Consider the following 56,987-nt stretch of genomic DNA (forward strand, 5'->3'; position numbering starts at 1 on the left):
GGATTTTTAAAACAGGGCGTTGAAAAGTTACGTGAAAAGGTTGCTGTGAGACTGGAGAGGTTTTGTCAACAGGAGCTAGAGGCGCAGGATAGTTTGAATATTGCGCAGGTTGACGTCAGAGTCGAGGAGGGCACGCCTTGGAAGGTGATCCTAAAGGTCGCTGACGAGATGGATGCCGATGTCATCGTTATGGGGACACGTAAACATTCAGCTCTGAATCAGATTTTACTGGGTTCGACAGCCGTTAAAACACTGACTCATTCTAAACGCCCAGTGTTCGTTGTGCCCTTGGAGGATGACTAGTCCGAGTTGTTTTGACTTAGCTGCTGGGAATGCCCAGCAGCTAAGCTGCTTAGCAGTGAATCTATTTTTAGGCTGCTTAGGGCTATTGTTCATTATGGTTTCGAGCCATCACTTGCCGGTTTTATTTGCGTAAGTTTGTTCAGAAGTTCGTAGAGTTGATCTAGGTTTTCCTGAGTAAATTGTTCTGTAATCTCTTGGTACCGCTCTTCCAGTAACGGCGTCACGCACTTAAACATGGCCTCTGCTTTTTCGGTCAGGCTAATTAATATTCGTCGTTGGTCTTCATTGGATCGACGTCGCTGTATGTAGCCTTGCTGTTCTAATCGACTAATAATACCAGTAAGACTTGGGCTTAGGATGCAACATAGATCAGCCAATTGTTTAGACTCAAGTTCTTTATGCTCAGCGAGCGCTCGAATAATTCGCCATTGCTGTTCAGTCAATGAAATGTCCAAGAGTACAGGACGGAAAAAGTTCATGGTAGCTTCACGAGCTTTAAGTAATTTGAGTGGTAAGGATTCTTCGTATTTGAGCATTAAAATTTACACTTATAAAAATACTGGTTATGTATGAGGTATACATTTTATATTATTTAGCGAGTGGTTTTATAGAGAATAGCACTTTTAATAAAAATTTACTTTTATGATTTTAATCGAAATTGAAAAAGTCTATGGATTTGTTTCTTTACAGCGTTTTCACTCAGTGTGTTTTTCTGTTGGCTTGGAATATATGTGTGCAATTTTTGATTTTTTGCACTTTTTTGGTTCATGCGCATCGTATTCGTTGCATGTAAGCGCTCTGCTGTACTTGCCGTTGGTAGTTGGCTGGTGTGGCTGAAACACACTTTTTGAATTCGCGTAGAAAATGTGGCTGATCACTGAAGCCAAGGTCAGATGCAAGATCAGAAAACGCTATGCTGTTTTGGCAATTGATCTCATGGACCGCAAACTGACAGCGCACAATACGACTGAAGGCTTTTGGCGACATGCCCATATCGCTTTGAAACTGTCGTTGCAGGGTGCGGCAGGTATAGCCAGTAAGCGCTTCCAGCTGTCCGATACGCAGAGTACCCTTTTTCTCGCAGATAATTTTAATTGTTTCTAAGGTTAGAGGTGAGGGGGTTCTGGGTGTTTTACCCTCATAGCAGCGCCTGAATATCTCCACTTGATTGCCAAAATCACCCTCACTCACGATTTGTGCGAAGGCAGATTCAAGCCTTGGCATGATATCCAAAAGATCCACCTCGCTGTTGACAAGCTCATCTGCTGAAACGCCGAGGAAACCGGGTATAACTCCAAGCTTATAACGCACTCCAAAGTATCTATGTCGATGTTTTAATTCAGCATTACGTGCTTCTAGCGTAGAGCCGCAAACCTTTGCCTCTGGGTTAGTTTGGTCACAATCGAAGAGGATATCAATGCAGCCATCAGGGATAGCGAAGGTCGGACCCTCAGAATGATCCGCTTCAAATGTATAACATTGGGAAATGATTTTATCCTTGCTAATAGCAAGGTCATAGTGTTTCGACGAGGTTAATACAAACCATGGCTGCTCAACATATGCTCCTGCTGTTTTGTTACTAAATGTAACGTGTAATTTGTTACTAATAGGAACACTTAACATATTAAGTACCAGCTTGGGTTTAGTTGAAAAATAACTAGCAATAATCATTCCATAACAATCCAGTCCTTTTTATCAAATGTCGTAAATATTCAATACGAGTGCTTTTGCTAAGGCTACTATCGAGAAAAGTGACGGAATGATTACCAAATCATGACGTGGCAGAACAGCGCTAAATACGATAGTCGCGATATAAAGTTACGGGTGATCCAATGTCTATAAATACAAAAATTGATTTTATTTATCTTTCTGAGCCGGAGATGATCAAAGCCGGTGTTACGGATATGTCCGCTTGCGTCGATACGATGGAGGAAATGTTTATTTTGCTTCATAAGGGGGATTATCGGATGGCGGGGCCAAACAGTGACTCCCATGGCGCGATGATTACTTTTCCAGAGAATTCACCCTTTCCGACGATGCCCAAGCCGACTGCTGACCGGCGCTTAATGGCGATGCCCGCGTATTTGGGCGGTGACTTCCAGACCTGTGGCGTTAAATGGTACGGCTCTAATATTGCTAACCGAGAAAAAGGCCTGCCGCGCTCGATTTTGATGTTTATTTTAAGCGATATCGATACAGGTGCTCCGCTGGCGTATATGTCAGCCAACTTGTTGTCAGCTTACCGTACTGGCGCAATTCCGGGTGTGGGGGCGCGGCACTTGGCACGCAAAGACGCTAAGGTAATTGGCCTGCTTGGCCCGGGTGTTATGGGTAAAACATCGGTTGCGTCGTTTATGGCCGTTCGCCCCAGTATTGACACGATTAAGATTAAGGGGCGCGGTCAGCAGAGCCTAGAAAACTTTATCGCCTGGGTCGAACAGGAATACCCTCAAATCACCAATGTTCAGGTTGTTGATAGCAACGAAGAGGTTGTTCGTGGTTCCGATATTGTCACTTATTGCAACTCGGGTGAAGTAGGTGACCCCTCCAAGTATCCGATCGTCAAGCGTGAATGGGTCAAGCCTGGTGCCTATCTAGCAATGCCCGCCAGCTGCAGTCTAGATGATGGCATGAGTGGTCCTGGTGTTCGTAAGGTGATGGACAGTATCGGACTCTATAAAGCTTGGTATGAAGAGGTGCCTAAGCCCGCTCATCATTATATCCCCTTAGTCGGCATGCGCTTTATGGACATGATTGAAGACGGCTTAATGTCCAGTGATGAGCTTGAGGACCTAGGTGCCATTCTCGCGGGAGATGCGCCAGCACGTCAGAACGACGATGAAATCATCATCATGTCTGTGGGTGGTATGCCAGTAGAAGATGTGGCTTGGGCAACCAAAATTTATCGTACTGCACGCGAGAAAAAAATCGGAGTCACCTTGAATCTTTGGGAGACCCCGGTCCTTCGCTGATGCTCAATAATGAAGCAATTTTGTCGGATCTAATTGATTAATTAAATATTTTTTAGGATTAAACCCATGACCAAGATCATCAAAGTTAAAACAGGCTCCAAGTTTGAAGAGATTGCGAGCTATTCTCGCGTCGTCGCTGTGGATAATTTAATCCACGTCTCCAACACGGCTGGCCGTAACCCAGATACCCAAGAAATTCCGGAGGACGTGATTGAGCAGACGGAGCAGGTATTTAGAAATATAGAAAGAGCACTGGCGGCCGTTGATGCCTCGCTGGCGGACGTTGTGATGTCACGCGTTTTCATCCAGTACCCAGAAGACACCCCAAAGGTTATGGAATTCATTGGCAGCAAGTTCCGTGGCATTAACCCGGCAACAACCGTTACGTGCCCGCCACTGGGTTCTAACGTTTATAAGGTTGAGCTTGAAGTCACCGCGTTTCGCGGTGCGTCTAAAGCCCAAGTCGAAGAAATCACCATCGCTTAATAATATCCTTCGAGGTCGCAGCCTAAGGGTGACCTCGTTGTACAGGCATCAGGGCAACTGCAATGACGAAAGCACTGGAACGCGTTAATACATCAGATGAACAGCCAGCCTCAACACAGGTGGTCATTATTGGTGGTGGTATTGTGGGTGTATCTGCCGCTTTGGCGTTGGCCGAGCGCAATATCTCTGTGGTTCTGCTCGAAAAAGGCCAGATTGCCGGCGAGCAATCATCCCGTAACCTAGGATGGATTCGCAAGACCAGTCGTCATGCTGGCGATGTTCCGATGGCGCAGGCCGCTGACCGTCTATGGGCGCAGATGCCTGAACGTATTGGGCGTTCTGTGGGGTATCGTCAGGCCGGCATCATGTTCCTGGCGCGCACGCAAGAACAGATGGCGATATATGAGGCTTGGCATCAATCCGTCCATCCTCTTGAGCTGGACTCCAAACTTCTCTCACCTGCGGGGATCGATCAGCTGGTTCCAGGAGGCAAGGGAGCTTGGGTCGGGGGGATCTATACCCCATCTGATGGTTACGCTGAACCTGCGATCACCACCAGTGCTATTGCCAATGCCGCGATGAAAAAGGGGGCAATTCTGATACAGAACTGCGCCGTTCGCACCTTAACGATGTCGGCTGGAAAAGTATCGGGTGTCGTAACCGAAAAAGGTGAAATTCGTTGCGAACAGGTGCTGTTAGCTGGAGGTGCTTGGTCACGTCGTTTTCTGGGTAATCTGGGAGTTTCATTGCCTACATTGCCACTGATCTGCTCCGTACTGAGAACCCAACCGATGGAAGGTCCTACTGATATTGCCGTGGGTGGCCCCAATTTTTCTTTCCGCAAGCATCAGGACGGGGGCTACATCATTACGCAGCGTGGCAAGCTTGATGCGCCTGTTACGCTGGATCATTTGCTGATCGGTCACCGTTACCTAGAGCAGCTGCGAACTCAACGGAGCTTTTTAAAAATCGGTTTGGGTCGGGAATTTGTGAAGGATTTGAAAATGAAGAGGCGCTGGACATCGGATTCTCAGACGCCTTTCGAGCAGGTTCGTACCAACGATCCGCATCCTAATACTGGATTGAATCAAGATGCACTGAATAACCTGAAAGCGGCCTGGCCCGCATTTGATGAAGCCAGAGTTGAGGAGGCCTGGGCGGGTTTGATTGATGTCACTCCAGACTCTAATCCGGTGATTGACCATATTGAAGCCATTCCTGGTCTTTTTGTTGCCACGGGGTTTTCAGGGCATGGTTTTGGGACAGGTCCTGCCGCAGGTCAGTTGGCTGCCGATTTAGTCAGCGGTGTTCACCCGATTATTGATCCAGCGCCTTATCGATTTAGTCGGCTTAGAACAGGCTACGATGCAAAAAGAGGGTGAAACAGCATGCTACCGAAAGTAAGAACCATCGTTTATGCATCTGACATCGCGGAAGGCAGCCGCCCTGCATTTCGAATGGCTGTAGAGCAAGCCGTGCGACATGAAGCGCATATCATTTTTTTGCATGCCATTGAACCACCGGTTACAGATGCCGATGCGATGATTCGGGATTATCTGATATCTCAGGCTCAGTTGAAGCATACCCGTCAGCTCATGGATCAATATCGAGCCAAAATCGAACAACGCATTTCAGATTTTCTGGAAAGTGAAATACCGAGTGATATCAAACTGAAGAAGGCACCTCAAATTGAGGTAAGGATCGGAAAACCTGACACAGTCATTGTCGATGTTGCTCGAAGTCAAAATGCCGACCTAATTGTGATGGGGGATCGTGGAGGTTCTACCGCATCGCGCATATTTCTGGGATCTACAACACAAAAAGTCATTCAACAAACATCCACACCTGTGCTGATCGTTCCTCTGAAGGGGAAGTAGACAGTTCGGGTTAATCTTATCAATTACGAGGTAACACAATGAAGAAAATAACTAAAACCCTGTTCATTGCTACACTGGCAATCTCACCGCTTTTGGCTTCTGTATCGGCAGTGGCCGATTATCCAAAACGCCCTGTAAACTTTGTTGTACCTTGGCCACCGGGTGACTTGGAAGACATAGTGACTCGCATGATTGCAGAAGAAATGCATAAACAAACAGGTGTTCCTGCTTCTGTCGTTAATAAGCCCGGTGGTGGTGGCATTGTGGGTGCGTTGGATGTGTCGAGAGCTCGAGCAGATGGTCAGATGATCGGCTCGTTCGTTGCCGACATATTAACAACTCACATTCATTCCGGTAATGCGCCTTACGACCAGAATACCTTTGAACCTGTAGGAATTTTCCTCGATTATCCCTTTGTCATTGCAGCGAATGCCGATGCACCTTATAACAATCTGGCAGAATTGGCCGAATACTCCAAAGAAAATAACGTCTCTCTTGGGCATTTCGGCTATCAAGCGTTACCTACCGCCATTACCTTCCAAGCTGCAGAACAGCAAGGGATTCGTATCGCCAGCGATGCTGCCTTTGATGAAAATAACTGCGCGACGCTTGCAACAGGTGATGCGACCATCATCAACACCACGACTCAGCTGATTCTGTCCTGTTTAAAGTCAGGAGAAGTGAAAATTCTGACGTCTATGACCTATGAGCGCTTAAGCATTGCACCTGAGATTGCCACCCTTGCCGAACAGACGGGTATCACTCAAACAACATGGAATGGCCTGTTTGTGAAGGCAGGTACACCGGATAGCGTGAAAGAGAAAATTGCCGATATTGCTCAGGCCGCTCTGAATTCTGATCGCGTCCGTGATCTGAGTAACTCCACGGGTGCCGGTATCTACTGGATTGGCGGAAGTGAAGCAGAAGAGCTGGTGGCCAAGGATTTCGAAAATACCAAAGAATTGCTCGAGTACATGAACAAGTAGTTTCGAGTAAGGGGGCGGCTTCTTATCTAGGTCGTCTCTATCCCCTGACTTTTTGATTAATCGATTATCTGAAAGAGCTATCACCGTGCCTAATAAACCTCTTGTCAAAGTCGATATTTATTGGATCTTGCTTATCATCTCTGTCGTGCTGCTCATGCTGATACCGGAGCAAGCCGCTTGGGTAGACACCAGACGAGGGTGGTATACACAGCCGATGATGGGGTCATTGCTGGGGCTGAGCATCATGGCCATTTTCTCGGCTTATAGAGTGATTCAGCTCTCACGTGGTGATGGCAATGCGTGGCGCAGTACTGTGTTCCGGCAGAATCCTCTTGATAGTCTGGTAGCAATGCTTGATAGCTATCGAACGGCGCTCATCTCTTCCGTGCTTTTTTACCTCTATATTAAATCGCTATCCATTATTGGTTTTGTACCTGCCACGTTTATTTTTGTAACGGTGCTGCTCTGGCTATCTCGGTTGTTTAATCGGACTTGGGTGCTCGCCACGATTGGTACTCTGATTGCGTTGGTTCTCATCTTCCGTGTGGCCGTTTCTGTATGGTTGCCTGATGTGTGGCTGTACTCACTCTTACCCGATCATTTGGCAGACTTTGCCAATCGTTATCTCTGAGAGGTTTGATCACTATGGATGCAATACTGTTAGGCTTGAACGAAATAGCGACGTTTGATGTCATTGTGGCAATCATTATTGGGGCATTAATTGGCGTCACTATTGGTTCTATTCCAGGACTTGAACCCGCAGGTGTCATGGCCATCCTACTTCCTATCAGTTTCTCGATGGAGCCCTTGGCGGGTGTGTCGCTGCTGTTGGGTGTTTATGGCGGCGCTTGGTACGGAGGTGCGATCCCCGCTATTTTATTGAATACTCCTGGTACACCCGTCGCTGTTTTAACCACGTATGACGGCTATCCTATGGCCAAACGCGGGGAAGCGCGCAGAGCCCTGTCTATTGCCTATACATCGTCCTTTGTTGGTGGCCTGATCAGTGTCTTTTCTCTGGTTATGTTGGCACCGACTTTATCACAGATTGCACGCAAGTTTGGTTCAGCTGAGTTTGCCATGTTGGCTGCTTTGGGGATGGTCTTTGTTGTACTGGCACACCGCAAACATGTGATCGAAGCTGCAATGATGCTGGGCTTGGGCATTTTTCTGGGCACCATTGGATTGAACCTATCCTATAGCACTCAAGTATACACGTTCGGACAAAGCTGGTTGCTGTCCGGTATACCTTTGGTGCCTGCTGTTATTGGCCTGTTTGCGATGTCTCAAGCGTTCATACTGCTGTCACAAAGAGGCAATGATGCACAGGTCACAAAGTTGACAGGAAGCGGTATTTTTTCAGGTGTATTTGATCTGTTAAAACACAAAGTAACGGTAATTCGCTCGGCTGCGCTGGGTGTCGTTATGGGATTGTTACCCGGTGTTGGTGAATTTGGTTCACAGTTTTTTTCGTACACCTTGGCACAGAAGTTTTCTAAAACACCAGAGCAATTTGGCAATGGAGCACCTGAGGGGCTTATTGCGACGGAAACGTCCAATAATGCCGTCACCGGATCGGTTATGGTGCCCTTGTTGGCTTTCGGGATTCCAGCGGATGCATTGATGGCGATGATGCTGGCTGTATTTATGGTACACAACTATATTCCTGGACCAACCCTGTTTGTCGAACGGCCTGAGTTTATTTCAGGACTGTACATTTCACTTCTGCTAATGAATCTAGTGGCGTTTACCTACCTAACCTTTGCGACTAAATGGATTGTTAATTTGACCCGAATTCGGGGTCGGTTTATTGGTGCCTTTATTTTGGTACTGGGTTTTATCGGTAGTTATAGCCAAAACTTCCAATTCAGTGACTGTTTAATTGCACTGGGGTTTGCAGTTTTCGGTTATGTACTTAAACGCAACAATATACCTGCAGTACCCATTGTTTTAGGTCTTGTTCTTGGTCCGCTGTTCTTGGCTAGAACCCAACAGGCTCTAGGCGTAGCGGGTGGCGATATTACCATCTTCTTGCAACGACCCATTAGCCTGACATTGTTCATTATGATTCTACTTTCGATCGGTGTGTACGCTTGGAGCCAGCATCGGGAATCTAAAAAGGAGAAGCATCAACAGTAATCGCCTAATTATCCTTTTGAAAATAAAAAATACTTGTCTCTAGTCATGCTGAGGAATAAACCGATGACAAAAAATATGAAACCTTCTTTAACGGCAGTTTTGCTTGGCTCGGCGATTGCCTTGGCGTCAGGTTCTGCCACTGCACATACTCTCTACAGTGAAAATGGCACAGAATTAAACTTAGATATCGAGGCTGTTTTTGGTGTGTTCTCTAGCAAAAAAAACTACCAGCCAAATAGCAAAGGAGGTGGCTCAGATTGGCAGGAAGGGTATATCAAATACGGTTTTTCGGGACAGCACGCCTATAGTGGAAGCAATGCCTCCGTATATGGTGGCTTGAATCTAGTCAGTACCGCTACTTGGGGGGATGGTGATGCAGCAGGCTTTACTTCCGGTAATGAGTCTAAGACCGATCTGGAAGATGCTTACCTAGGATGGCGTTCTGGAGATCTGTTCCCCGCACTCGGTCAAGATGGGCTCGACATTTCCTTCGGGCGTCAGAATTTTTCCATCGGCGATGGTTTTCTTATTAATGGAGATGCGCTGAATTTTGGCGACGGACTTGATCCGGAACTGGATCGTGGCGGTGCGTATTGGTTGGCAGGTCGTAAGGCGTTTGATCGGACTGCCATTGTTCGTATTGGTGGCGAAGAGGGGATTCGGGCTGACCTATTTTGGCTGGAGTCCGATAACCTTGCTCAGTCCAAGATGGAGCTTGCCGGTATCAATACTGAATACGTGATTCCTGAAGGTACCTTTGGTGTCAGCTATATCAAAGGGCTTGATGCCTTTGGTGCGAGTGCGCGAGATGGTCAGGAAACCATTAGTTTGCGTTATCAGGGCAATGCAGGTGTTGAGAATCTCTTCCTATCAGGCGAGTTTGTGACCCAAGATCAAGGAGATAGCTCTGCAAGCGCCGATGCGTGGTATGCCGAAGCAGGCTGGACCTTTGCTGATCTGCCTTGGTCACCGAGCGTAAACTACCGTTATTCCTCTTTTGACACAGGTTTTGACCCTCTGTTCTTCGGATTTAATCGTGGGTATGGAACCTGGTTCCAAGGTGAGGTTGCAGCCAACTATGCCGGTCCATTCAATTCAGGTGCCGATGTGCATCACATAGGCGTTAAAGCCTCGCCGACTGAAATGTTAAGCGTGGGTGCCCTATATTTTGACTTTAAGGATAGGGCGGGTAGCGGTGCCAATGATGCTCAGGAGATCAACCTATATGCAGAATGGGTCATAACTCCCAATCTGATTGTGAGCCCGTTGATAGGTGTCTACTCCCCTGACAACAGTAATACGAGTCAGATAGGTGGCAAAAAGAACAACGTGTATGGCCAATTTGTTGTCGTTGTTCCGTTCTGATATCACTCTCACATCAACTGGTGGCAAGGGGCGGTAGTCTCTTGTCTTAATCCATAGGATATACGTATGATAAATATAAAAACGATGCTAATCGATGGTATGCCCGTCGTCGGTGCTGGCGAGCCCTTCTCCGTTATCAATCCAGCGACCGAAGACATTATTTGCCAGTGCAATATGGCCAGTACCGAACAGCTTGACCAAGCCGTTGCGGCGGCAAAAAGGGCTTACCCAGCTTGGAGTCAGACATCGGATGCTGAGCGTAAACGTCTCCTGCACGAGATCGCGGATCGTCTGGAGCAAAATGCCGATGAACTGGCGAGAATTATCGTGCAGGAACAGGGTAAGCCTCTGTCACTTGCTCAGGTAGAAGTCGGAGCTGCAGCGGGTTGGACACGCTATAATGCGGAGCTGGAAATCCCAGAGCAGGTTTTCGAGAATAGTGATACCCGATATATTACCGCTCACCGAAAGCCGCTTGGGATTGTTGCCTCGATCACACCCTGGAACTGGCCCCTAATGATTGCTATCTGGCACATTATGCCAGCACTGCGCACCGGCAATACGGTTATTTCCAAACCCTCTGGCTTGACGCCCTTGAATACACTGCGCCTTGTGGAAATTATCAACGAAGTGCTGCCCAAGGGGGTTGTAAACGTTGTAATGGGTGAGGCCGACATTGGCAATGCCATCAGCAGCCACATCGACATCAATAAAGTGATCTTTACAGGGTCTACCCCAACGGGCCAGCGTATCTTGTCTAACTCCGCCAATACGCTCAAGCGTTTGACACTTGAACTCGGTGGTAATGATGCTGCAATTGTCCTTCCAGATACTGATATCAATCAAGTTGCAGAGAGCATTTTTAACACCGCATTTCTGAACATGGGACAAACCTGTGCGGCCATTAAGCGACTTTATGTCCACGAAAGTCAGTATGAAGAGATGTGTAAGGTATTGGCTAACCTTGCCTCCAACCAAGTCGTCGGAGACGGACTCAATCCTGCAACAACCTTTGGCCCTGTACAAAATGCCAGACAGTATCAGCTGGTTTCAGAGTTAGTTGAAGACGCTCGTCGCAATGGAGGGCACATTGTTTGTGGTGGTGAAGCCAGCTCAGAGCCGGGATATTTTTATCCGCCAACCATCGTGTCCAATGTTTCGAACGGAGTACGCCTAGTTGATGAAGAGCAGTTTGGCCCAGTGTTACCCCTTATCTCCTATTCGCAGATAGAAGACGCCGTGCGCATGGCGAATAGCTGTGATTTTGGTTTAGGAGGGTCGGTATGGGGTTCAGATCTTGAGTTGGCTGAGACGGTTGCGTGTCAGTTGGAGTGCGGCACCGTGTGGATAAACAAACATGCAGAAGTACTACCCCATATCCCTTTTGGCGGCTGTAAACTGTCTGGCGTGGGTGTTGAGTTTGGTGTAGAAGGGCTTCTTGAGTACACCCAGCTTCAGGTCATCAATCGACATAAGTAATTGTTTATTTCCCCCTGGTCACTGCTTAACGGATAGGTGACTTTTGGCTCCCGTAAGGGAGCCTTTTTAGCGTGAAATCTTATCAGGAGACAGAGCTTAAGGGTGTCTGCACGTTAGTGCTTCTGTTCTATAGGGGGCGAGTTTTAATACATGCAGCGTGAGTTAACGCTGTTGTTGACGAAATTGCTGACTTGTCAAACTCGTATGGCGTTTAAAGAAACGCGCGAAATACGCAGGATCGCTGAATCCTAATTGATAGCCGATATCACTGCAGGAAAGGTCACTAAATGTAAGTAATCGCTTGGCTTCTTGAATTAAATGATCGTGAATAATTTTCTTCGGGGAGCGATTGGCTATCCGGCGACAAATGAGATGTAGACGACTCTCTGAAAGACCCAGTGTGCGGGTATACTCGGTGAGTTGCCAGTGTTCACGATAATGATCTTGTATTAAGTTTGAAAACATCCGAAAGCTCTGTAGGTCATCAATATTAACGTTGACCGAGGTGCTTTGAGCGCGTGCCTGAGTGAGCCTGCTGACCGTAATCAGTAGCAGGATGACCAGCGTTTGCAAAGCCAAATCGCGAGAAGGATAACTTTGCTGCCATTCATCTCGAATATTCTCTAGGGTTTCTACCAGAGTGTGCCAATGGTTTTTCTCTTGCTCATTTAAATCGTTTAAAGAAATACAGATTTCATGCTCGTATTCATGTTTTACGCCCGATTTAAGCAATTGCCAGAGTAAGGATTGATGCAAGGTGAGTACATGTCCACAGGCGTCTTCACGCGTTAAAAATGAATGGGGAACCGAGGGTGGGGTCAATACTAATGCAGGACCTTGTGCTTGGTATATTTTATCATCGATGTGGAAACAGAGATCGCCACGGTCAATATAATGCAGTTGTAGATATTGAGCATGACGATGAACGGGCATATCTCGACCGAAAAAAACGGCCAAGTTTTCCAAGGCGTCATAATGTATAGGGTCGTCTATATAACGACGGTCATAATCCTGTCCTAGAATTATATTGGGTATCCATTCACGGTGCTCTGATGTACTCATGAATCTATTGTAGCATCAAAGTCGCAATCCAGTCGGTACACTAAGGTGCCAACTGGATTGCAGCTAGAGACGATGATTAATGTTTGCCCAGAGTAGGGACACGGTGAGTGCCGTGGGCAATGCAGACATTTTTTGTCTCCATATAAAAATCAAAGCTCCAGTCGCCGCCATCACGGCCAATACCGGACATTTTCACGCCGCCAAAGGGCGAAGGAAGATTACGATTGTTTTCTGAGTTTACCCACAACATTCCAGCTTCAACCTGTTTGGCCATGCGCATCGCACGCCCCGTGTTTTCAGTCCAAATATAGCCGGATAAGCCATATTGGGTGTCATTGGCAATCTGAACGGCTTCTTCTTCCGTGTCGAAGCTGATGGCCGTCAGCACAGGCCCGAAGATTTCTTCTTGGGCGATGCGCATTTGATTATTAGCTCCCGTGAAGAGCGTTGGCTCTAGGTAGTTTCCGGCTGGATTAATATTGCCTTTTGCTTCGCTGATGCGACGACCACCAACAGCAGTGGTAGCGCCATCTTGTTTAGCGATGTCGAAATAGCTCAGTACTTTGTTGTAATGTTCGGTGGCAACCAGTGGCCCGACTTCAGTTTCCGGGTCGAGTGAGTGGCCGACACGAAGATTACGCACGCGTTGCTCAAGTGCAGCAATAAAGCGATCGCGAATACCGCTCTGGATCAGTAGGCGGCTAGAAGAGGTGCAGCGCTGACCATTTAAGCTGTAAATCATGAACACAACGGCATCCAGTGCGCGTTCAAAATCGGCATCATCGAAGACGATGACTGGGTTTTTTCCACCGAGTTCAAAGTGCATGCGCTTTAGCGTATCAGCACCTTGGCGCATGATATGGGAGCCTGTTGCCGTTTCGCCGACTAAGGCTACGGCTTTGATAGCCGGGTGTTCAGTCATGCGTTTACCAACGCCTTCACCAAAGCCATTCACCATATTCCACACGCCTTTTGGCAGCACTTCATCGGCGATTTCGGCAAGAATATAGGCACTTAACGGAGTTAATTCCGCAGGCTTGTGAACCACTGTACAACCTGCAGCAAGTGCGGGGGCAATTTTCCAAGTCGATAGCATGAAAGGCGTGTTCCAAGGGGTGATAATCCCTACAGGCCCTATTGCTTTTCGAATTGTATAGTTGGTGTGTTCTTCTTGGTGCAGTGCTAGGCCGTTCTGTGCTTCAGGTGCTTTGTCAGCAAAGAAACGGAAGTTGGCAGCACCACGAAGCGCGGCCTGTTTCATAAAGCGAATGGCTTGTCCGCAGTCCATCGACTCTACTAATGCGATTTCATCAGCACGCTCGACCAATCGATCCGCGAACTTATTAAGCAAGCGTTTCCGTTCAGATCCAGGTGTGTTAGACCAGCTCTCAAATGCGGCTTCAGCGGCTTCACAAGCTGCATTCATGTCCTCGACAGATCCAGCCATCACTTTGCCAAGCGAGCTATTGTCGGTAGGCGTGTGGTTATCGTATTCCTTACCACCCTTGCCAAGGGTGAATTCGCCGTTAATATAATGGCCTGTGGTATTTTGTTTGAAGCGTTCGAGATAGTGTTCAGCACGCTCTAAATTGGTTTTCAGTGTATCACTCATGGATATTCTCCCGAACTTAGTATTTGTCGCCGTAATAGGTTTGCTCAGAGACAATGCGAGTCTCTAGGGAGCAGATGTTTTCAACACTGCATACGACAATGTCGCCAGGTTGCATATCCACGACACCATGAGGTGTGCCTGTGGCAATCATGTCGCCTGGGTTGAGTGTCATGATTTTGCTGAGATACTCGACCAAAAATGGCACGTCAAAAATCATATCTTTGGTGGAGCCATCCTGAGTGATTTTGCCGTTAACAGCGGTTGTCAGGCGAAGGTTCATCACGTCAGGCACATCGGCAGTATCGATGATCCAAGGCCCCATAGGTAATAGTGAGTCTCTGCTTTTTACCCGTAAGTTAGGACGGTAGTAATTCTCAAGGTAGTCGCGGATAGCAAAGTCATTACACACGGTATAGCCCGCGATATAGTCTAGCGCGTCTTCACGCTTGATATTTTTGCCACGTTTGCCGATCACAGCGACTAACTCGCACTCATAGTGCTGGAACTCTATGCTATCTGGGCGATAGCTAATCTGCTTATGGCCTGTCAGCGTGTTGGCATGCTTGATGAAGACCAATGGCTCTTTGGGCGGCTCGAACGCGAGCTCGGTGGCATGATCGGCATAGTTCAGACCTAAAGCAAAAATAGTGCCTGGCTCTTTAACCGGTGGTAGCCATGTGATTTGGTCGGAATCCAGCGTGACATTGAGCAATTCACCTGAAGTGGTTGTGATTCGATCTGCTGAGTCGATATCGACATCCAGTTCGCGACCATCAAAAATGATACGGGCGTGTCTCATGGTTAGGCACCTCCTAATGTATTGGTTAGGGTGCCAACACCCTCAATGCTTGCTTCTACTGTGTCACCTTTACCGACCGGAACGCGATCACCCGCAAAGCCGACAGCAATCACTTCACCTGGTTGTAGAGTCATAATGTGAGAGATGATGCTGATTAATTCAGCGACGCTACGCTCCATGTCGGCAAGTGCAAATAGGCTCTTACGCTCGCCATTCACCTTAATGACCACTTGCAGGTCGTCGAGGTTTTCTAACGTGCTTCTGGAAATAATATTAGGTCCTACGGGTGCGGAGCCATCTAAACATTTCCCTTTAATATCTGGACGATAGTAGTTTTTCTCAGGTAGCGAGTAGTCTGCCACCAGAGTATACCCACCGACAAAGTCCAGGGCGTTTTCAACGGATACACGGCAGGTTTCCTGACCGATTACGATGCCTAGGCTGGCACCAACGACCATGCTGGCGACATCCTGACCGTCAAAGTCTTTGGCCCATTCGATTTCTGCACCATCAACATTCCAAGTGTTGCGTGGCTTGTAATAGAGAACCGGTTGGGTAGGCGGTTTTTTATAGGGGTCTTTTTTAAATGTATCCTGTAAAGCCGTCAGTTGGTGTTTGTCGTTAAGCGCGACACAGACCAGCTTACTCTTCACTAGTGTGTTTGCAATCATGGTTAACCTTCTCGTATTGAGGGTGACAATCAATAGCCAGCCTGAGGTTTTTCATCTTTAATCGGTGTTTGTTGCTTAAAGCGTTGTGCCAGTTTTCGGGTTTCATTGGCCAGAATCATGGTATCGACACCGACACCGACAAAATTGGCGCCTTGTTTGATATAGTCTTGTGCTAATGAAGGGTCGAGACAGAGCAGACCTGCGTACTTGCCAGCGTCCCGGATCTTATTCAGCCCTTGGTTAATGACTGTGACGACAGCTGGGTTGCCGGCGTCTCCGACATAGCCCATAGAGGCTGATAGGTCAGAGGGGCCTATGAAAACAGCATCGACACCTTCAACTGCTAAAATGGCGTCAAGATTGTCCATCGCTGTGACGGTTTCAACCTGCACGATTAAACAGATTTCACGGTTAGCGTTTTGTAGATATCCAGGTATCTGGTTCCAGCGTGCCGCTCTGGCTAGAGAGGTACCCAGTCCTCGTATCCCTTCAGGTGGGTAACGAACAGCGCGTACCAGTTGCTCGGCTTGTTCGGCGCTATCCACCATTGGCACTAATAGTGTTTGCACACCAATATCAAGAAGCTGTTTTATGAGTGCGGTATTACCCTCTACACAGCGCACGATCGGTGCTACATCGTAGGGAGCCAGCGCCTGAAGGTGAGACATGATCGTGCGTAGATCAAAAGGGGCATGCTCACCATCAATGAGCAACCAGTCGAAACCAGCGACAGCGGCTATCTCCGCCGCACTGTTGTCAGGCAAACCCAACCACAAGCCATACTGTGGTTGGCCTGAGTCCAAACCTTGTTTAAAGCGGTTTTTAGGCAGTTCCATGATCGACTCCTGCTGTATTTCAGCGACGTGTTTTTAGTCGAAGTTCAGTGAGACGCTGCCCAGTGAGCCAAAGTCAGCATGAACAGTGTCGCCAGCTTTAACGGGCACAGGGCGAGTAAAGGATCCAGATAAAATAATTTGGCCGGGCTCTAAACCTATGCCATGCGGTGCGAAGCGTTTGCAAACCCAGGTGATCCCTTTAAGAGGATTACCTAATACGCCACCAGCTAGGCCTGTTTCTTCAATCTGTCCGTTGAGATAGAGCATGCAGCCCGCCCAGCGAAGATCCACGTCCATCGGGCGAATGGGGCGTCCGCCTAAAATAATTCCAGCGTTCGCCGCATTGTCTGAAATGGTGTCATATACTTTGCGTGTATAGCCAGTTAGGGGGTCTGTTCTAAGGCAACGCGCGGCGATGAGCTCTAGAGAAGGAATGACGTAGTCAGTGGCCTCCAATACATCAAAAATAGAGACGTTTTCGCCAAATAATGGCTTTTTCAAAATGAACGCTAATTCAACCTCGATACGGGGATCGAGGAAATCTGCAGCCCTTATGGTCGCCCCGTCTTCAAACAGCATGTCATCCAATAGCACGCCATAATCGGGTTCGTCTATATTTGATGCCATCTGCATGGCTCTTGAGGTCAGGCCAATTTTATAGCCGATCACCTTACGGCCTTGTTCAATCTTATGGTCTACCCATTTTTTTTGAATAGCATATGCATCAGCCATATCCATGTCTGGATATTCAAGTGTTAAAGCCGGTATTTGTTTACGTTCGACTTCTGCCTGATGAAGGCGGTTGGCCGCTATTTCTATTTGCGCAGTCGTTAACATGCCTAGAGCACCTTATGTGAGTGGAAGGCGATAATTTTTTTTCAAATAATGAATAATCGCTATTTGAAAGATTTGATAGCCTAATATGTGATTTCATTTTACTTAACATATTAAGTAAGTCAACTGTGTAGTGTGGAATTATGTTCAGATATGTGACATATAGTCTTATATGATTAAGGAGAGCAGGCCGTGGACTTGTTCAAAAAGCGCCGAAGAAAATACGTTAAGACGTGCTTAGGGAGTTAGAGCTTGGGTGTGGTCGACTTTAGTATGAAGTGTCGTGACGCTATTTTGATTGTCTGTCAGCTTAATGAAACCCGCTATTACAGATTTCAGAGCGATTGTCTGTTTTTGAGTAGGGTGATGTGTAAGAGCTTAAAGCCCTGCACCATACGTCGATTGACTTTCAACCACTTGAATCAACCTATCCAAAAGCGGCGAGCGAAAGCGTTCGGATGGATACACGAGGCTGGAAATAAATGAGTAGGGTGTATCGACCACGGGTTGTTCGAGCAACTGCCCCGTCGAGAGATCCGCTTCGACAACGCAGCGCGGAAGAAGTCCTATGCCCATGTCAGCAAAAAGACAACGACGTATGACCTCAACATTGGCAAAGGATTGTCGAGGTTTGAGTTGCAATCCCTGACTGCGAAAATGCGCTTCGGCACGGACGCGGTAGGTACATCCGGGTTCCGTCGTGATCACAGGGAGTTCAGTTAATTGAGCTAACGTGAGCGCTGAGTTCTGTAAACGTTGAGGATGACAGACAAAAATAACCTCCTCTGTATGCAAGGGATGCTGCGCTAAATCACCGCTGGATGTTAAAGACTCAGTCACCAAAATGGCGGCATCGAGTTCGCCCTGCTCAAATGCACGGCGGTAGTCAAAAGGCTCATGCGTCAGTAAGAGCTCTATACCTGGAGCATCTTGTTGAAGCGCTTCAATTAATGCAGGTAACCGATAAATGCACATAGAGCTGGGTGCAAATACACGTAATTGGCCTTGCGCTTCGTTCCCGAGATGCTGCGCACGGTAACGAATTTCGTCGGCCTGATGAACAAAGCTACGAAAAGCTTCTTCGAGTTGGTGTGTTGCAGCCGTAGGCACTAAGCCACGGCCATAGGATGCAAAGAGTTGTAAACCTAACTCATTCGAAAGCTCTTTTAGCTGAGCTGAGACACTAGACGGCGCCAAGTGCAGTGCTTTAGCCGCCGCTTGGACACTCCCTAAATCGAGTACTTTTAAGACACTGCGGATTTGTCTAGGTGTCATTGTTCGTAAATTCCATTCAATGTGTTTTAAATTATTCGCTTTTATTGTCCAGTATAGCGGATTAGTCTAAAAACTCATTCATTAAATACGTGATCAAGGAGTGTCATATGCACCTCTATATAGCCTATAAAAATTATTCATCTTGGTCCTTGAGACCTTGGCTGGCGATGAAAGTGGCGGGTATTCCATTTGAAGAAACACTTCTTCCTTTTGCACATGGTGACAGCTTAAAACAGTTCAGTGCACAGCACGTGTTACCCGCGCAGGTGCCTGTACTCATCACTGACGACTTGGTTATTTGGGACAGTTTGGCAATTTTGGAATACTTGGCTGAGGGCTATCCAGAGTGTCAATTATGGCCAGAGTCGCGCGCGTTACGTGCTTTGGCACGCTCTGCTGCAGCCGAAATGCACAGTGGTTTTAGTGCATTGCGCAGTCAGTTTCCGATGAATTGCCGTACTGAAAAAGCGGTGGAGCCGAGTGTGGCGGTTGCTCAAGACTTGCAACGATTGGCGCAAATTTGGGCACGCTTTGAGCAAGCCGATAAACCAGCAGGCCCGTTTTTAGCGGGAAGCTTTAGTAACGTTGATGCCATGTTTGCCCCCGTGATGTGGCGGGTGCGAAATTATGGATTGAAGGTATCATCTGCGTTTGATCGTTGGGCACAGGCGATGTATGACCTTCCTGCAATGCAGGAGTGGTTGATAGCCGCTCGTGCTGAAACTTGGCAAATGCCTGCCTATGAGCGTTAAGCGATACGAGCGCAGGTCTGCTTCATGATTGAGGTGACCTGCGTTGAGGAGATTACATACAGTTCGATAGAGTAAAATACTAATGTAAACCCTAAAACTAAATCTCACTCTCCACATAGGGTGGAAGAGAGGCTGTGTCGGGCACTTTAGTTGGCTTGCCATCGTCATCCAAGGCAACAAACTTGAAGACGGCTTCTGTGACTTTTTCGCGCTTACCGATACGACCACGCCTTACCCAGCACTCGACATGAATATCCAGCGAGCTACGGCCAACGCGTGAGACTTCGGTGTAAACGCCGAGAATGTCGCCGACTTTTACAGGCCGGATAAAGCTCATTCCATCAAGTGCAACCGTGACCACTCTGCATTGAGCGCGCTGACCTGCACAAATACCGGCCGCTAAGTCCATCTGAGACAGGACCCAGCCACCAAAGATGTCACCTGACGGGTTGGTGTCGGCTGGCATTGCCAGCGTTCGAATGGTTAAGCGACCTCTAACAGGGTGTTCTTGATTGTGATGATCCAATGTAACCTCCAGAGGCATTTTAATCGTTAAAATCTGTTATCGAATCATACGATAAAAACAGATTGTTTTATCTAAAGATGGATCCCTGATTTAACAGAGGGATTAGGCTTACTGCAACAGCACCTCGACCCATTTACGTGTATCCACACTCATCGAACTCAAGGGCGTGACTAATCCTTGTTGTAAGGCCGTGTGTGCCAAAGAGTCTGGTCGTTGATTCTGCAAACGTGCCAGTACGCCCATCAGGATCTTTTGGGCATTTTCGCTGTTTTTCATTAAGTTTTTAATTGCATAGTCCGCGGTAACCGCTTGCTCTCTTGGATGCCAAGCATCATAGTCAGTGACCATGCCTAAGCTAACATAGGCCATTTGAGCTTCACGGGCGAGGCGTGCTTCCGGCATATTGGTCATGCCGATGATGTTTGCACCGAGGCCTCGGAACCAATGGGACTCAGCACGAGTCGAAAACTGTGGGCCTTCAATGCACAAATAGGTGCCACCGACGTGCAGTCTGAGCCCTTGTTGATCTAAGCAACTCTCTGCTGCTGCGCCGAGTAACTGGGTCAGCTCTGCACAAATCGGATCCGCTAAAGAAACATGAGCGACGGTACCTTGTCCAAAAAAGGTATTGATGCGTTGGCGCGTCATATCGATGTACTGATCAGGAATTACCATGTCTAAGGGGGCAATATCCTCGCTCAATGAGCCGACAGCCGAAAAGCTGAGGAGGTGTTTAACACCGAGTTGTTTAAATGCATAGATATTTGCCCGATAAGGGACTTCAGAGGGGAGTAAATGATGCGTTTGGCCATGCCGAGCCAAGAACACAACAGGTACACCCGCTAATTTCCCAGAAACTAAGCGATCGGATGGTTGGCCAAATGGCGTAACGAGATCGTGTTCTTGGCGTTCTGACAGGCCTTCAATTTGGTATAAGCCACTGCCGCCAATAATACCGATAGGAGTGTTTTGCATAGGTATGCTTCCAAAGATAGCCAAGAAAAGAGATACCCATCATGATCAATTTTAAGAAAATGTCAAAAAACTATTTTTTGTAATAAAAAATCAGTTGAGGCGACTAAGATACAAAGTCAATGACCGCTCTAGGAGTTTTTAATGAATGCGATGCTACCTCGCTTAATTGCAACGGATTTCCCACCTCTTCAACGGACAGAGTTACAGGTGTTGCAGGCAAATATTACCTTAACCTGCAATCAATCCTGCTTTCATTGCCATGTTGCTTCTAGCCCGAAGCGGAAAGAAGCAATGAGTCATGAAACACTAGAGCTGTTATTAGTGATGCTTGATCAGCACCCATCCATCCAGACGTTGGATGTAACGGGAGGGGCCCCTGAACTGCATCCCGAGTTTCGTTGGCTCGTAAAAGAGGCACGCCAGCGTGGGGTGGAAGTGATTGATCGCTGTAATTTAACGATTCTGAGTGAACCGGGGCAAGAGACAACAGCGGCCTTCTTAGCCGAGCAGGGTGTTACGGTGGTGGCATCCTTACCCTGTTATTCGGCGGACAACGTGAATGCTCAGCGTGGCGACGGTGTTTTTGATGCCAGTATAGCAGGCTTGCAGGCATTGAATGCGCTCGGATACGGTCAGCCGGATTCAGGACTGGTGTTGGATTTAGTATATAACCCATTGGGGCCTTCGCTGCCTCCGCCTCAACAATCGCTAGAGGCCGCCTACAAACGTGAGTTGAAAACGCATTTTGGCATCAGTTTCAATCGGCTGTTCACCCTTGCGAATATGCCAATTCAACGCTTTGGCAGTACCTTGGTTAGCAAAGGTCAGTTTGATGAGTATATGCATCTTCTGAAGTCCAATTTTAATGTGGCAACGATGTCGAGTTTGATGTGTCTGAACACCTTGTCTGTCGATTATTTGGGGCAGGTGCACGATTGTGATTTCAATCAGCAGCTTAAATTGCCTTTGGGCGATGCTCGCACCCCCGTTCATTTGCGTGATCTTCTGGATGTGAATTTAGCAGATCGTCCGATTCGTGTGGCTGATCACTGTTATGGATGCACGGCGGGGCAGGGGAGCAGTTGCGGCGGGGCGCTCGCCTAAGCCTATATTGACAGGGGGGAAACGGATGGGCGATGAAGCTGTTTGGCGTTTAAGCATTTTTTTAGGTGTGCTCGTGCTGGTTGCAGGCTGGGAGTGGGCGCGTCCCAAGAGAGCATGGCGTGAGTCGAGAGGTCTACGTTGGGGAATCAATTTGGGGTTGATTGGCCTAAATGTGTTGATTCAGCGTTTGACTTTAGGCGCGGCGGCTGTCGTGATGGCGGTTCATGTGCAGAACGAAGGTTGGGGATTACTGAACCTAGTTGAGCTGCCCTATTGGTTTAAATTTGTGTTAGGACTGCTGTTGTTGGATTTGGCAATTTACTTGCAGCATGTCTTGTCCCATGCGTTGCCTGCTTTTTGGCGGTTGCATCAAGTCCATCATGCGGATTTAGATCTGGATGTCACCACCGGACTTCGTTTCCATCCTTTAGAAATACTGATCTCTTTAGTATACAAAGTGGCGATTATCTCCGCCCTAGGCATAGATCCTTTGACGGTATTGGTGTTTGAAGCCTTACTTAACGCAGCATCTATGTTCAGCCATGCTAACCTTCGTATGTCAGCCAAGGTCGATCAGATTGTGCGTTGGTTCGTTATTACACCGGATATGCATCGTGTTCATCACTCTATACATCGTGATGAAACAGACAGTAACTTTGGCTTTTTTCTATCCTGTTGGGATCGTCTGTTCGGAACCTACACAGCGCAGCCGCGTGATGGACATGAAAACATGGTTCTAGGTCTCGAATATTATCAGCAACAGAGAGAGTTGAGTTTGAAGAGTTTACTTCTTTTGCCCTTTAGGGCCTTGCCGCTACCGCCTACTGATGCATTGAAATCAAAGGCTTCAGAAACATGCCAAGGTAAAGCGACAGAGTGAAGCGACGTGTAAGAAATCCATTCGTTACGCGACAAACACTCAAACGTCCATATAGGAAATCTAGTTATGCTTAATAAAGTGCTTGTCTGCGTTTTGCTCGTAGGTCTTGCCTTGCTCGTCTGGAAGCTTGGCTGGATAGAGGTACTTAGTTTTGAAAACCTCAAGGCGCAACAGCTGGTTTTGCAAGAGTGGCGAAGTGAGCAGCCTATCAAGGCTGGACTCATCGCGTTTAGCCTTTATGTGCTCGTGACAGCCCTTTCCCTTCCTGGTGCTGTAATTATGACGTTGGCCTTAGGGGCCGTGTTTGGGTTGGCCTGGGGGTTTGTGCTTGTTTCATTCGCCTCTACTTTAGGCGCGACTCTGGCCATGCTTGTCTCGCGTTTTCTCTTAGCGGATTGGGTTCAACAGCGTTTTAGTCAGCAGATGAAACGTTTGAATGCAGGTGTTGAGAAAGAAGGTGCCTTTTATTTATTTGCCTTGCGCTTAGTGCCAGCATTTCCATTTTTTGTCATCAATTTATTGATGGGCCTAACGAAAATGAAGGTTTGGACTTTCTGGTGGGTGAGTCAGTTGGGGATGGTCGCCGGTACGTTGGTTTATGTGAATGCAGGAACACAGCTGGCCCAAATCAGTGAACCCCGTGATGTACTGTCGCCTACTTTGCTTGGCGCTTTTGTGCTCTTGGGGATATTCCCTTTATTCGCACGCAAGGTTTTAGATCAGGTTAAGCGCCGTGAACAGATTTCAAAATGGTCTAAGCCAACGCGTTTTGATGCGAATCTTTTGGTGATCGGTGCAGGCAGTGGAGGCTTGGTGTCGGCCTATATTGCCGCGGCTGTTAAGGCAAAGGTCATACTGGTTGAAAAGCATCAAATGGGTGGCGACTGCCTTAATACGGGCTGCGTCCCGTCTAAAGCCTTAATTCGCTCGGCCCGGCTGGCGCAAGAAATGCGTGATGCCGATACTTATGGTTTGACAGCTCACGCCCCTGAGGTTGATTTCAAACGAGTTATGCAGCGTGTGCATGAGGTTATTAAAGCGATTGAGCCTCATGATTCGGTGGAGCGCTACACCCAGCTAGGAGTCGATGTGCGCCAAGGGACTGCACGATTGATTTCACCTTGGGAGGTGGAGATTACTTTAAACACTGGCGAACATCAGCGGGTGACGGCTCGCTCTATTATTTTAGCCACGGGTGCAGAACCCTTCGTACCTGATCTGCCTGGTTTAGAGCGGATTCCCTATTTGACCTCCGACAATCTATGGCAACTTGAGGAATTGCCCAAGCGTTTGCTGGTGCTCGGTGGTGGCCCGATTGGTTGTGAGTTGGCGCAGGCGTTTCAGCGCCTCGGATCTAAAGTGACGCAGGTGGAGCGAGGTCTAGGTTTATTATCACGCGAGGATGAGGATGCGAGCGCTTTAGTGATGGAAAAATTCCGACATGAAGGCATAGATTTAAAGCTGGCACATCAAGCGCTTCGAGTTGAGCTTGAAGGACCGCAAGGGTATTTAATTGCATTGGATGCGTCAGGGCAAGAAGTCCGCCTTGAATTTGATCGGCTCTTAATTGCGGTCGGTCGAAAACCGAGGTTAGACGGCTACGGACTGGAGACGTTGGGTTTATTGCCTGAATCTGGACGCACCTTAGATGCCAATGCCTATTTGCAAACACTGCATCCGAATATTTTTGCTTGCGGTGATTTAGTCGGGCCTTATCAGTTTACTCATGCGGCTTCGCATCAGGCCTGGCATGCGACAGTCAATGCACTCTTTGGCTCTGTTAAACGATTTGCTGTGGATTATCGTTATTTACCCTGGGCAACCTTTACCGATCCGGAAGTGGCGCGCGTGGGGCTGAACGAGCGTGACGCGAAGGAGCAAGGCATCGCCTATGAAGTCACTCGTTATGGAATCGATGATCTTGATAGAGCGATTGCAGATTCTCAGGCCTATGGCTTTGTCAAAGTACTCACGGTACCGGGGCGAGATACAATATTGGGGGTGACCCTTGTTGGACCTCATGCTGGGGATTTGATCGCTGAGTTTGTACTGGCGATGAAACATGGCTTAGGTCTGAATAAACTCCTAGGGACGATCCATATCTATCCCACTTTAACCGAGGCGAATAAGTTTGCCGCAGGCAATTGGAAAAAAGCCCATGCCCCGCAGAAGCTGCTGGATTGGCTCGAGAAATACCATCGCTGGTGCTTGGGTAAACATTAGGAACGAGTTGCAGTCTGATAAATAATAGGCCTCGCCCGATTAGGGCGGGTGTCGTCACAAGGTCGGTTTACATGTCTTTTAGAGCGAGTGTGATTATCCCTGTGCTCAACGAAGCTTCCCATCTTCAGCAGCGCTTGCTGGCTTTACAGGCATTACGTGAGCAAGGTGTGGAGCTCGTTGTGGTGGATGGAGGGAGTCAGGATGGCAGTCCTGAGTTGACGGAGGGATTGGTTGATCAATGCCTTGTCAGTGAGCGAGGTCGTGCCCGTCAAATGAATCAAGGGGCGGCTGTTGCAAAAGGCACTTGGTTGGCTTTTTTACATGCCGATACGGCGTTAACACCAGCGGCTACGCAACGTTTAATGACGGTGATCGCGGCAGATAGTCCAAGTTGGGGACGATTTAATGTCAGAATCATTGGGCAACATCCAATGCTGCGTGTGATCGCATGGATGATGAATCGGCGCTCCTGTTTAACCAGCATCGCAACAGGAGATCAATGCATTCTAGTGCACCGTGAATTATTTAATACCGTCAATGGATACCCAGAGCAGCCGCTTATGGAAGATATTGAGCTGTCGCGGCGCCTTAAATCCAAGATGTCGGCTCAATGTTGGCCAGAGAAAGTCGAAACCTCAGGACGGCGTTGGCAGCAACAGGGGGTGTGGCGAACGATTCTATTCATGTGGTCGCTGCGCTGGCGTTATTGGCGCGGGGTGAGTGCTGAGCAGTTGGTGAAGGAGTATTACGAGTGCAAATAGCCATCTTTGCGCGAGCGCCTGTTGCGGGTGCCTGCAAAACACGTTTGATTCCAGCGCTGGGTGCCGAGGGTGCCGCACAACTTCATGCACAACTCGTGGAAAGAAGTCTGGCAACGGCTATGTCGCTTCCGGATGCTGAGGTAACCCTTTGGACGGCAGGTAATCCAACAGATCCATTTTTTCTAAAGCAGCAAATGCGCTGGTCAAGGCTGTGTTTAAAGCCGCAGTCTGACGGGGATTTAGGACAGCGTATGCATGAAGCATTTATGGCGACAAATGCGCCGATGTTGTTAATGGGAAGTGATTGTCCTGCACTGACAACGGAGCATCTTTTGGCGTGTCACCGTGCATTGTCTGAGCGGGATGCAGTTTTCCTTCCAGCAGAAGATGGAGGGTATGTCTTGGTTGGCCTAAATCCGCCCTGTGTTGATGTCTTTCGTGGAATTGATTGGAGCACTGACCAGGTCATGGCGCAAACTCGGGGTCGTTTACGAGAGAAAGGTTTATCTTGGAGCGAACCTGTGTGTCTGTGGGATGTCGACCGACCTGAGGATTTAGTGCGGTTAGCGGAATTGGATATCAGATGAGAAAACCACCTTGTCGCCGACAGCGCGACAAGGTGGCCCTTAGATTGATATGGAGTTAAGGGTTAGGGTAGCGTGACCATACCTCTGTTGATGGGTCCTCAGCCTGAAATGTGAGAACCTCATAGGAGTCGATACGCCCTGTCTCCATTCCTGGTGAGCCATGTGGCATACCCGGTACCGTTAAGCCTTTGATTGCTGGCTTTTCGCTTAACATGCGCAGAATGTCCTTCGCTGGAACATGTCCCTCTATTACGTAACCGTCAATGACTGCTGTGTGGCATGAGGCTAGCGCCATCGGAACGCCTAAAGCCTCCTTCTGTCGGTTCATATCGCGCAGATTCGTGCTTTGCACCCTGATGCCTGCCGCCTCAATATGCTCAACCCAATCATTACAGCAACCACAGGTTTCTGACTTATAGACCTGCATCAGTGGCTGAGCCGAACTGATTCCAGCAAACAACAAGAGCGCAATTGACACCAGCCAAGGATTGACGAATTTGATTGTCATTTTCATGAAGTCTCGCTTGTTTGATTGATTTTAATACTGGTCATCATCAGGATGAGCGCAACGCATAAGAAATAGTTTTGTTTTAGGATACGACTGAATATTTAGTTATGTCTGTATTGTAATGACAATTGTTCCGACCAGGTTAAGCATATTAAGTTCCCTGTCATGTTAAAGTTGCTTTATGCGCTTTAACGTATCATTGGAGAGTTTTTGCATGTCTGATTTACCTTTACCCTTGCAAGCGCTAAATCGTCAACTTGTCTGGGACGGCTTTAAACAACTTTTGCCCATCTCATTGTTTGTCACTGTCTTTGGTGTGGCCTTTGGCTTGGCCGCCACTCAGGCAGGTTTAGAGAATAGCTCAATTTTGATGATGAGTGCATGGGTATTTGCAGGATCTTCTCAATTTGCAGCCTTGGAGTTATGGGGAACCCATGTCGCGGTTATCCCGCTGATGATCACTGTGTTTGCCATCAATGCACGTCATTTGCTGATGGGGGCTACCCTGTATCCTTGGATTAAGCATTTACCACCAGCAAAGCGTTACGGGGTAATGTGTTTGGTATCCGATGCGAATTGGGCGATGTCAATGCAGGCATTTAACCGAGGCGAGCCAGGTTTAGGCTTGGTGTTAGGTGGAGGATTTGCACTTTGGTTGTTTTGGATGATAGGCACTTGGCTGGGTATGGCATTCGGCAGCGCTATTCAAGACCCTAGAAGCTTGGGGCTGGATATGGTGATGGGCTGTTTTATGTTGTCCATGGTAATTGGTGGTGAAAAAAATGGGCGCATTGTGGTTATTTGGATACTGGCGGCATGTTCATCGTTACTGGCTTATCGTTATTTGCCTGAAAACACTCATGTCATTGTTGGTGCCTTAGCAGGCGGGATTTTAGGTGCTGTCTGGATGGAGAAGAATCATGAGCATTGAAACTGCGGGTATCGGTGCCATTGTGGTGATTCTGATTATGTCATTTGTGACGCTCGCTACCCGTTTAGGGGGCGTTTTTGTGATGTCCTTTGTGCCGATTAGTTATCGAGTTAAACAGTTCATTGGCGCTATGTCGGGTTCGGTGCTTGTTGCTCTTGTTGCCCCTATGGCTTTAGAAGGAGACCAGGGTGCTCGGTTAGCACTGCTGACGACTCTGGTTGTTATGTTAGTGGTTAAAAAGCCTTTAGTTGCGATCAGCGCTGGTATTTTGGCAGCGGCGCTCGTTCGATACTTGATGGGCTAAAATAGGGTGTTATTACGAGTGAATGTTATTTTCATACTAAACGCATAGTATGCAAGATCCGATGGAGTTGAGTTGAATGTTTGAAGGTATCCGACACTTGCACAAACGAAAGATAGGCATTTGGTTAATCTCAGGCCTATTGCCTGTTTTTACATCTATCGCGCTCTTATTGTTCACTGACTTTCATCATCATATCAAGCTGTTGCTTCTTTTATTGTGTGTGTTGTTGGTGGCCGTCAAGCAGGGATTAGGCCCTGCTTTATGTACCGCAATTGTCAGTTTGCTGTGTTTTAATTATTTATTTACTGAGCCCAAGTTCACCTTGGTGATGAATGAAACTGAGGACATGCTCGCATTAGGTGTTTTTTTATTCGTAGCCCTTATGATTGGACAACAAACTCAGCAGCTACGTAAGCGCATAGAACAAGAAGCTGCGACACAGCAGGCGCTTCAACGTGTTGAAATTGAAAAAGATCGAGAGGTCCTTCGCTCTGCGTTAATGAGTTCCTTGTCTCATGATTTAAAAACCCCATTAGTAACGATGATTGGGGCGACATCTTCTCTGCTTGAATTGAAAAATAGCCTATCTGAAGAGGATAAGCATGAACTCTTGTCCTCGGTTATGTCCGAAGCTCAACGTTTGGAGCGCTACATCCAAAATCTGCTTGATATGACGCGCCTTGGCTATGGCGGTTTATCAATCGATCGGCAATCGATTGCCTTGGTTGATATTTTACAGGTGCTAAGGGCACGCGTACTCAAGCGTTTTCCTGAGGCCAATATTGTGCTTTCAGGTCTGGCATCGCTGCCGGAAGTGAACGTTCATCCTGCTTTGATTGAACAGGCTTTGTATAATTTGACCGAAAATGCGGTCAAATTTTCTCCTGAAAAAGAAGAGATTCAAGTGAGGTGCCACTCAAATGATGATTGGGTTGTGATCGATATCCTAGATAAAGGCCCGGGAATTCCTGAAGAGTTGCGTGAGAGCGCGTTTGATTTTTTTAACACGCTCGGCAGAGGGGATCAACATCATGCAGGTGAGGGGTTAGGTTTAGCAATCGCTAAAGGAATGATTGGCGCGCATGGCGGACAATTGATGATTCTTGACCCCCTTAACTCGGAACACGGGACATGCATGCGCGTTATGTTGCCTATTGCTGGATAAATAAAGATGTCTAAAATTTTGATTGTCGATGATGAGTCACAGATCATTAAATTCTTGAGCATTAGTCTCAAATCACAAGGCTATGATATTGCCATTGCACAAACTGGTCAGGAAGCGATTGCCCAAGTCGGCTTGGGTAATCCTGATGTTGTCTTGCTGGACTTGGGGCTGCCGGATCTTGATGGACAGCATGTCTTGCAGTCGATTCGGGAGTTCAGCCAGATACCGGTGATCGTGTTGTCGGTTCGTAATCAAGAATCGGACAAGGTGAAGGCTTTGGATGCGGGAGCCAACGATTATGTTGTTAAACCGTTTAGCGTGCCGGAGCTTTTGGCTAGAATACGAATTCAATTACGCTCTACACCTATCTCAGCCTCGAGCTTTGAATGTAAAGGGCTTTCTATTCATTATGCACAACGGCGTGTCACGTATTTAGGCCGCGATATACGCTTGTCTAAAAAAGAGTATGCTTTGCTTTGCTGTCTAAGTGAGAATCCTGGAAGTGTGATGACGCAGTCACAGCTCATGCAACGCATTTGGGGTAAGTCGCATTCAGACGACACACATTATCTGCGCATTTTAGTTGCTCGTCTTCGCGCCCGTTTGGGAGAAGATGCTAATCAGCCGAGTTTAATCGAAACGCTTCCGGGCATAGGGTATCGGCTGATTAGTGATTATTTTTTTTAGCAAAACTCCGCGTAAACCCTCGCCCACTCGGGCGGGGAGCAGTCACCCTAAAGCAATGCGACCGCCTGCATAACGAATGGGTCTTTCAGGGCGGCTTGCGAGTGCTGTAAAGAGTAAGACAGGTGAAACCTTTCCAATCAGCATCACACAAATGATTAAAAGCTTGGAGGCTATTTGTAGATCACCAGTAAGACCCAGTGAAAGACCCACTGTGCCGAGAGCTGATACGACCTCAAAAATGACCACTAATGGGGCCTGCTCGGGTTCTAATGCGAGCAATAGAATACAAATGCCTGTTAAGAGTGCCAGTGTCAGAATTAGAATGCCAGAGGCCCTTAATAAATGTTCAACGTCGAGGGTTCGACCCAACAGGCGTGTAGAGTCTCTACCTTGTAGTACCGCGAATAGGCCCGTCAAAAGTAAAATAAAGGTGGTGAGTCGTATCCCACCTGCAGTTGAACCCGGCCCAGCCCCTATGACCATATTGATCATCATAAACACATGGCTTGCATGGCTCATTTCATTTAAATCGATTGAATTGAAGCCCGCTGTTCGTGTTGTCGCTGCTTGAAAAAAGGCTGAGGTAATGCGATTAAGTCCTGAGCCTAAACTTGAAGCGTTACGCTCGAACAAAAGCAAAGCTAGAGTCCCCAGTATCAGAAGAAAAAGGGTACCGTATATCATTAGGCGGCTGTGGATACTGAGGCGCTTTTGAGGTGTCATGAGTTCGTAAATGACAATAAATCCCATACCGCCAGTAATTAAGGCGAGGGCATGAATCCAGACGACCCAATTTCCACCACTGACGTCTATGAGCGAGTCAGAAAAAATCGCGAAGCCTGCATTGTTGAAGGCTGAGACTGCATGAAATGCCGCGTAGCCAATGCCTTGACGCCAGCCAAACTCTGGAATCCAAAAACAAGCAAGCAATAGGCTCACGATAAGGGTTGTGATTAGACTAAAAATAACAACAAAGCGCACCAGTCTAAAAACAGAAATACTTTCGTTAATTTGATTGGAGGCCCCTAGGGTCGACTGTTGGCGCAATGAAATAAATCGATGCCTTCCTAGCAGTACCAAGGTTCCTGTGAGCATGTATCCTAGTCCGCCCGCTTGAATCAGTAGGGCAATGACGATTTGACCAAACGCTGTAAAATCCGATCCCGTATCTAAGGTAACAAGGCCCGTTACGGTGATGGCAGATACCGCCGTAAAATAAAGGTCTAAAAAACCAGCGTCTTGGGTTCGGCTGATTGGAAGTGTCAGTAGTGCTCCCCCTAGGAGTGACCCTGCCGTAAAAAAAATGAACAGGGCACCACCTGCAGACCCCCAAAAACCAGAGCGGCTTACGACAGAAGAGTTGGCCATGTAAAACCCTCCCTTGTTCTACTCATAACTAAAACTTTATCCCCTGGGTAAAAGCGACTTGGGATCTCGCGAGCCATTTCAAACTCCGTTTGCTTTTTGAGCTTAATCGCAAGAAGAATCAAATCTTGTGATTTGATTGTGGACATAAATGAACGCTGCTCAACTATATTGACAATTTTTATTTCGGCAACGTATTGATTTTCTGTTAGTTGCATCTGTTGTAGCATGTCAGGGTGTCTAAGATGTCTGCCGGCTCTCCGCCCCATTTCCTCTTCAGGGCTAATGACCTTTTGAACCCCCATTCTTGATACTAATGCGGCATGATAACGATCTTGTACTTTACACCAGAGGTTTTTCACACCCGCCTCTTGCAGAAGTATGACGGCCATCATGCTGTTTTTGATATCACTCCCGATAGCGACGATCACGGTTGAAAACTGCTGCCAATCAATGGCTGAAATCGCTTTAGGGTTGGTGCAGTCGGCAATAATCGCTTCACTGACTTGGTCGGCAATGTCATTGACTAGCGACTCATTGCGATCGATAGCAAGCACTTCGATGCTGTTTTTCTGAGCTTCAGTTGCTAATGCTTGGCCAAATCGGCCTAGGCCTATGACAGCGATACGGTTGCGTTTCATTGTGTGCATACTCCTAATGATCAGAGAGTTAACTCTACTCCGAATGCCCGTCACATCTCTGTTGTTAAAAAAGGCGATTCGCGTAACAAAAGCGTAAAATTTTTCCACTTGGCCTGTTATCTGAGGCTTATTGTTGGATCTTCTGGGCTAAGCTGCATATGGCTTAAGGAGGTGCATCGCAACAAAAGGATGATGGTTCTGGGCATTTTAGCGGCGGCGTTATTTAGGCAGTGGGTGGGGTGATATTACGTGTTACTATAGATGCGATTCGTTTAAACCGATTAAATGAGTGTTTTAGTCCTGTCTTTCACAAGGAGCGTTATCTATGAGTGTTGCGATTATTTGGATTATCGTCGGTGTGGTGCTGATTTTAACTGAATTATTGGCCACGAGTATCTTGGCGGTCTTTATCGGACTTGCCGCCATTTTTGTCGGTGTCTTAATGCAACTGGGATGGATCGAATCCACTGCCGCACAATACACGGTGTTTGGGGTGGTCAGTCTTATCTTATTGTTTGCTGCTCGAGGTCGTTGTAAGCGTTGGTTTGTGGGCTACACCTCAGATAGCAATGAGCAGCCGAGTCAGTTGAAACAAGACATAGGCAATCGTGTGACTGTGATTGCTGACTTTAATCAAGGTGCAGGACGTGTGATTTTAAATGGTGTGCAGTGGGATGCGCTGTCTAAAGATGATTTAAAAGCGGGCGATGTCGCTTGGGTTTTATCGAATGATGGCATTCACCTCAATGTGACTAAGCAGTCTCCTCAGTAACCTTTTCTAACCCGATTTAACCTTAACAAGGAATTGTAACAATGACTGATATTAATATTTTAGCGATAGGCTTCGCAATTGCGGTGGTGATCACCATCTTTAAAACGGCCCGAATAGTGCCTCAGAAAAGCAACTTTGTGGTTGAGCGTCTTGGTAAATATTCACGCACGTTAGATTCTGGATTCCATCTGTTGATTCCTTTTATCGACAAAGTGGCTTACATCCATACCTTAAAAGAAGAAGTAATTGATGTTACGCGTCAAACCTGTGTGACTAGGGACAACATTCAGGTAGGCATCGACGGAATTTTATACTTGCAAGTCGTTGATCCACATAAGGCAAGCTATGGTATCAATGACTATCGCTATGCCGCTTCTCAGTTGGCTCAAACCACCATGCGTTCGGTCATAGGCCAAACCGATCTGGATAAAACCTTTGAAGAGCGGGCGAAGATCAACGAGGAAGTGGTAAAAGCACTTGATGAAGCCGCTTACCCTTGGGGTGTGAAAGTGCTTCGTTATGAAATTTCAGATATTGAATTGCCAGCCAGCATTAAAGATGCGCTTGAACAGCAAATGCGTGCGGAGCGTGAACGTCGTGCGGCGATTGCTAAGTCTGAAGGTGAGCGTCAGTCGATGATTAATGTCTCTGAAGGTCAAAAACAAGAGGTGATCAACCTCTCAGAAGCCGACAAAATGCGTCAAATTAATGAGGCAGAGGGTCGGGCACGTGAGATTGAGTTGATTGCGATTGCAACGGCAGAAGGTATACGTCAAATCGCGGATGCGATTCAGCAGCCGGGCGGACAAAATGCGGTGAATCTGCGCGTGGCTGAGCAGTATGTGAAAGAGTTTGGTAATCTGGCGAAAACCAATAACACCATGATTGTGCCAGCTGAGTTGGCGAATATCGGCGGAGCTGTTGCCGGATTGACGGAAATCCTAAAAAACGCAAAAGGCTAGTCAACTAGGTTGTAGACTAAGCGCATACGCTATTTAAGCCCCCAGTGGTTTCACTCACCCTGGGGGCTTTTGAGTTGAGTCTGAGTGATTCAGGAGTCAAACCCACGTATGTTATGGATTCCCTTCACGATTTTCGCTGCTTTTATGCAGTCTCTGCGTAACGCTTTCCAAAAACGTTTAAGCCTAGAGGTCAGTTCAACTGGCGTGACCTTGGCGCGTTTTATTTATGCGAGCCCTTTAGCGGCTTTATATCTGATTGCGCTCTATCAGTTTGGTGAAGCCGATGCCCCCGTCTTTTCTCAAGGCTATGTGGGGTTGGTTTTATTAGCTTCTTTGGCGCAAATTGCAGCCACTGTGCTGATGGTGATGCTCTTTAAACGCCGCAATTATGCAATCGGGGTTGGTCTTGCCAAAAGCGAAGCTGTGATTGCTGCCGTGCTAGGTGCACTCTTTTTTAGCGCACTCTTGAGCCCCTTGGCTTGGTTGGGCGTGCTGATTGGTGGCGTTGCAATTTGGTTAATGGCAAATCCATCCTCGTTTAAAATGATTTCAGTATCGACGTTGGTTACAGGCTTGGGCAGTGGTTTATGTTTTGCGCTGACGACACTTTGGGTCCGTGAAGCCAGTTTGCTCTTAGGACTTCCTTTTTTACACAGTGCGGCTTGGGTATTGCTGAGCGTAATCGTGACTCAAACGCTGATGCTATTGGTTTGGGTCGTGTGGCGTGAGCCCGAAACCTTAGTTGCACTTTGGCAGCGCCCAAAACTCACAGGCATTATCAGTATCTGCAGCTTTTTTGGCTCTTTGGGCTGGTTTACAGCGATGAGTCTGGAAACCGTTGCCATGGTTAAAACGCTTGGGCAAGTTGAAATCATTTTCACGCTGATTATCTCGGCGTTCTGGTTTAAAGAATCCCTTAGCCGACGTGATTTGATAGGGTTAGTGCTGATAGTGATGGGTGCGCTCTGCGTGATTTTGGCCTAATAAATAAACGTATAAAAAATACGTTTTTAATTTTCTTAAAATGAACGATTATTTGATATTATGTTCTGGCTCGGCTAATTAAAACAAACAAAGTATTCGCGGCTTTGATGACTAAAAAAGCATGGTTTTCCACCAATGAGGCTGTATGGAAAGAAAACGAGCGTTAGTTGATGTAGTGACCTTCTCGTCTGAGAAATCCATTGATTTTGAGGTGTTGCAACTTGTTGCGACGGGAAGAGGTTCGATGAATGCCATTATAGGCGATGCTGATCAGCGCTTTGCCTTGTTCCATACGTCGATTGATTGGACACGAGTGGTGGTCGCGAAGCAAAACAATATTCCTGTTGGCTTTCTTGCCTTTAAGTACGGCAAGAAAGGGCCTTATGCCCCGACCTTTCGTCGATTTAACGAGGTCTTTGGTCGATGGACGGGTTGGTATCGTTATTTAATTTTTTATCTGGTCGAACATTTCTCAACAGGAAATGCATTTTATGTGTATGGCATTAAAGTGCAACCGAATCGAAGGCGTCAAGGCGTTGCGTCATCTATGCTCGACTATGTGGAGGTACTGGCCCGCACCACTTCATTGCCTTATATAGAATTGGATGTCTCTGAAACAAACACGGCCGGACTCGAGTTGTATAAACAACGAGGTTACCAGATTGTTAAAAGCTTGAATTTGTCTTTTTTACCTAAGATTTTTAATTTTACAAAAGTCCATGTCATGCGAAAAAATCTATTGTCAAATAACTAGCTTGATAAGATCAAGCTCTATTCAGTAGGTTTCCAGCCCAGCCACTATAGGTTTTTAGTAAGGGGGCTGCGTAGGCGTGGCGTTTTCCGGTTGTGAGTCCACAACGTATCAGCATTTCGGCCATTCCCACAGCCGCACTTACGCCATCAATCACAGGAATGCCTAAGGCATTTTGCAATCTTCGGGTTAAGTCAGCCATTCCGGCACAACCTAATACAATAGCGTCAGCTTGCTCATCTTTTATTGCGGCCTGACAGGCCATTAAAATGCGTTGGTAGGCATCTGATTCTGGATTATGAAGCTCCAATACGGCAATTTCCACTGCACTGACTCCACCACAATGAGCCGTCATGCCGTATTTGTGCACCAGATGCTCGCTCATGGGCAGAGTGCGTGACAGGGTGGTGACAATGCTAAATTTGTGACCTAACAAGCTAGCCGTGTGCATTGCTGCTTCAGCGATCCCAATGACTGGGACGTTAGCCACTTCGCGTGCAGCATCTAAACCGGGATCGCCAAAGCAAGCCAAAATATGAGCCTGGCAACCCACTTTTTCCCCTTCTATTACTTGTTCGATCACGCCAGTCGCCGCTACGAGTTCATCCAAGTATCCCTCAATCGACGCAACCCCTTCACTGGGGTGGCAAGCGCGAAGCTGTGTTTGCGGACTTGAAGTTGATTTAGCCGCTTGGTGAATACAGTCTGTCATGGAGACTGAGGTGTTAGGATTGATGAGATTTATGAACATGGCTTTGTAATCCTGTATACAATATTTGTTTTAAGATATACAAAGAAGATCAAAATTCCTAGATGTTCCCAAATAAATATTTTCATAGATTTTAGGTTTTACATCGTTTTAATAAGATTTATCGCACGTTAAAGGTGCATTTTAGTGATTTTTGTATTGGTTTGGTGCAGTTTGGTTGTGAAAAGTGATCAGAAAGGGTTTGAATGCTTCTGTAATAAGTGGGGGTGAATAGAGCAAACGCCCGATTTTATTGAATACAATTAAAAATACAAAAATAAATACATAAACTGGCACGGCCTGTGCAAAAGGCTCCTGTACGTTATCAAAGGAGCTTAACTATGAAATCGGTACCTTCTGTTGCAAAGACTTGTTTGCGTTTTCCGCTAAAAGCCTTAACGGTTGCGAGCCTCGTCGCACTCTTGCCTTTAACTGCTCAGGCCCAAGGTGTGGTGCGAATTGGCATGACAGCATCGGATATCCCTTTAACATCAGGGGCACCCAACTCAGGATTTGAGGGTGTTCGTTTTACAGGGATGACACTTTACGACGCATTGGTGAGCTGGGATTTATCCGTTGAAGATAAAGTCGCACCTTTAGTGCCACAGTTAGCGACGCAGTGGAGCGTAGATGAGAGCGATCCACGAAAATGGACGTTTACACTGCGCCAAGGAGTGAAGTTCCATGATGGGTCTGAGTTCAATGCTGATGCAGTATTGTTTAACTTCGATAAGATTTTTAACGATAAGTCTCCCCAGTATGATGCTCAGCAAGCCGCGCAGGTGGTCGCGCGTTTACCTGCATTTGAAAGCATCCAAAAAATTGATGAATACACTGTCGAAATTACGACCAAAACACCGAACGCAATGTTCATTAACCAGTTACCATTTATGTTTATGTCCAGCCCTGCTCATTGGGAAGCGCTCGGTGGTGATTGGAAAGCCTTTGAACAAAATCCATCAGGAACAGGACCTTTCAAGTTAGATCGATTGGTGCCGCGTGAGCGTGCCGAGTTGATTCCGAACCATGACTATTGGAATGAAGCGCGTAAAGCACAAGCTGAACGGATCGTGTTGATACCGATTCCTGAAGCCAACACTCGAGCCAATGCCTTGCTGTCTCGTCAAGTCGACTGGATAGAGAATCCGCCTGCCGATACCTTGCCCATGCTACAAAGCCGAGGGTATCAAATCACTAGCAATGGTTATCCCCATATTTGGCCTTGGCAATTTAGCTTTTTAGATGGCTCACCTTGGTTGGATAAGCGTGTTAGACAGGCGGCTAATTTGGCCGTGGATCGTGAATCGATTCAGCAGCTACTCGGTGGTTATATGGTGCCTGCGCAAGGGCTGCTTCTACCGGATGATCCTGCTTTTGGTGATCCAGATTTCAAAATCAGTTATGACCCTGAAGCCGCAAAAGCCTTATTAGCAGAAGCAGGCTATGGAGCGAGCAATCCGGTGCAAGCCAAAGTGCTGATATCAGCATCGGGCTCTGGGCAAATGCAGCCTTTGCAGATGAATGAGTTGATTCAGCAGCAGTTGAAAGAGGTAGGCATAGAAATCAGCTTTGAGGTGTTGGTGTGGGAGACCTTGTTTAATAACTGGCGACAAGGGGCTGCAGATCCTGCCTCAATGGGAGCGCATGCCACCAATATTACCTTTGCAACTCATGATCCTTTTGCCGCATTAATCCGCTTTATGGACTCCAAAAACGTAGCGCCTGTTTCCTTGAACTGGGGGCATTACAAAAATGTAGAGGTGGATGGTTTGATCGCTGATTTGCAAACAGCGTTTGATCCCGCCGAAAACCTGCGGGTCTATACCCAGCTGCATGAAACCATCGTTGAGGATTCACCTTATTTATTTGTTGCTCATGATACGGGCCCAAGAGCGATGAGTGAGAAGGTCACAGGCTTTGTGCAAGCCAAGAGCTGGTTCCAAGATCTGACCCCTGTACACATGAAAGACTAGTTGTAGTCTCGGTCACCTAGGCACTTGTTGAACAAGTGCCTAGGAATACCCAGGAGAAGCATATGTTTGCATTTATTATCCGGCGTTTTTTGTTCGCTATTCCGATTGCGCTGGCTGTTGCAGCCGTGTGCTTTTCATTAGTGCACTTGGCGCCAGGTGATCCACTGACAGCTGTCATTCCGGCTGATGCCCCTGCTGAAGTCGTGATTGCCATTAAAGAAGCCTATGGCATGGATCGGCCCTTAATTGTTCAGTTTGGTTCATGGATACAGCGAGCGGTGCAGGGGGATTTAGGCGTTTCTGTTGCTACGGGTCGTCCTGTGATGGGCGACATAGGTTTAGCTTTGAGCAATACACTGACACTTGCGTTTGCCTCTGCCTTTATCGGTTTTAGCGGTGGCATTTTATTAGGAGCATTAGCGGCTTTTTATAATGGTACGTGGGTAGATAAAGTAGCCACCGCAGTGGCCATTACCGGTGTTTCTATCCCTCATTACTGGTTAGGTTTACTGCTCGTCATTATTTTTTCGGTGCAGTTGGATTGGCTGCCCTCAATGGGTGCAGGGCCCGGTGGCTCTTCGAACTGGCGTTGGGACTGGGCGCATTTGCAACATCTTGTTTTACCCGCCGTCACCATGTGTTTTATTCCGATGGGGATTGTGACACGTACGGTTCGAGCCACTGTATCCGAGATTTTGAACTCGGAGTTTGTCGTAGCATTGCAAGCCCGTGGTTTACGTGCCAGCCGCATCACACTGCACGTGGCTAAAAATGCAGCGCCGACTGTTCTGTCCGTCATGGGCTTGCAATTTGGTTATCTGTTAGGCGGTTCTATTTTAGTCGAGACCGTTTTTTCCTGGCCGGGTACTGGGTATTTATTAAATACGGCCATTTTCCAGCGGGATATCCCGTTGTTACAAGGCATTATTTTGGTATTGGCCATGTTTTTTGTGGCACTGAATTTATTGGTGGATGTTTTACAGACACTGATGGACCCACGTATTAAGCGAGGCTAAGCCCATGAATTCGACAACACAGAATCTAAGTGCTCAGGCGTTTGCGACCGCCGCTGAAACGGCGGCGATATCCAGAGGCTATTGGGCGACGGTTTGGATGCGTTTGAAGCGCGATAAAGTATCGGTTGCCTGTGCCTTGGTGCTGTTAAGTTTGGTCTTGATGGCCGTCTTCGCACCTTTACTGGCCCCGTATGATCCGGCGCAAGGCACTATGTTAAAACGACTCTCGGCGATTGGAACCACTGGACACTGGTTAGGTACGGACGAGTTAGGTCGAGATATGCTGTCGCGGTTGATGTACGGCGGACAAATGAGTTTGTTAATGGGGCTCTTGCCTGTATTCATTGCCTTCCTAATTGGAACCAGCCTTGGTTTGGTTGCAGGCTTCTTCGGTGGTTGGTGGAATACATTGATCATGCGCACAACCGATGTCTTTTTTGCTTTTCCGGCTGTGCTGTTGGCCATTGCGATCTCGGGCGCCTTGGGGGCAGGGTTTGTTAATGCGATTTTGTCCTTAACGCTGGTCTTTATTCCGCCTATTGCCCGAGTGGCCGAAAGTGTCACCACCTCGGTACGTAACCTCGACTTTGTCGATGCGGCGCGCGCTTCGGGTGCCAACTCCTTTACGATCATTCGTGTACACGTGCTAGGGAACGTGCTGGGGCCTGTGTTTATTTATGCCACCAGTCTTGTTTCTGTGTGCATGATTTTAGCAGCGGGCTTGAGCTTTTTGGGTTTAGGCGTGAAGCCTCCGGTAGCGGAGTGGGGCTTGATGCTGAATACCCTGCGTCAATCCATTTATGTGCAGCCTTGGATCTCCGTTTTACCCGGATTGATGATTTTTATCACGTCACTGTGTTTTAACCTGCTCTCGGATGGATTACGTGGCGCAATGGATATTAAGAGGTAATCAACCATGAGTGCTTTATTACGTGTACAGGATTTAAAAAAGCATTTTCCGATCGGCAAGGACCTGTTTGGACGTCCCACTCAGGTAGTGCATGCGGTCGAAAGCGTGAGTTTTGATGTTGAAAAGGGACGTACCCTCGGCATTGTCGGTGAGTCAGGTTGCGGAAAATCAACAACTGCGCGGCTGTTAATGCATTTGATCGAACCCGATGAAGGGCGTATCAGTATTCGTGGAAAAGAGTTTGGTAACATTGGCGGGCGGCATCCCGTTGCCCAGTTGCGCCGCCAAATGCAGATGGTGTTTCAGGACTCCTATGCCTCCCTTAATCCGCGCTTAACCATTGAAGACTCCATTGCCTTCGGTCCACAAATTCATGGAGTGAGCGAAACCTTGGCGCGACAGCAAGCGCGTGACTTGCTCGATAGGGTTGGCTTAAACCCCAGTGTGTTTATTCGTCGTTACCCACACGAACTGTCTGGGGGTCAACGCCAGCGAGTGAACATAGCTAGAGCCTTGGCGATCAAGCCCGAAATTGTCATTTTAGATGAGGCTGTCTCGGCCTTGGATAAATCGGTGCAAGCGCAGGTTTTGAATCTATTGTCCGACCTGAAGAAAGAGTTTGAACTCACTTACTTGTTTATTTCACATGATTTGAATGTTGTGCAATACATCAGCGACGACGTGATGGTGATGTATCTTGGGCAGGTGGTTGAGTCTGGCCCGGTGGCACAGCTCTATGAAAACCCTGCTCATCCTTACACACGTGCTTTGTTGAATTCGGTACCTGCGCAAACACCGGGTCAATCGAAAAACTATATCGTGTTAGAGGGCGATCCGCCAAATCCCATCGCTCCACCTAAGGGGTGTCGTTTCCACCCACGTTGTCAGTTCGCGAAAGCCATTTGTGCAGAGAAAGAGCCTGAAACAGTGAAGGTCTCAGGCAGTCATAAAGCCGCCTGTTTTAAATTGCCTGGCAGTGTAGACCATCAAACCTATATCCGTTTACAGGAGGTGAGCCATGAACCCCGTGGTTGAGGTCAAGAATCTAAATGTCACGTTTAAAGGGGAAGAGGGGTCGATTTTTGCTGTTAATAATGTCAGTTTTGATTTAGCGGCAGGTGAGACATTGGCCTTACTCGGTGAGTCGGGTTGTGGTAAAAGTGTGACGTTAAAATCGCTCATGCGGCTCCATCCCATGCATAAAACTCAGATTGAGGGACAGGTGCTGGTTGAGGGGCAAGATGTACTGAAGATGAAGCCCAAGGCATTATCTGCGATGCGCGGTAAAACTGTGTCGATGGTCTTTCAAGAGCCCATGTTGGCGTTTGATCCCGTCTTTACCGTTGGTGACCAAATTGCTGAGTCGGTGATGCGTCATGAGCGGATTGGCTATAAAGAAGCAAGGCAACGAGCCCTGGAAATGCTGGATCGTGTCAGAATTCCTTCTGCCGCGAAGCGCTTAGATGCTTATCCACATGAAATGTCAGGAGGAATGCGCCAACGGGCGATGATCGCATTGGCCCTCGCGTGTAAGCCGCGAGTGTTGCTTGCAGATGAACCCACGACAGCCTTGGACGCAACGGTTCAAATTCAGGTGCTTTTGTTGCTTAAAGAGCTGCAGCGTGAGTTGGGCATGAGTATGATTTTTGTGACCCATGATGTCGGTGTGGCGATTGAAGTGGCGGATCGAACAGCGGTGATGTACGCCGGTCGCATCATTGAGCAAGGGCCCGTACAAGAGGTATTATCCAGGCCATGGCACCCTTATACTCAGGGGTTGCTCGGCGCTACCGTGCATCCAGGCATGGACCGCAACCAGGCTTTACCTGCGATACCAGGCGCGCCGCCGCAGTTGATCAGACGGATCGACGAATGTGCATTTGCGCCACGTTGTGCACAGGCGTCATCCCGTTGTTTGTCACCTCTGCCAGGAGTCAATACTCTAGCCCCGCGTTGGACGCGTTGTATCCATGCGGATGTATCTCAAGCTTAGGATTGCGTAGAATAGTGAGCTTGTAAGACGTGCTCTTTCTGCCAAGGTCTTAGGGGAAAATTGTGGTTAAAGTGAAAATGCCTGCGGTCAGCGACAATCAAAGTATTTATGATTTGATGTTCAGTGCCATTGCCAATCGAAAACTGCCTCCTGGTCTTAAGCTCTCGGAAGAGCGCCTGTGCCGAGTGTTTGGAGTCAGTCGCACACGCTTACGTGAGGTTTTTTTTCGCTTGGCGCAAGATCGTATTATCACACTTAAGCATAACCGAGGGGCGTATGTGGCCCGACCGAGCGCTAAAGAGGCCAGTGAAGTGTTTGCTGCGCGTCGTGCTATTGAGGTCTCCGTGGTTGAGGTGCTCGCACAAGCACCGGAGCAACGTGTGATTACACGGCTTCAGCAACACCTTAAGGATGAAAGCCGTGCGCGCGCGGCAAAAGACCACGGTCGTTTAACTCAGTTGACAGGTGATTTTCATTTGCTACTGGCTGAGTTGACGGGCAATAGTTTGTTTTGCGATATCGTTCGACGCTTAACGGCGCTATCGAGTTTGATCATTAGCCTCTATGACTCGCCCAATGCCTCCGCTTGCAAGGATGATGAACATAGTGACATCGTTTCAGCCATCGCCGCAGGCGATGCCAATGCCGCACGGCGTTTGATGCTTGAACATTTGGATCATGTTGAGAAGTCATTGAAGATCGATGAAGAAGATCAAGAGGATTTTGATATAGAATCGGTGTTTCAAGAAATGTTGAGCTAAGTTGTTTAGGCTTATCGCTCTTAACACGTGATGTCCATGCGAGGATATCCCCCCTAGTCGGTGAACAGCTTTGTATTTCGCGATTCTGAATAGGGCGCTATTCGGGCAGTAAAGCTGGCTTAGCAAAAAGATAGCCCTGAAATTGATAGCACCCGAGTTCAAGCAGGCGTTCACGTTGGTTGTCCGTCTCGACACCTTCTGCAATCACAGATAAGCCAAGATTACGCCCTAGGTCAATTATGGTTTTGACCACCGCCGCATCGCGAGAGTGTTTGTCTAGATTACGGACAAAGCGTTGATCAATTTTGAGTTGATCTAAGGGGAGATTGGTCAGCCGATCCAGCGATGAGTAGCCTGTACCAAAGTCATCCAGTGAAAAGCGTATCCCCCTTGTTTTTAATAGCAAGAGGATATCGATGATTTTATCAAGGTCGCTGATCAGCATGCTCTCAGTGATCTCAAGCTCCAGACGATCAGCGGGTGCTTGAGTTTGATCCAAGAGGCTTATCACCTGTTGAGCGAATTTAGGGTCTTGAAATTGGACGGCACTGATATTAACGGCAATACTAAGATGCTGTTTGTCTGGGAGTTCTTTCCATTTAGCCAGTTGCTCACAGGCGGTTTTTAGAATCCATTGACCTAGAGGAATGATCAGTCCTGACTGCTCGGCTTGTGGAATAAAGTCAGAAGGAGGGATAACGACTCCTTCACGTACCCAGCGAACCAAGGCTTCGTAACCGAGTACTGAGCCATCTGCCTCATGTTGAGATTGATAATATAGGCAGAACTCTTGGCTATCGAGCCCTTTGCGAATCCCCGCTTCAAGTTCGGTGCGTTTATCCGCTTGCTCTTGCATTTCGAAATCAAAAAATCGAATCTGATCACGTCCTGCTTTTTTGGCATCGTACATTGCCAGTTCTGCTTGTTTTAAGCCATCAACAGCCCCCTTCTTAGCATCTGAAAAAAGTGAAATACCCATGCTGATACTGGACAGGTAAGCTTTGGAATCAATATTAAAAGGTTCAGAACAGGCGTGTTTCACACGTACGAGGGTGCGTTGAATATGATCTAAAATATTGACAGCTTGCAAAGGTGTTAACTCGGCGATGAGGACAAACTCATCTCCCCCAAAACGGCCTAGAGTTTGGTTGGAACGTAGCTGTTTTTTGATGTTTTTGGCAATGTGATTGAGGTATTTATCTCCCGCATCATGCCCAAATGTATCATTCAAGTCTCTAAAATTATCTAGGTCGATCATGACAATAAAACCATGCATTGAGGGTTGATCCTCGGCTTTCAAGATTTTTGACAAATGCTCCACTATAAACTTTCGGTTGGGGAGGCCTGTGAGTAAGTCAAAGAAAATAAGCTGATGCACTTCTTCTTGGTACTGAGTTTGCAAAGTGATATCGGTTGAAATACCGCACACACCGGTGATTTCCCCTTTTTCATTTCTTAAAGGGGTTTTTATCGACAAAAAAGTGACGGGATTGTGCTCATTCTGGATACGATTCCGCTCTTCTTCGATGATTCGTTCACCCTGTATTAGCACACGTTGATCAAAATCATGGATATTGGCTGCGGTTTCCGCATCAAAAAAATCATACGCGGTTTTTCCGATAATCTCCGACTCCTTGGCTTGAAAGCGTTGGCAAACGGATTTGCTAACGTAGGTGTAACGGAATTGGGTGTCTTTGATATAAACATAGGTGTCTAAGTTTTCAAGGATCACAGATAAGTGTTGATGGGTGGTTAGAAGTGCTGATTTGAAGTGACGGGCTTGCTTGCGCAGAATTTTAATGAGCCAACTGCTAAACAGTAAAGTTACAATCAGTAAGGCCAAGGTAGCCCACAGACTGGTTGGAATAAAGGGCTGAATTTTAGCGGGTTTCCAACCACTGATCACCTGATGATAAAAGGATTGCGGTGCTGTTTTCCACTCGTGTAACCAATGATCAATACGAGAAAGAGTCTGTGTATGTTGTGGCCATTGTGGATTGGCGGCGAAATACAGGCCTGTCGCACCAAACATAATGCTTGTTTCCGTCATATCATAAGCATCGGCATGCAAACTGCCAAACAAATGGTTGGTCACTAACCCATCCACCCGTTGCTCTTCTACCGCCTCTAAACCCTCAACGAGGGTGTCAACTTCGAGCAGATGGATGACGATACCAAATTCACTCATCAGTTGTTCTAGGTGTCGTTGTTGAACAGAACCTGATAATACAGCTAGCTGCTTTTGGTTAAGATCGAGTATTGAGTCGATCTGTTGTGATTGGTGTTGAAAAACCTGTGACCAGCTATGTAAAACGGGCTCATCGTGAAACACAAACAGGGCACGTCTTTCAGCGTTGGGTGCGACATCTGGGAGCAGGTTGATTTGATTTTGCTGCAGAAGTGCTAAGCAGTCTTCCCACTGGCAGGCGACAGGTTCAATTGTCCATTGTTCTTGTCGAGCGATTTCGAGCAAAAGCTCACCAAAAATCCCTTTAACGTCCCCTTGCTCAGATAAGAATAGTTTAGGTTGGTTATGGTAAACACCGAGTTTGATCGTGGAGGCCCAAGTGTTGGCAGTACCAAACAGGATTAGACAATAAACGAGGTATTTGAGCATCTTCCAACCTGATAAATGTATTTAACTCTAACCCAGTATAGTCTTAAATTATAAATCCTCTAATTATCAGGCGATTGTGGGCTGCTCAAGTTGCCCAAATACGTGGAATGCATGCGGGTTTTCCGATGATATCAGGCCGTACTTCAGACCAGACTTGGGTGAGCAACGCCATAAGAGCTTCAGTTTGGTGGCCTAACACGCGAATCACCAATAATGAATCTAATAAGGTAACAGCGCTGATAATCTGCGTTTCGTTCAGCATTAATGCTTGGACGCGCGGTAGAAGGGCATCCGTTGCTGGGTAGATGAGCAGAGTAGCCTGCATGGGATAGCCATGCATCCCAGCAAGAGATGCCTGTTGTGAATCGCCATCGCTTAATAGATGCTCGATCAGTAATGGCGCCCCATCCACGAAAAACTGGGTTGAGGCGGTGAGTTGGCCTTGAGTAAAGCGTTCGTGTATCACTGGGCGACCTAAACACATAATTTCCCAGCCGATGAATCGAGAGTCAGAGTGCAGATCTATCTGAGTGTTCATCCTGACCTGACTGTCGGGGAAAAAAATGTTTTCCTGTGGAAACCATTCTAGGCAGGCACCCGCTGCGAGTTGCAAATGCTGATGGTACGTCGCAAGGCGCCCACCCGAACGATAGAACTTAGTCGCCCCTGGGGTTGTGATTAAGGCATGGGCCTTTTCTTCAACCTGTACTTGGACATTTAACTGATCGCTGCCAACCACTCCTCCTGGCGGGTGTAGAAGGTAGGTGTGGCAGACATCATTTTCGGGATAAAAAGCGCGTTGAACGGATAAAGGGCCCTGACGTTGACATCGAACTAAGCGTGTTTTGGCATGCCGATAGGCATAGGTAAGCTCGATCCGTGCTTTCCAGCCGGAGGAAGCTGCTGGCTTTGCCTCAGGAGCAGAAACAATGCTTAAGTCAGTCATGCTTAGGACCTTTTAGGTGATATCAACATTTGAATAAAAATCAGCGCTTTATTTGGCGTCTAACATGCCTTGTTTGATAACGAAATCAATAATAACGTCTAAACCTGTACCGATTTTGAGGTTGGTAAAGACGTAAGGACGGTTCGGTCGCATACGCTTTGTATCGGCTTCCATCACCTCTAAGCTGGCACCCACATAAGGCGCAAGGTCGATTTTATTAATGACCAGTAAATCGGACTTAGTGATGCCTGGACCGCCTTTACGTGGGATTTTTTCACCTTCTGCAACGTCAATGACGTAAATGGTCAGATCCGCCAGTTCTGGGCTGAACGTGGCACTCAGGTTATCACCGCCACTTTCGACAAATACAACATCCAGATCTTTGTGCAGTCTTGCCAACTCCTCTACAGCGGCCAAGTTCATCGAGGCATCTTCACGAATCGCCGTATGCGGACAGCCACCCGTTTCAACGCCAACAATGCGATCTGCCGGTAAGGCTTCGGCACGGGTGAGTATTTTGGCATCTTCTTGGGTGTAAATATCATTGGTGACCACGGCGATGCTGTATTTATCGCGAATGGCTTTGCAAAGCACTTCGAGAAGGGCTGTCTTGCCAGAGCCCACCGGGCCACCAACACCTATACGTAACGGCGATTTGTAGTCACTCATAATCAATTCCTGATCGGTAAATTAAGAACGAAATAAACGGGTATATTGCGTTTCATGACGCGCACTCGCGATGGCCAGTGCGGGAGTCGAACCTGCAACCTGTTCATCTGTAATGCTTAAGGACAGTTCAACTAAGTTAGGTAACTGCTCGGATAGGTCTAGGAGTACACGCTGTCCACTGGTTTGGCCCAAAGGAACCAGTTTTACACCTGCCATCACCGAGTTTTCAAGCCAACTCCAAAGATACCCTGTGCACAAATCCTCGATTGGGATTTGCCAATGGTGCGATGCCAAGGCCATTCCTGCTAACTGAGTCATATCAATAGCGGGTTGGAGGTCAGGTGTAATCTCGACCCCCAATGAAGGCAGCAACACCCCCAGAGCTTTACCTCTTTGGCGCTCTTCGGCTCTGAGTTCTGAGGTTTCTCGGCTCGCATACAAATAGCGAGACCAGTGGAGTGTCGATTTCACATCCTGAATGTCCATGGCCTGGCGTAAGCGAATCAGCACTGGCAGCTCAAGGCGGGCAACACTTAATTGCAGCACGCCTTCTAGCCACTGTTGTAAGCTCGCCTGATCCTTGACCCAACCGGCCTCCACCGCCCACTCCAGTCCTTGCGAATAGGTGAATGCACCGATGGGTAAGGAGGGACTAATGAGCTGATAGAGTCGCAGATGGGCGAGCATCAACTTATCCCAGTACGGCAATCAGAGCGGCGGCGACAGCGCTGCCCGCACCGAGCCACTTGGGTTGAACGGTTTTACCCAAGACATATCCAGTGGTCATTATGAAACTTGCCATGATCAGCATGCCAGGCATGAAACTAAATACACCTGCTGCTGGCATTTCGAGCCCATGTGCCCAACCGTGAAACATGACCAACACTAACGAGGCGATCATAGGTAACCAACCCTTTGCAGAGAAAAAGAGGGCGCTGGCGATCAGAAACATAGACGCCAAAATCACCAGCTCAATGCCTGCACTGATTTGAGTGATTAGACCTAAGACGGCCCCTGCAAACAGAATACCCAGCGTCCCTATATACAGCTGAGTGCGCCCTTTGCGCGATTGCCAAGCGCCGAGCATCCCGATGCCAAGGAGCATGACGAGGTGGTCTAACCCCGTTAGTGGATGCAACAAGCCAGACGTGAACGCATGGCTTGCATGCTCATGGCCGGGATGGGCAAGCACCAAGGGCGACGTTAACACGAGCCCTAATAGGGCGGGGACAGTGTAGATCGTTTTCATAGGAGAGTCCTTTGATGAGCAATTAATGAGAATGAGGCGTGTCGTCATGCGAATGCGCGTGGTGATGCCCACTGCTTTCACTGCTATAGGCACCTGCTTCGGGTTCAAAGGGCTGTTGTTCACAAACAACGTCTGCCCCTAATCCTCGTACCATATCGTCTAAGACATGATCATGTTGATAGCACACGAAACCTAATTCGATTTGCAAAGGAACATGACGATTGCCTAGATGATAGCTGACGCGAGCAAGTAACAAGGGGTCATCGGTGCTCACCCTTGACACCCACTCAGGAGATGCCTTGACTTCAATGATCACTCCGCACTCAGTGCGTAAGCGATCACCCCCACGCAGAATCAATCCACGGGGTAAAAAAAGTCCGGCATCACGTCCATCATCCAAGGTGACTTTAAGACGACTGCGAATGCGTTGATCGATGCTCAGGCTCAAGCTAGCTGAGGCCTGAGGTTGATCGTGCAGTTTTTCGGTGATACGTAACATAGTGTTTCCATCTCTTTATGCACTTTACTTTTTCTATGAAAAGCTTCAGTGAATTCTTTTAAAACAAGTAGTAACGTTGAGCCATTGGTAGCACTGTCGCAGGCTCGCAGGTCAATAGCTGACCATCGGCACGCACCTCATAGGTTTGCGGGTCTACATCGATTTTAGGCTGGTAAGCGTTATGGATCATCTTGTCTTTGGTTGCCGTTCGGCAGTTTTTAACCACTCCGATCAAGCTTTGCAGGCCGAGTTGTTCTGGAATCCCTTCAGTAACCGCCGCTTGCGACAGAAATAGCATTGAGGTTTGCTGGCTCGCTTTACCCATTGCCCCAAACATCGGCCTAAAATGCACGGGCTGGGGTGTGGGAATCGAGGCGTTTGGATCGCCCATAGGCGCCATCGAAATCAATCCACCTTTAATAATAAGGCTAGGTTTTGTGGCAAAAAAAGCGGGTTTCCATAACACAAGATCTGCAAGCTTACCGACCTCAATTGACCCAACCTCATGGCTGATACCATGGGCAATTGCTGGGTTAATCGTGTACTTGGCGATATAGCGTTTGATTCTGAAGTTGTCATTTTGCTCGGAGTCTTCAGGAAGAGGACCACGTTGCACACGCATTTTGTGTGCGGTCTGCCAAGTCCGAGTAATCACTTCACCCACGCGCCCCATGGCTTGTGAATCGGATGAAATCATCGAAAAAGCACCCAGATCATGCAGAATATCTTCAGACTCAATGGTTTCACGGCGAATACGTGACTCGGCGAAGGCAACATCTTCGGCGATGGCGGGATCAAGATGGTGGCAGACCATCAGCATATCTAAATGCTCATCGACCGTATTAATCGTATAGGGACGAGTGGGGTTGGTCGAAGAGGGCAGAACATTCGATTCACCACAGGCCTTAATGATGTCGGGTGCATGACCACCACCAGCACCTTCGGTGTGATAGGTGTGAATCACACGGCCATTAATCGCGGCCAGAGTGGATTCGACAAAGCCAGACTCGTTGAGTGTGTCGGTGTGGATGGCCACCTGTATGTCCATTTCGTCGGCTACACTTAAACAGCAGTCGATAGCGGCAGGCGTTGTTCCCCAGTCCTCATGCAGTTTTAACCCCATGGCACCTGCTTTGATTTGTTCCCGCAGTGCTTCAGGTAAGCTCGCATTGCCTTTGCCCATGAAGCCAAGGTTGATGGGTAGGCTATCGCCCGCCTCCAACATACGATGTATGTTCCAGGGCCCGGGTGTACAGGTGGTAGCGTTGGTTCCCGTCGCTGGACCTGTACCGCCACCGAGCATGGTGGTCACCCCTGAGCAAATGGCTTCGTCGATTTGTTGCGGACAAATAAAATGGATGTGCGCATCAATGCCACCTGCCGTTAGTATTTGGCCTTCACCTGCGATTACCTCGGTACCAGGGCCGACAATAATATCGACGCCGGGTTGAGTATCGGGGTTGCCCGCTTTACCGATGGCTTGAATGCGTCCATTTTTAACGCCCACATCGGCTTTGACGATGCCCCAATGATCGATGATCAAGGCATTCGTAATCACAAGATCGGCTGTGAGTTCTGAAACTGACTGTGCTTGTCCCATACCATCGCGAATGACTTTTCCACCGCCAAATTTGACTTCATCACCGTAAATGGTGAAGTCTTTTTCAACTTCAAGCCAAAGCTCGCTATCCGCTAGACGTAACTTATCCCCAGTCGTGGGACCAAACATTTCGGCATAGGCTTGCCGTGAAATACTTGCCATTGAAGCCTCCAGTTGTCTTATAGACTGCCCATGATTTTGCCTTGAAATCCATACACCTTGCGCTCGCCTGCATAGGCAACCAATTCGACGGTGCGACTTTGCCCTGGCTCAAAACGTACGGCTGTTCCAGCGGCGATATTCAAGCGAAAGCCTCGTGTCTTTTCTCGATCAAATTGCAAGGCATCATTGGCTTCATAAAAATGATAATGAGACCCCAGTTGTATGGGACGATCGCCTGTATTTGCAACGCTCACGCTAAGGGTTTCGCGGCCAACATTCAGTTCAATGTCACCAGGCAGGACTTTCATTTCACCCGGAATCATGTGCTACTCCTCAGACAATAGGATCATGGATAGTGACGAGCTTTGTCCCATCCGGAAAGGTCGCTTCAATTTGAACTTCTGGAATCATCTCGGCAATCCCGTCCATCACATCTTCGCGACTCAGCAGCGTGCGACCGTAATCCATCAGTTCAGCAACAGTGCGTCCATCTCTAGCCCCCTCCATAATCGCGGCACTGATGTAAGCGATAGACTCAGGATAATTGAGCTTTACTCCGCGTGCTTTGCGACGTTCGGCCACTAAAGCTGCGGTGAAGAGTAAAAGTTTGTCTTTCTCGCGGGGTGTTAATTCCATAACCTAGTCTCGGTTGAGGTCCGGTATCGGACGATTAATCAACGAGTCAAAAAGACTTGCTTAAGTATGTCTTTGATTTAGCAAAGAGCGTGCCATGACCTATGACGGCGCATCGGGCTATTTCTGCTCTTTTTCGGTGCGAAAATTGCACCAAAATAACGCTATTGAAGATGTGGTTGGTAGATTTTGGTGCGGTCTGCGAGGCGGTGTGTGCTTGCAAGCAGGGTGATGTGGATTGCTTAACAACCTCGCAATCCACATAAGGTTTTCGCAGATTAAAGCTTTAACAACTCGGCAACATAATCGGCATCTTTGTCGCCACGCCCTGAAATATTGATCAAAATGGTTTTGTCTTTACTTAAGGTCGGCGCGGTACGAATCGCCCAGGCAACCGCATGAGAGCTTTCAAGCGCTGGGATAATGCCTTCTACACGCGACAGTGTCATATAGGCATCTAAACACTCTTGGTCTGTCGCTGTTGCATATTGCACGCGCCCTAGGTCTTTCAAATAGGAGTGTTGTGGTCCGACGCCTGGGTAATCTAACCCAGACGCGATGGAGTGAACGGGCATGGGTTCACCGTCTTCAGTTTCTAAGACGTAGCACTTCATACCGTGAATTTGTCCAGGCTTACCAAGTGTTAGGGTCGCGGAATGTTGATCTGTATCCAGCCCTTTTCCTGCAGGCTCAACCCCGACCATTTGGACATCTTCATCGTTCAAAAAGGCAGTGAAGAGGCCAATCGAGTTACACCCGCCGCCAACACATGCGGTCAGATAGTCAGGCAACTTGCCAAAACGGCTGAGGAACTGCTCTCTTGCTTCTTCGCCAATAACTGACTGGAAGTCACGCACCATTTTTGGGAAGGGGTGAGGACCGACAACAGAGCCAATGGCGTAGATGTAGTTTTGCGGATCTTTTAAGTACTCTTCAAAGGCGCTGTCGACTGCATCTTTTAAGGTCGCGGTTCCGCGTGTCACAGGGATCAGCGTACAGCCTAATATTTTCATTTTGACAACATTGGGGTGTTCTTTTTCGATATCGACCTGTCCCATGTGAATTTCACAGGGAATACCCACCAATGCACAGGCTGTTGCCAAGGCAACGCCATGTTGTCCTGCACCAGTTTCGGCAATGACTTTGGTTTTACCCATGTATTTCGCCAGTAAGGCTTCGCCTAAGCAGTGGTTAACCTTGTGTGCGCCGGTATGATTTAAGTCTTCGCGCTTCAAAAAGATTTGCGCCCCACCGAGTTTATCGCTCAAACGACGTGCATGAAAGAGCGCACTTGGACGGCCAATGTAGTCTGCAAACAGTGTTTTTAACTCGTCTTGAAACTCGGGCATCTGTCGAATTTCTTCGTAGGCCTTGTCTATATCATTCATCACCGCTTGCAACTCGGGTGGAATAATCTGCCCACCGTATTCACCAAAATAGCCTTGAGCATCAGGCATGGGGCCAAATTCTAACTTACTCATGTACCTATCCTTTAAAAATTATAATGGCAGAGCGAGGGGCTCATGCGGTGAGTTAATCATCTTTAAATGAAGCGGGAAGAGCAAGCGTCTTGGTGAAATTATCCTTATGAATGTTGTGGCTAGTGGTGGGGGTAGGAGAAAGGTTTTTTGCTTGCAGATAACTTGCAGATAAGTTGTCAGCGATATAAAACTTGAAATTAGTGCTCTAGTCTTCCATACTTTCGTTCAAGCTCTTCGGGGCTAGTTGAACCTTTACCTAGTGTTTTGGTTCGTGGCTGCGCCTCAGTCGCCGTTAAGACTGGGGTTTATCTCCGTCCTCGTTTTGTTTCAACCAAGAAGCTCGTTTTTTTAATTCTATCAAGATAGGCATGATCAGCTGGAAAAGCGGTCACAAACCTATGCGGGTCGCCAGCTTTTCTTGGGTCATCAAATACAACTACATACTTTTCTTCAACGACTACCAACGTTCTGCGTTTTGCTGTTTTGCCACGATCAGTTTTACGAGATTGGCTGTAGCGCTGAACTGTTCCGGCTGATAGAGGGACTGCGCCTGATCGTGTATACGCTGGGGATATCACCTACCTTTGGACACAGGAAGGCTGGTTGTACCTTGCAGTGGTCATCGACCTCTATTCACGAAAGGTAGTGGGCTGGAGCATAGGTTCGCGTATGAAGGCACAACTGGTCTGTGATGCCCTCAGAATGGCGATCTGGCAACGTCGACCGGCAGAGGGGCTGATCGTTCACTCGGACCGCGGCTCCCAGTACGCTAGCAACGATTACCGCCGGCTGCTGAAAGCTCACGGATTCGAAGGGAGCATGAGCCGTAAAGGTGACTGCTGGGACAATGCGGTGGTGGAAAGCTTCTTTGGTAGCTTGAAACAAGAGCGGGTTCAGTGGAGGCATTATCAGACACGTCGCGAAGCGCATCAGGATGTGCTGAACTACATCACAATGTTTTACAACAGTCATCGCTTACATTCATACTTGGACTATATGAGCCCAAATCAATATGAAGCCGAGATGGCCAAACTGAGAAAAGTTGCTTAACTGGGGTGTACATAAAAGCTTGACCACGTCAGAGTAGACAAAGCGAACACACAGTTTCTCTGCGTAGTCGATGGCTTGTTGAAGACCTTTGGTAGGGTGCTCAGAGTCTTTCTTAGCTTCAACAACGGCAAGGTAGCGGTTGTCTTTACGAAGCAGGTAATCAACAAAACAACGCCTTCCACGGGCACCACCTGCCATTTTTCTTCCATCAGTAAAGTAGTGCTCTCTGATAATATTGCTGGGTTGCCAATGTGCGGCTTTAAGCGCTGGATCTATGAAGTTTGCCCGAGTGTCTGCTTCAGATGACATGCGATTCTTCCATGTAAGATAGAGTTAGCTTTGCAATTTGTTATCAGACAGTTCGCTTTGCTGAGGGATATCTAACTCAGCTTTGACTATAAGGTTTTCAGTCGCCATTTGAAGTATTTGCCTAACCTCGGCCTCCATGCTTCTTCCGTTATAGGCTGCCCTGATTCGCAGAGCTTTGTGAACCTCATCAGGCAGGTTTCTAACAGTTAGCATAGCCATAAATAAGCACTCTCGGTTTGAATACAATGCATGCAGTGTAGGTTGGGCTGAGTCTTGAGGCAAGATCTTGCTCACAATTTTGCAAGCACTGGCCGGGTCATACCTTATTAGACGGTGTTGAATAACTTCCCTCGTTTTCCTAGTCGCTTGCCATTATTTTGCGGTACAGAGAGATTGCTCTTTATGTTTTTGATATTATCTTATTGATATATATGGGTTCTGTTGGTTAAATGCTACTATAGCAAGTTAACTCTAGATATCTGGAATTACTATAAAACTATTAATTTCAACAGTAAGGGATGTAAATGAAGTTATTACCTATTTTCTTAATGGTAACCATGTTAACGCTGACTGCTTGTACAAGTTTGCCTAATACCGATGTAGGCAAGCGAGCATATCTGGAACAAGTTATTGATTCAGATCAAAAAATTATAATTCATTCGATGTCTACTCTCTATCGCAATACCTTTGAGATATCAATCAGAGGCATTAATCGTGCAGAGACCGCTGAATTTGTTGAGTTGGTGCTTACTGAGGCTGAGTTACAGTTTTACGAATGGCGAGACGATGCGCGTGAATATAACTTGAAGTATCGCTTTAGATTAGAGGATATAAGCAAACTCAAGGAAGGGACTTACTTCGGATTGCCTTACATTGCTGCAAAAATTGGAAATGATTACATCTCGTTTATTGTCCCTAACTATGAGCCTAGACGTCATAATAGTATTTTAAGCTTTCTGTCTGCTAAGACAGGTGTTCAAGTGAGTTCAGAGTAAATTCACGCTGACTCTTCTTTGATACTTGCACACAAAAGCTAGCGAGTTATTAAAATGCTTCTAATGTGGTACTCTTTTTCTTTAAGCTCATTTACCAGTCTGCGTGCGTAAGTGTAAAAGGAGTTACGGCCCCGTCCTTTTCGAGGGCGCGGCCAGTCTTACCATCCTACTTTTTAACTCCTGTTCTGCGTCGTCATCTAAAGTTGTAAATAATTCAGCCTTGCTTGACAAGCAAAGTTGCAGTCCATAATGTAACAAGCAACATGACCCTGGCCTCTTGGTTGCTTGCAACTTACGCTGGGGTTCTTATTTTCCGTTTACCACCAGTCTTGCTAGTCTTTTGTCATCCCCATTCCACTCAGGTTGATAACTTGGAACGGGCTTTTTGAGACGCTCATCAACTCTATAAGGAGATATCTGTGAAAGGAAGTTGCCTGTGTGGAACGATAGAATATGAGATCACTTCACTTGATATGCCAATCATTTTTTGCCACTGCAAAACCTGTCGAAAAGCACATGCTGCACCTTTCGCGCCGACCGCTGGTGTGCTGAGAGAGAACTTTCGATGGTTGCGCGGAGAGAATAAGCTTTCGAGCTTTGAGTCCAGCCCCGGAAAAATACGGCATTTTTGTTCGGTGTGTGGCACTCATTTAGTCGCAGAAAGGCCTGGCCAACCGCACGTTATTCTGCGGGTTGCAACCTTGGATGAGGATCCAGGCTTAAAACCAGAAGCGCATATTTGGACCGATCATGATGTGGAGTGGCTGGAGTATGAAGGTATCCCCAGTTATAAAGAGTGGCAAATAGGTCGTTGATTGATGCATTTAATAAAGCGAAAGCACCAAGTAATGCAGGCCTAGATGCAGTTAAATTTATCGAAAAGAGAGGTATTAAGTGATTGTAAGGAAAATGGAAGAGACGGATCTTGAAGCCGTTAGTGCGATTTGCATTGCATCTTTTACTCGCTCTGTCGCAGATAGCTTGTCTGAGCAAGGGATTGCAACCTTCACAAGCATTGCAGTCAGTGACGCATTCTTAGCAAGAATGAATGGCGATAACATGATGCTAGTCGCAGAAAGGAGTGGGGAAGTTCAGGGTGTAATTGAGCTCAAAGAAGGACGGCATGTTGCAATGCTCTTCATTTGTCCTGATCACCAGAAGAAAGGGATCGGTAAGGCTTTGCTGGTAGCAGCTTTAAAGCATGCAAGAGCTGAAACCGTAACGGTAAGAGCTTCTTTGTCTTCGGTTCCTGCATACATAAAGTATGGTTTCAAATGCAATGGCGACATAGGCGAGTTTGCGGGTTTGGTTTATCAGCCTATGGAACTAGCGCTTAAGTAAATGCAGTTGACCGCTAATGTGTCCAGCTGAATTCGGGACGCAGTGCGTCTCGAATTGAAAAGGTTTGATAAAAACGGCGCATATAATTTACGCTTCCAACATCAAAACCTTTGCCAATACTGCAACGATTAGAATCCTGTCAGCTTGTTTGGTATCATCATCTGGGTGTCCGCACGCAGGTAAAAACTCTGGTTACCTGCTATTTTCGATACATAATTGACCCATATAAACTTAACAAAAATTCGACACGGGTTTTGCTCCTTTGTCACACTCACCCCGACAATCGCAAGTCACAAGACTTATTTGCTTGCGGTCACTGTGGACACACTGACAACGCGGATCACAATGCGTCAATGGTGATTAAGAAACGGGCCATTAACTTAATTTTAGACACTGGAACGGTGTTATCTGATGATGGGGTGTTAAGACCTCAGTCAGATACTGGATGTGGAGGCATGCGT

At 47.5% G+C, this 56,987-nt stretch carries 59 protein-coding genes and 2 pseudogenes (1 of these 61 cut by a window edge); 34 read left to right on the forward strand and 27 right to left on the reverse strand.

The genetic code is table 11. The features are described from left to right. Window positions 1-303, forward strand: partial view of a universal stress protein gene (locus tag DN062_RS05375; RefSeq protein ID WP_112158281.1) — the 3' portion only. The gene continues 189 nt to the left of window position 1, outside the view; only the last 303 of its 492 coding nucleotides appear in the window; the start codon falls outside the window, past its left edge; its stop codon occupies window positions 301-303. Between the two features lie 92 nt (window positions 304-395). On the opposite strand, the gene hpaR is transcribed toward DN062_RS05375, so the two are convergent. Beyond that, window positions 396-839: a homoprotocatechuate degradation operon regulator HpaR gene (gene hpaR, locus DN062_RS05380; protein ID WP_112158283.1), complete on the reverse strand. Its 444-nt coding sequence runs from the start codon at window positions 837-839 to the stop codon at window positions 396-398. Between the two features lie 229 nt (window positions 840-1,068). Next, window positions 1,069-1,926, reverse strand: coding sequence for a helix-turn-helix domain-containing protein (locus DN062_RS05385; RefSeq protein ID WP_112158504.1), 858 nt, complete (start codon window positions 1,924-1,926; stop codon window positions 1,069-1,071). A 209-nt stretch (window positions 1,927-2,135) separates the two neighbouring features. On the opposite strand from DN062_RS05385, the gene DN062_RS05390 reads away from it, so the two are divergent. From DN062_RS05390 to DN062_RS05430, 9 genes are all read left to right on the forward strand, one after another. Next, on the forward strand, window positions 2,136-3,275 hold the full coding sequence (locus tag DN062_RS05390) for an ornithine cyclodeaminase family protein (RefSeq protein WP_112158285.1): 1,140 nt from the start codon (window positions 2,136-2,138) through the stop codon (window positions 3,273-3,275). A 66-nt stretch (window positions 3,276-3,341) separates the two neighbouring features. After that, window positions 3,342-3,761 (forward strand): RidA family protein, encoded by a 420-nt coding sequence (locus tag DN062_RS05395; protein ID WP_112158287.1) that lies wholly within the window; start codon window positions 3,342-3,344, stop codon window positions 3,759-3,761. Window positions 3,762-3,823: 62 nt separating this feature from the next. Then, window positions 3,824-5,143, forward strand: coding sequence for an NAD(P)/FAD-dependent oxidoreductase (locus DN062_RS05400; RefSeq protein WP_112158289.1), 1,320 nt, complete (start codon window positions 3,824-3,826; stop codon window positions 5,141-5,143). A gap of 6 nt (window positions 5,144-5,149) precedes the next feature. Further along, on the forward strand, window positions 5,150-5,638 hold the full coding sequence (locus DN062_RS05405; RefSeq protein WP_112158291.1) for a universal stress protein: 489 nt from the start codon (window positions 5,150-5,152) through the stop codon (window positions 5,636-5,638). A 38-nt stretch (window positions 5,639-5,676) separates the two neighbouring features. Further along, window positions 5,677-6,624 carry a tripartite tricarboxylate transporter substrate binding protein gene (locus DN062_RS05410; protein WP_112158293.1) on the forward strand — a complete coding sequence of 316 codons (948 nt, stop codon included), beginning with the start codon at window positions 5,677-5,679 and terminating at the stop codon, window positions 6,622-6,624. Window positions 6,625-6,709: 85 nt separating this feature from the next. Further along, window positions 6,710-7,255: a hypothetical protein gene (locus DN062_RS05415; protein ID WP_112158295.1), complete on the forward strand. Its 546-nt coding sequence runs from the start codon at window positions 6,710-6,712 to the stop codon at window positions 7,253-7,255. Window positions 7,256-7,269: 14 nt separating this feature from the next. Continuing rightward, window positions 7,270-8,763 carry a tripartite tricarboxylate transporter permease gene (locus DN062_RS05420; RefSeq protein ID WP_112158297.1) on the forward strand — a complete coding sequence of 498 codons (1,494 nt, stop codon included), beginning with the start codon at window positions 7,270-7,272 and terminating at the stop codon, window positions 8,761-8,763. A gap of 63 nt (window positions 8,764-8,826) precedes the next feature. Then, the gene (locus DN062_RS05425) at window positions 8,827-10,128 is read left to right on the forward strand and encodes an alginate export family protein (protein ID WP_112158299.1); all 1,302 of its coding nucleotides are present in this window, start codon (window positions 8,827-8,829) and stop codon (window positions 10,126-10,128) included. 66 nt (window positions 10,129-10,194) lie between these two features. Next, complete coding sequence (locus tag DN062_RS05430; RefSeq protein ID WP_239995717.1) at window positions 10,195-11,607, forward strand: aldehyde dehydrogenase family protein; 1,413 nt, start codon at window positions 10,195-10,197, stop codon at window positions 11,605-11,607. Window positions 11,608-11,769: 162 nt separating this feature from the next. Here the strand turns inward: DN062_RS05430 and hpaA are convergent, their stop codons facing one another. The 7 genes from hpaA to DN062_RS05465 form a co-directional block, all read right to left on the reverse strand. Continuing rightward, entirely contained in the window at window positions 11,770-12,669 is a 900-nt protein-coding gene (gene hpaA, locus DN062_RS05435) for a 4-hydroxyphenylacetate catabolism regulatory protein HpaA (protein WP_112158300.1), read from the reverse strand. Window positions 12,670-12,745: 76 nt separating this feature from the next. Further along, complete coding sequence (hpaE, locus tag DN062_RS05440) at window positions 12,746-14,281, reverse strand: 5-carboxymethyl-2-hydroxymuconate semialdehyde dehydrogenase (protein WP_112158302.1); 1,536 nt, start codon at window positions 14,279-14,281, stop codon at window positions 12,746-12,748. 16 nt (window positions 14,282-14,297) lie between these two features. Beyond that, window positions 14,298-15,080, reverse strand: a complete 783-nt coding sequence (locus DN062_RS05445) for a fumarylacetoacetate hydrolase family protein (protein WP_112158304.1) — start codon at window positions 15,078-15,080, stop codon at window positions 14,298-14,300. A 2-nt stretch (window positions 15,081-15,082) separates the two neighbouring features. Next, entirely contained in the window at window positions 15,083-15,751 is a 669-nt protein-coding gene (locus DN062_RS05450; RefSeq protein WP_112158306.1) for a fumarylacetoacetate hydrolase family protein, read from the reverse strand. A gap of 29 nt (window positions 15,752-15,780) precedes the next feature. After that, complete coding sequence (gene hpaI / locus DN062_RS05455) at window positions 15,781-16,587, reverse strand: 4-hydroxy-2-oxoheptanedioate aldolase (RefSeq protein ID WP_112158308.1); 807 nt, start codon at window positions 16,585-16,587, stop codon at window positions 15,781-15,783. 33 nt (window positions 16,588-16,620) lie between these two features. After that, entirely contained in the window at window positions 16,621-17,424 is an 804-nt protein-coding gene (hpaH, locus tag DN062_RS05460; RefSeq protein ID WP_112158310.1) for a 2-oxo-hept-4-ene-1,7-dioate hydratase, read from the reverse strand. Window positions 17,425-17,799: 375 nt separating this feature from the next. Next, window positions 17,800-18,696 carry a LysR family transcriptional regulator gene (locus DN062_RS05465; RefSeq protein WP_112158312.1) on the reverse strand — a complete coding sequence of 299 codons (897 nt, stop codon included), beginning with the start codon at window positions 18,694-18,696 and terminating at the stop codon, window positions 17,800-17,802. 107 nt (window positions 18,697-18,803) lie between these two features. On the opposite strand from DN062_RS05465, the gene DN062_RS05470 reads away from it, so the two are divergent. Further along, window positions 18,804-19,448 carry a glutathione S-transferase family protein gene (locus DN062_RS05470; protein ID WP_112158314.1) on the forward strand — a complete coding sequence of 215 codons (645 nt, stop codon included), beginning with the start codon at window positions 18,804-18,806 and terminating at the stop codon, window positions 19,446-19,448. 97 nt (window positions 19,449-19,545) lie between these two features. On the opposite strand, the gene DN062_RS05475 is transcribed toward DN062_RS05470, so the two are convergent. Beyond that, window positions 19,546-19,914, reverse strand: a complete 369-nt coding sequence (locus DN062_RS05475) for an acyl-CoA thioesterase (RefSeq protein WP_237748511.1) — start codon at window positions 19,912-19,914, stop codon at window positions 19,546-19,548. Between the two features lie 168 nt (window positions 19,915-20,082). Beyond that, window positions 20,083-20,949, reverse strand: coding sequence for an S-methyl-5'-thioadenosine phosphorylase (gene mtnP / locus DN062_RS05480; protein ID WP_112158316.1), 867 nt, complete (start codon window positions 20,947-20,949; stop codon window positions 20,083-20,085). A gap of 141 nt (window positions 20,950-21,090) precedes the next feature. On the opposite strand from mtnP, the gene arsS reads away from it, so the two are divergent. The 5 genes from arsS to DN062_RS05505 all read left to right on the forward strand — a co-directional run bounded on the left by arsS (window position 21,091) and on the right by DN062_RS05505 (window position 26,504). Then, the gene (arsS, locus tag DN062_RS05485) at window positions 21,091-22,053 is read left to right on the forward strand and encodes an arsenosugar biosynthesis radical SAM (seleno)protein ArsS (protein ID WP_112158318.1); all 963 of its coding nucleotides are present in this window, start codon (window positions 21,091-21,093) and stop codon (window positions 22,051-22,053) included. A 25-nt stretch (window positions 22,054-22,078) separates the two neighbouring features. Next, complete coding sequence (locus tag DN062_RS05490; RefSeq protein WP_112158320.1) at window positions 22,079-22,933, forward strand: sterol desaturase family protein; 855 nt, start codon at window positions 22,079-22,081, stop codon at window positions 22,931-22,933. 66 nt (window positions 22,934-22,999) lie between these two features. Next, window positions 23,000-25,156 carry an FAD-dependent oxidoreductase gene (locus DN062_RS05495; protein ID WP_112158322.1) on the forward strand — a complete coding sequence of 719 codons (2,157 nt, stop codon included), beginning with the start codon at window positions 23,000-23,002 and terminating at the stop codon, window positions 25,154-25,156. 71 nt (window positions 25,157-25,227) lie between these two features. Continuing rightward, window positions 25,228-25,917, forward strand: coding sequence for a TIGR04283 family arsenosugar biosynthesis glycosyltransferase (locus tag DN062_RS05500; protein WP_112158323.1), 690 nt, complete (start codon window positions 25,228-25,230; stop codon window positions 25,915-25,917). After that, on the forward strand, window positions 25,908-26,504 hold the full coding sequence (locus DN062_RS05505) for a TIGR04282 family arsenosugar biosynthesis glycosyltransferase (protein WP_112158324.1): 597 nt from the start codon (window positions 25,908-25,910) through the stop codon (window positions 26,502-26,504). The genes DN062_RS05500 and DN062_RS05505 overlap by 10 nt, the downstream gene beginning before the upstream one ends. Before the next feature lie 55 nt (window positions 26,505-26,559). Here DN062_RS05505 and DN062_RS05510 read toward each other — a convergent pair whose 3' ends face one another. After that, window positions 26,560-27,018, reverse strand: coding sequence for a DUF411 domain-containing protein (locus tag DN062_RS05510; protein WP_112158325.1), 459 nt, complete (start codon window positions 27,016-27,018; stop codon window positions 26,560-26,562). A 208-nt stretch (window positions 27,019-27,226) separates the two neighbouring features. On the opposite strand from DN062_RS05510, the gene DN062_RS05515 reads away from it, so the two are divergent. From DN062_RS05515 to DN062_RS05530, 4 genes are all read left to right on the forward strand, one after another. Continuing rightward, window positions 27,227-27,943 carry an AzlC family ABC transporter permease gene (locus DN062_RS05515; protein ID WP_112158326.1) on the forward strand — a complete coding sequence of 239 codons (717 nt, stop codon included), beginning with the start codon at window positions 27,227-27,229 and terminating at the stop codon, window positions 27,941-27,943. Continuing rightward, the gene (locus DN062_RS05520) at window positions 27,933-28,247 is read left to right on the forward strand and encodes an AzlD family protein (RefSeq protein ID WP_112158327.1); all 315 of its coding nucleotides are present in this window, start codon (window positions 27,933-27,935) and stop codon (window positions 28,245-28,247) included. Before DN062_RS05515 ends, DN062_RS05520 begins: the two co-directional genes overlap by 11 nt. A gap of 76 nt (window positions 28,248-28,323) precedes the next feature. Further along, complete coding sequence (locus tag DN062_RS05525) at window positions 28,324-29,412, forward strand: sensor histidine kinase (protein WP_112158328.1); 1,089 nt, start codon at window positions 28,324-28,326, stop codon at window positions 29,410-29,412. A gap of 6 nt (window positions 29,413-29,418) precedes the next feature. Further along, on the forward strand, window positions 29,419-30,099 hold the full coding sequence (locus DN062_RS05530) for a response regulator transcription factor (RefSeq protein ID WP_112158329.1): 681 nt from the start codon (window positions 29,419-29,421) through the stop codon (window positions 30,097-30,099). A 42-nt stretch (window positions 30,100-30,141) separates the two neighbouring features. On the opposite strand, the gene DN062_RS05535 is transcribed toward DN062_RS05530, so the two are convergent. Together DN062_RS05535 and DN062_RS05540 are read right to left on the reverse strand one after the other, a co-directional pair. Then, window positions 30,142-31,467, reverse strand: coding sequence for a TrkH family potassium uptake protein (locus DN062_RS05535; protein ID WP_112158330.1), 1,326 nt, complete (start codon window positions 31,465-31,467; stop codon window positions 30,142-30,144). After that, complete coding sequence (locus tag DN062_RS05540; protein ID WP_162301252.1) at window positions 31,446-32,105, reverse strand: potassium channel family protein; 660 nt, start codon at window positions 32,103-32,105, stop codon at window positions 31,446-31,448. Before DN062_RS05540 ends, DN062_RS05535 begins: the two co-directional genes overlap by 22 nt. A 325-nt stretch (window positions 32,106-32,430) precedes the next feature. Here DN062_RS05540 and DN062_RS05545 point away from each other — a divergent pair, with 325 nt between their 5' ends. From DN062_RS05545 to DN062_RS05560, 4 genes are all read left to right on the forward strand, one after another. Then, on the forward strand, window positions 32,431-32,877 hold the full coding sequence (locus DN062_RS05545; RefSeq protein WP_112158332.1) for an NfeD family protein: 447 nt from the start codon (window positions 32,431-32,433) through the stop codon (window positions 32,875-32,877). A gap of 41 nt (window positions 32,878-32,918) precedes the next feature. Further along, window positions 32,919-33,839, forward strand: a complete 921-nt coding sequence (locus DN062_RS05550; RefSeq protein ID WP_112158333.1) for an SPFH domain-containing protein — start codon at window positions 32,919-32,921, stop codon at window positions 33,837-33,839. Window positions 33,840-33,947: 108 nt separating this feature from the next. Further along, window positions 33,948-34,823 carry a DMT family transporter gene (locus tag DN062_RS05555; protein ID WP_112158334.1) on the forward strand — a complete coding sequence of 292 codons (876 nt, stop codon included), beginning with the start codon at window positions 33,948-33,950 and terminating at the stop codon, window positions 34,821-34,823. A 145-nt stretch (window positions 34,824-34,968) separates the two neighbouring features. Then, entirely contained in the window at window positions 34,969-35,577 is a 609-nt protein-coding gene (locus tag DN062_RS05560; protein WP_112158335.1) for a GNAT family N-acetyltransferase, read from the forward strand. 10 nt (window positions 35,578-35,587) lie between these two features. On the opposite strand, the gene DN062_RS05565 is transcribed toward DN062_RS05560, so the two are convergent. Further along, window positions 35,588-36,325: an aspartate/glutamate racemase family protein gene (locus DN062_RS05565; protein WP_112158336.1), complete on the reverse strand. Its 738-nt coding sequence runs from the start codon at window positions 36,323-36,325 to the stop codon at window positions 35,588-35,590. A 338-nt stretch (window positions 36,326-36,663) separates the two neighbouring features. Between DN062_RS05565 and DN062_RS05570 the strand changes: the two genes are divergently transcribed. From DN062_RS05570 to DN062_RS05595, 6 genes are all read left to right on the forward strand, one after another. After that, the gene (locus tag DN062_RS05570) at window positions 36,664-38,295 is read left to right on the forward strand and encodes an ABC transporter substrate-binding protein (RefSeq protein ID WP_112158337.1); all 1,632 of its coding nucleotides are present in this window, start codon (window positions 36,664-36,666) and stop codon (window positions 38,293-38,295) included. A gap of 62 nt (window positions 38,296-38,357) precedes the next feature. Then, window positions 38,358-39,311 (forward strand): ABC transporter permease, encoded by a 954-nt coding sequence (locus DN062_RS05575; RefSeq protein ID WP_036510910.1) that lies wholly within the window; start codon window positions 38,358-38,360, stop codon window positions 39,309-39,311. Window positions 39,312-39,315: 4 nt separating this feature from the next. Beyond that, entirely contained in the window at window positions 39,316-40,221 is a 906-nt protein-coding gene (locus DN062_RS05580; protein ID WP_112158338.1) for an ABC transporter permease, read from the forward strand. 6 nt (window positions 40,222-40,227) lie between these two features. Further along, window positions 40,228-41,256 (forward strand): ABC transporter ATP-binding protein, encoded by a 1,029-nt coding sequence (locus DN062_RS05585; RefSeq protein ID WP_112158339.1) that lies wholly within the window; start codon window positions 40,228-40,230, stop codon window positions 41,254-41,256. Then, a complete protein-coding gene (locus tag DN062_RS05590; RefSeq protein WP_112158340.1) occupies window positions 41,240-42,214 on the forward strand; it encodes an ABC transporter ATP-binding protein in 975 nt (324 codons plus the stop codon). Before DN062_RS05585 ends, DN062_RS05590 begins: the two co-directional genes overlap by 17 nt. A 62-nt stretch (window positions 42,215-42,276) precedes the next feature. Next, a complete protein-coding gene (locus DN062_RS05595; RefSeq protein ID WP_205126663.1) occupies window positions 42,277-42,975 on the forward strand; it encodes a GntR family transcriptional regulator in 699 nt (232 codons plus the stop codon). A 97-nt stretch (window positions 42,976-43,072) separates the two neighbouring features. On the opposite strand, the gene DN062_RS05600 is transcribed toward DN062_RS05595, so the two are convergent. From DN062_RS05600 to trpB, 10 genes are all read right to left on the reverse strand, one after another. Next, window positions 43,073-45,592 carry an EAL domain-containing protein gene (locus DN062_RS05600; protein ID WP_112158341.1) on the reverse strand — a complete coding sequence of 840 codons (2,520 nt, stop codon included), beginning with the start codon at window positions 45,590-45,592 and terminating at the stop codon, window positions 43,073-43,075. Window positions 45,593-45,677: 85 nt separating this feature from the next. Further along, window positions 45,678-46,538, reverse strand: a complete 861-nt coding sequence (locus DN062_RS05605; protein WP_112158342.1) for an urease accessory protein UreD — start codon at window positions 46,536-46,538, stop codon at window positions 45,678-45,680. Window positions 46,539-46,586: 48 nt separating this feature from the next. Then, a complete protein-coding gene (gene ureG / locus DN062_RS05610; RefSeq protein ID WP_112158343.1) occupies window positions 46,587-47,207 on the reverse strand; it encodes an urease accessory protein UreG in 621 nt (206 codons plus the stop codon). A gap of 21 nt (window positions 47,208-47,228) precedes the next feature. Then, a complete protein-coding gene (locus tag DN062_RS05615) occupies window positions 47,229-47,894 on the reverse strand; it encodes an urease accessory protein UreF (protein WP_112158344.1) in 666 nt (221 codons plus the stop codon). A gap of 4 nt (window positions 47,895-47,898) precedes the next feature. Further along, window positions 47,899-48,456 carry a HupE/UreJ family protein gene (locus tag DN062_RS05620; protein ID WP_162301253.1) on the reverse strand — a complete coding sequence of 186 codons (558 nt, stop codon included), beginning with the start codon at window positions 48,454-48,456 and terminating at the stop codon, window positions 47,899-47,901. Window positions 48,457-48,478: 22 nt separating this feature from the next. Continuing rightward, entirely contained in the window at window positions 48,479-48,955 is a 477-nt protein-coding gene (gene ureE, locus DN062_RS05625) for an urease accessory protein UreE (protein WP_112158346.1), read from the reverse strand. 58 nt (window positions 48,956-49,013) lie between these two features. Beyond that, window positions 49,014-50,717 carry an urease subunit alpha gene (ureC, locus tag DN062_RS05630; protein WP_112158347.1) on the reverse strand — a complete coding sequence of 568 codons (1,704 nt, stop codon included), beginning with the start codon at window positions 50,715-50,717 and terminating at the stop codon, window positions 49,014-49,016. A 17-nt stretch (window positions 50,718-50,734) separates the two neighbouring features. Next, window positions 50,735-51,040: an urease subunit beta gene (locus DN062_RS05635; RefSeq protein WP_036510883.1), complete on the reverse strand. Its 306-nt coding sequence runs from the start codon at window positions 51,038-51,040 to the stop codon at window positions 50,735-50,737. A gap of 10 nt (window positions 51,041-51,050) precedes the next feature. Then, window positions 51,051-51,353: an urease subunit gamma gene (gene ureA, locus DN062_RS05640; RefSeq protein WP_112158348.1), complete on the reverse strand. Its 303-nt coding sequence runs from the start codon at window positions 51,351-51,353 to the stop codon at window positions 51,051-51,053. 275 nt (window positions 51,354-51,628) lie between these two features. Further along, window positions 51,629-52,831, reverse strand: a complete 1,203-nt coding sequence (trpB, locus tag DN062_RS05645; protein WP_112158349.1) for a tryptophan synthase subunit beta — start codon at window positions 52,829-52,831, stop codon at window positions 51,629-51,631. Window positions 52,832-53,380: 549 nt separating this feature from the next. On the opposite strand from trpB, the pseudogene DN062_RS05655 reads away from it, so the two are divergent. Then, window positions 53,381-53,881, forward strand: a pseudogene (locus tag DN062_RS05655) (IS3 family transposase); the annotation flags it as partial. Window positions 53,882-53,911: 30 nt separating this feature from the next. Here DN062_RS05655 and DN062_RS05660 read toward each other — a convergent pair. Beyond that, window positions 53,912-54,190, reverse strand: a pseudogene (locus DN062_RS05660) (type I restriction endonuclease subunit R); the annotation flags it as partial. 24 nt (window positions 54,191-54,214) lie between these two features. Beyond that, window positions 54,215-54,409, reverse strand: a complete 195-nt coding sequence (locus DN062_RS19040; RefSeq protein WP_112158350.1) for a FitA-like ribbon-helix-helix domain-containing protein — start codon at window positions 54,407-54,409, stop codon at window positions 54,215-54,217. Between the two features lie 305 nt (window positions 54,410-54,714). On the opposite strand from DN062_RS19040, the gene DN062_RS05670 reads away from it, so the two are divergent. The 3 genes from DN062_RS05670 to DN062_RS05680 all read left to right on the forward strand — a co-directional run bounded on the left by DN062_RS05670 (window position 54,715) and on the right by DN062_RS05680 (window position 56,526). Then, window positions 54,715-55,185 (forward strand): hypothetical protein, encoded by a 471-nt coding sequence (locus tag DN062_RS05670; RefSeq protein ID WP_112158351.1) that lies wholly within the window; start codon window positions 54,715-54,717, stop codon window positions 55,183-55,185. Window positions 55,186-55,604: 419 nt separating this feature from the next. Then, window positions 55,605-56,000, forward strand: coding sequence for a GFA family protein (locus DN062_RS05675; RefSeq protein WP_205126665.1), 396 nt, complete (start codon window positions 55,605-55,607; stop codon window positions 55,998-56,000). Between the two features lie 79 nt (window positions 56,001-56,079). Beyond that, entirely contained in the window at window positions 56,080-56,526 is a 447-nt protein-coding gene (locus tag DN062_RS05680; RefSeq protein WP_205126666.1) for a GNAT family N-acetyltransferase, read from the forward strand. The last annotated feature ends 461 nt before the right edge of the window (window positions 56,527-56,987 follow it).

It is taken from the genome of Nitrincola tibetensis (assembly GCF_003284585.1).
Taxonomy (GTDB): domain Bacteria; phylum Pseudomonadota; class Gammaproteobacteria; order Pseudomonadales; family Balneatricaceae; genus Nitrincola; species Nitrincola tibetensis.

Coding starts and splice junctions, on each gene's coding strand:
- hpaR (WP_112158283.1), bottom strand. CDS start 839: ATGCTCAAATACGAAGAATCCTTACCACTCAAATTACTTAAAGCTCGT.
- DN062_RS05385 (WP_112158504.1), bottom strand. CDS start 1,926: ATGTTAAGTGTTCCTATTAGTAACAAATTACACGTTACATTTAGTAAC.
- DN062_RS05390 (WP_112158285.1), top strand. CDS start 2,136: ATGTCTATAAATACAAAAATTGATTTTATTTATCTTTCTGAGCCGGAG.
- DN062_RS05395 (WP_112158287.1), top strand. CDS start 3,342: ATGACCAAGATCATCAAAGTTAAAACAGGCTCCAAGTTTGAAGAGATT.
- DN062_RS05400 (WP_112158289.1), top strand. CDS start 3,824: ATGACGAAAGCACTGGAACGCGTTAATACATCAGATGAACAGCCAGCC.
- DN062_RS05405 (WP_112158291.1), top strand. CDS start 5,150: ATGCTACCGAAAGTAAGAACCATCGTTTATGCATCTGACATCGCGGAA.
- DN062_RS05410 (WP_112158293.1), top strand. CDS start 5,677: ATGAAGAAAATAACTAAAACCCTGTTCATTGCTACACTGGCAATCTCA.
- DN062_RS05420 (WP_112158297.1), top strand. CDS start 7,270: ATGGATGCAATACTGTTAGGCTTGAACGAAATAGCGACGTTTGATGTC.
- DN062_RS05425 (WP_112158299.1), top strand. CDS start 8,827: ATGACAAAAAATATGAAACCTTCTTTAACGGCAGTTTTGCTTGGCTCG.
- DN062_RS05430 (WP_239995717.1), top strand. CDS start 10,195: ATGATAAATATAAAAACGATGCTAATCGATGGTATGCCCGTCGTCGGT.
- hpaA (WP_112158300.1), bottom strand. CDS start 12,669: ATGAGTACATCAGAGCACCGTGAATGGATACCCAATATAATTCTAGGA.
- hpaE (WP_112158302.1), bottom strand. CDS start 14,281: ATGAGTGATACACTGAAAACCAATTTAGAGCGTGCTGAACACTATCTC.
- DN062_RS05445 (WP_112158304.1), bottom strand. CDS start 15,080: ATGAGACACGCCCGTATCATTTTTGATGGTCGCGAACTGGATGTCGAT.
- DN062_RS05450 (WP_112158306.1), bottom strand. CDS start 15,751: ATGATTGCAAACACACTAGTGAAGAGTAAGCTGGTCTGTGTCGCGCTT.
- hpaI (WP_112158308.1), bottom strand. CDS start 16,587: ATGGAACTGCCTAAAAACCGCTTTAAACAAGGTTTGGACTCAGGCCAA.
- hpaH (WP_112158310.1), bottom strand. CDS start 17,424: ATGTTAACGACTGCGCAAATAGAAATAGCGGCCAACCGCCTTCATCAG.
- DN062_RS05465 (WP_112158312.1), bottom strand. CDS start 18,696: ATGACACCTAGACAAATCCGCAGTGTCTTAAAAGTACTCGATTTAGGG.
- DN062_RS05470 (WP_112158314.1), top strand. CDS start 18,804: ATGCACCTCTATATAGCCTATAAAAATTATTCATCTTGGTCCTTGAGA.
- DN062_RS05475 (WP_237748511.1), bottom strand. CDS start 19,914: ATGCCAGCCGACACCAACCCGTCAGGTGACATCTTTGGTGGCTGGGTC.
- mtnP (WP_112158316.1), bottom strand. CDS start 20,949: ATGCAAAACACTCCTATCGGTATTATTGGCGGCAGTGGCTTATACCAA.
- arsS (WP_112158318.1), top strand. CDS start 21,091: ATGAATGCGATGCTACCTCGCTTAATTGCAACGGATTTCCCACCTCTT.
- DN062_RS05490 (WP_112158320.1), top strand. CDS start 22,079: ATGGGCGATGAAGCTGTTTGGCGTTTAAGCATTTTTTTAGGTGTGCTC.
- DN062_RS05495 (WP_112158322.1), top strand. CDS start 23,000: ATGCTTAATAAAGTGCTTGTCTGCGTTTTGCTCGTAGGTCTTGCCTTG.
- DN062_RS05500 (WP_112158323.1), top strand. CDS start 25,228: ATGTCTTTTAGAGCGAGTGTGATTATCCCTGTGCTCAACGAAGCTTCC.
- DN062_RS05510 (WP_112158325.1), bottom strand. CDS start 27,018: ATGAAAATGACAATCAAATTCGTCAATCCTTGGCTGGTGTCAATTGCG.
- DN062_RS05515 (WP_112158326.1), top strand. CDS start 27,227: ATGTCTGATTTACCTTTACCCTTGCAAGCGCTAAATCGTCAACTTGTC.
- DN062_RS05520 (WP_112158327.1), top strand. CDS start 27,933: ATGAGCATTGAAACTGCGGGTATCGGTGCCATTGTGGTGATTCTGATT.
- DN062_RS05525 (WP_112158328.1), top strand. CDS start 28,324: ATGTTTGAAGGTATCCGACACTTGCACAAACGAAAGATAGGCATTTGG.
- DN062_RS05530 (WP_112158329.1), top strand. CDS start 29,419: ATGTCTAAAATTTTGATTGTCGATGATGAGTCACAGATCATTAAATTC.
- DN062_RS05535 (WP_112158330.1), bottom strand. CDS start 31,467: ATGGCCAACTCTTCTGTCGTAAGCCGCTCTGGTTTTTGGGGGTCTGCA.
- DN062_RS05540 (WP_162301252.1), bottom strand. CDS start 32,105: ATGAAACGCAACCGTATCGCTGTCATAGGCCTAGGCCGATTTGGCCAA.
- DN062_RS05545 (WP_112158332.1), top strand. CDS start 32,431: ATGAGTGTTGCGATTATTTGGATTATCGTCGGTGTGGTGCTGATTTTA.
- DN062_RS05550 (WP_112158333.1), top strand. CDS start 32,919: ATGACTGATATTAATATTTTAGCGATAGGCTTCGCAATTGCGGTGGTG.
- DN062_RS05555 (WP_112158334.1), top strand. CDS start 33,948: ATGTTATGGATTCCCTTCACGATTTTCGCTGCTTTTATGCAGTCTCTG.
- DN062_RS05560 (WP_112158335.1), top strand. CDS start 34,969: ATGGAAAGAAAACGAGCGTTAGTTGATGTAGTGACCTTCTCGTCTGAG.
- DN062_RS05565 (WP_112158336.1), bottom strand. CDS start 36,325: ATGTTCATAAATCTCATCAATCCTAACACCTCAGTCTCCATGACAGAC.
- DN062_RS05570 (WP_112158337.1), top strand. CDS start 36,664: ATGAAATCGGTACCTTCTGTTGCAAAGACTTGTTTGCGTTTTCCGCTA.
- DN062_RS05575 (WP_036510910.1), top strand. CDS start 38,358: ATGTTTGCATTTATTATCCGGCGTTTTTTGTTCGCTATTCCGATTGCG.
- DN062_RS05580 (WP_112158338.1), top strand. CDS start 39,316: ATGAATTCGACAACACAGAATCTAAGTGCTCAGGCGTTTGCGACCGCC.
- DN062_RS05585 (WP_112158339.1), top strand. CDS start 40,228: ATGAGTGCTTTATTACGTGTACAGGATTTAAAAAAGCATTTTCCGATC.
- DN062_RS05590 (WP_112158340.1), top strand. CDS start 41,240: ATGAACCCCGTGGTTGAGGTCAAGAATCTAAATGTCACGTTTAAAGGG.
- DN062_RS05600 (WP_112158341.1), bottom strand. CDS start 45,592: ATGCTCAAATACCTCGTTTATTGTCTAATCCTGTTTGGTACTGCCAAC.
- DN062_RS05605 (WP_112158342.1), bottom strand. CDS start 46,538: ATGACTGACTTAAGCATTGTTTCTGCTCCTGAGGCAAAGCCAGCAGCT.
- ureG (WP_112158343.1), bottom strand. CDS start 47,207: ATGAGTGACTACAAATCGCCGTTACGTATAGGTGTTGGTGGCCCGGTG.
- DN062_RS05615 (WP_112158344.1), bottom strand. CDS start 47,894: ATGCTCGCCCATCTGCGACTCTATCAGCTCATTAGTCCCTCCTTACCC.
- DN062_RS05620 (WP_162301253.1), bottom strand. CDS start 48,456: ATGAAAACGATCTACACTGTCCCCGCCCTATTAGGGCTCGTGTTAACG.
- ureE (WP_112158346.1), bottom strand. CDS start 48,955: ATGTTACGTATCACCGAAAAACTGCACGATCAACCTCAGGCCTCAGCT.
- ureC (WP_112158347.1), bottom strand. CDS start 50,717: ATGGCAAGTATTTCACGGCAAGCCTATGCCGAAATGTTTGGTCCCACG.
- DN062_RS05635 (WP_036510883.1), bottom strand. CDS start 51,040: ATGATTCCGGGTGAAATGAAAGTCCTGCCTGGTGACATTGAACTGAAT.
- ureA (WP_112158348.1), bottom strand. CDS start 51,353: ATGGAATTAACACCCCGCGAGAAAGACAAACTTTTACTCTTCACCGCA.
- trpB (WP_112158349.1), bottom strand. CDS start 52,831: ATGAGTAAGTTAGAATTTGGCCCCATGCCTGATGCTCAAGGCTATTTT.
- DN062_RS19040 (WP_112158350.1), bottom strand. CDS start 54,409: ATGGCTATGCTAACTGTTAGAAACCTGCCTGATGAGGTTCACAAAGCT.
- DN062_RS05670 (WP_112158351.1), top strand. CDS start 54,715: ATGAAGTTATTACCTATTTTCTTAATGGTAACCATGTTAACGCTGACT.